The 57,671-nt window shown below is 44.6% G+C and carries 48 protein-coding genes (2 of these 48 only partly in view); 39 read left to right on the plus strand and 9 right to left on the minus strand.

Annotation, left to right across the window (positions count from 1 at the left end):
• The 5 genes from BLQ13_RS03295 to BLQ13_RS03315 all read left to right on the plus strand — a co-directional run.
• Positions 1-507, plus strand: the 3' portion of a protein-coding gene (locus BLQ13_RS03295) for an RICIN domain-containing protein (RefSeq protein ID WP_090915963.1). 1,206 nt of this gene lie to the left of the window's left edge; the window shows 507 of its 1,713 coding nt (coding positions 1,207-1,713); its start codon lies beyond the left edge, outside the window; the stop codon is at positions 505-507.
• 319 nt (positions 508-826) lie between these two features.
• Entirely contained in the window at positions 827-3,142 is a 2,316-nt protein-coding gene (locus BLQ13_RS03300) for a response regulator transcription factor (RefSeq protein ID WP_208606744.1), read from the plus strand.
• Between the two features lie 288 nt (positions 3,143-3,430).
• Positions 3,431-4,285, plus strand: coding sequence for an ABC transporter permease (locus BLQ13_RS03305; protein WP_090916500.1), 855 nt, complete (start codon positions 3,431-3,433; stop codon positions 4,283-4,285).
• A gap of 27 nt (positions 4,286-4,312) precedes the next feature.
• Positions 4,313-5,239, plus strand: coding sequence for a carbohydrate ABC transporter permease (locus BLQ13_RS03310; protein ID WP_090915965.1), 927 nt, complete (start codon positions 4,313-4,315; stop codon positions 5,237-5,239).
• Between the two features lie 16 nt (positions 5,240-5,255).
• Entirely contained in the window at positions 5,256-6,914 is a 1,659-nt protein-coding gene (locus BLQ13_RS03315) for an ABC transporter substrate-binding protein (RefSeq protein WP_208606746.1), read from the plus strand.
• 74 nt (positions 6,915-6,988) lie between these two features.
• Here the strand turns inward: BLQ13_RS03315 and BLQ13_RS03320 are convergent, their stop codons facing one another.
• The gene (locus BLQ13_RS03320; RefSeq protein ID WP_090915969.1) at positions 6,989-8,131 is read right to left on the minus strand and encodes a family 8 glycosyl hydrolase; all 1,143 of its coding nucleotides are present in this window, start codon (positions 8,129-8,131) and stop codon (positions 6,989-6,991) included.
• A gap of 290 nt (positions 8,132-8,421) precedes the next feature.
• Here BLQ13_RS03320 and BLQ13_RS03325 point away from each other — a divergent pair, with 290 nt between their 5' ends.
• From BLQ13_RS03325 to BLQ13_RS03355, 7 genes are all read left to right on the plus strand, one after another.
• Positions 8,422-9,705 carry an SGNH/GDSL hydrolase family protein gene (locus BLQ13_RS03325; RefSeq protein WP_090915971.1) on the plus strand — a complete coding sequence of 428 codons (1,284 nt, stop codon included), beginning with the start codon at positions 8,422-8,424 and terminating at the stop codon, positions 9,703-9,705.
• A gap of 56 nt (positions 9,706-9,761) precedes the next feature.
• On the plus strand, positions 9,762-10,529 hold the full coding sequence (locus tag BLQ13_RS03330) for an alpha/beta hydrolase (protein ID WP_090915973.1): 768 nt from the start codon (positions 9,762-9,764) through the stop codon (positions 10,527-10,529).
• A 40-nt stretch (positions 10,530-10,569) separates the two neighbouring features.
• Entirely contained in the window at positions 10,570-11,202 is a 633-nt protein-coding gene (locus BLQ13_RS03335; protein WP_090915975.1) for a glycoside hydrolase family 11 protein, read from the plus strand.
• A 94-nt stretch (positions 11,203-11,296) separates the two neighbouring features.
• Positions 11,297-12,139 carry a formylglycine-generating enzyme family protein gene (locus BLQ13_RS03340; RefSeq protein WP_090915977.1) on the plus strand — a complete coding sequence of 281 codons (843 nt, stop codon included), beginning with the start codon at positions 11,297-11,299 and terminating at the stop codon, positions 12,137-12,139.
• Positions 12,140-12,390: 251 nt separating this feature from the next.
• A complete protein-coding gene (bglS, locus tag BLQ13_RS03345) occupies positions 12,391-13,104 on the plus strand; it encodes a beta-glucanase (protein ID WP_090916502.1) in 714 nt (237 codons plus the stop codon).
• Positions 13,105-13,287: 183 nt separating this feature from the next.
• Entirely contained in the window at positions 13,288-13,860 is a 573-nt protein-coding gene (locus tag BLQ13_RS03350) for a hypothetical protein (RefSeq protein ID WP_090916504.1), read from the plus strand.
• Positions 13,861-14,079: 219 nt separating this feature from the next.
• Complete coding sequence (locus BLQ13_RS03355) at positions 14,080-15,717, plus strand: extracellular solute-binding protein (protein ID WP_167375639.1); 1,638 nt, start codon at positions 14,080-14,082, stop codon at positions 15,715-15,717.
• A 70-nt stretch (positions 15,718-15,787) separates the two neighbouring features.
• On the opposite strand, the gene BLQ13_RS03360 is transcribed toward BLQ13_RS03355, so the two are convergent.
• Entirely contained in the window at positions 15,788-17,428 is a 1,641-nt protein-coding gene (locus tag BLQ13_RS03360) for a response regulator (RefSeq protein ID WP_090915981.1), read from the minus strand.
• 9 nt (positions 17,429-17,437) lie between these two features.
• Positions 17,438-19,147 carry a sensor histidine kinase gene (locus BLQ13_RS03365; protein ID WP_090915983.1) on the minus strand — a complete coding sequence of 570 codons (1,710 nt, stop codon included), beginning with the start codon at positions 19,145-19,147 and terminating at the stop codon, positions 17,438-17,440.
• Between the two features lie 146 nt (positions 19,148-19,293).
• Here BLQ13_RS03365 and BLQ13_RS03370 point away from each other — a divergent pair, with 146 nt between their 5' ends.
• From BLQ13_RS03370 to BLQ13_RS03410, 9 genes are all read left to right on the plus strand, one after another.
• Positions 19,294-20,244 carry an ABC transporter permease gene (locus tag BLQ13_RS03370; protein ID WP_420848895.1) on the plus strand — a complete coding sequence of 317 codons (951 nt, stop codon included), beginning with the start codon at positions 19,294-19,296 and terminating at the stop codon, positions 20,242-20,244.
• Between the two features lie 18 nt (positions 20,245-20,262).
• Complete coding sequence (locus BLQ13_RS03375) at positions 20,263-21,141, plus strand: carbohydrate ABC transporter permease (RefSeq protein ID WP_090915988.1); 879 nt, start codon at positions 20,263-20,265, stop codon at positions 21,139-21,141.
• Positions 21,142-21,183: 42 nt separating this feature from the next.
• Complete coding sequence (locus tag BLQ13_RS03380) at positions 21,184-25,659, plus strand: carbohydrate binding domain-containing protein (RefSeq protein ID WP_090915990.1); 4,476 nt, start codon at positions 21,184-21,186, stop codon at positions 25,657-25,659.
• 356 nt (positions 25,660-26,015) lie between these two features.
• Positions 26,016-26,390: a response regulator transcription factor gene (locus tag BLQ13_RS03385; protein ID WP_090915992.1), complete on the plus strand. Its 375-nt coding sequence runs from the start codon at positions 26,016-26,018 to the stop codon at positions 26,388-26,390.
• Positions 26,380-27,006 carry a chemotaxis protein CheC gene (locus tag BLQ13_RS03390; RefSeq protein WP_090915994.1) on the plus strand — a complete coding sequence of 209 codons (627 nt, stop codon included), beginning with the start codon at positions 26,380-26,382 and terminating at the stop codon, positions 27,004-27,006. Before BLQ13_RS03385 ends, BLQ13_RS03390 begins: the two co-directional genes overlap by 11 nt.
• A 2-nt stretch (positions 27,007-27,008) precedes the next feature.
• On the plus strand, positions 27,009-27,983 hold the full coding sequence (locus BLQ13_RS03395; protein WP_090915996.1) for a sensor domain-containing protein: 975 nt from the start codon (positions 27,009-27,011) through the stop codon (positions 27,981-27,983).
• 223 nt (positions 27,984-28,206) lie between these two features.
• Positions 28,207-28,638, plus strand: coding sequence for a DUF3237 family protein (locus tag BLQ13_RS03400; RefSeq protein ID WP_090915998.1), 432 nt, complete (start codon positions 28,207-28,209; stop codon positions 28,636-28,638).
• 426 nt (positions 28,639-29,064) lie between these two features.
• Positions 29,065-29,670, plus strand: a complete 606-nt coding sequence (locus BLQ13_RS03405; protein ID WP_090916000.1) for a TetR/AcrR family transcriptional regulator — start codon at positions 29,065-29,067, stop codon at positions 29,668-29,670.
• 46 nt (positions 29,671-29,716) lie between these two features.
• Positions 29,717-30,064, plus strand: coding sequence for a DUF4260 domain-containing protein (locus tag BLQ13_RS03410; protein WP_090916002.1), 348 nt, complete (start codon positions 29,717-29,719; stop codon positions 30,062-30,064).
• A gap of 164 nt (positions 30,065-30,228) precedes the next feature.
• Here BLQ13_RS03410 and BLQ13_RS03415 read toward each other — a convergent pair whose 3' ends face one another.
• The gene (locus BLQ13_RS03415) at positions 30,229-30,996 is read right to left on the minus strand and encodes a sulfite exporter TauE/SafE family protein (RefSeq protein ID WP_090916004.1); all 768 of its coding nucleotides are present in this window, start codon (positions 30,994-30,996) and stop codon (positions 30,229-30,231) included.
• A 158-nt stretch (positions 30,997-31,154) separates the two neighbouring features.
• On the opposite strand from BLQ13_RS03415, the gene BLQ13_RS03420 reads away from it, so the two are divergent.
• A complete protein-coding gene (locus tag BLQ13_RS03420) occupies positions 31,155-33,428 on the plus strand; it encodes a glycoside hydrolase family 3 N-terminal domain-containing protein (RefSeq protein ID WP_090916006.1) in 2,274 nt (757 codons plus the stop codon).
• Positions 33,429-33,671: 243 nt separating this feature from the next.
• Here the strand turns inward: BLQ13_RS03420 and BLQ13_RS03425 are convergent, their stop codons facing one another.
• Together BLQ13_RS03425 and BLQ13_RS03430 are read right to left on the minus strand one after the other, a co-directional pair.
• Positions 33,672-34,241, minus strand: a complete 570-nt coding sequence (locus tag BLQ13_RS03425; RefSeq protein WP_090916008.1) for a GerMN domain-containing protein — start codon at positions 34,239-34,241, stop codon at positions 33,672-33,674.
• A 48-nt stretch (positions 34,242-34,289) separates the two neighbouring features.
• Entirely contained in the window at positions 34,290-35,711 is a 1,422-nt protein-coding gene (locus BLQ13_RS03430) for an N-acetylmuramoyl-L-alanine amidase family protein (protein ID WP_090916012.1), read from the minus strand.
• A 460-nt stretch (positions 35,712-36,171) separates the two neighbouring features.
• On the opposite strand from BLQ13_RS03430, the gene codB reads away from it, so the two are divergent.
• The 5 genes from codB (at position 36,172) to BLQ13_RS03455 (ending at position 41,811) form a co-directional block, all read left to right on the plus strand.
• On the plus strand, positions 36,172-37,449 hold the full coding sequence (gene codB / locus BLQ13_RS03435; protein WP_090916014.1) for a cytosine permease: 1,278 nt from the start codon (positions 36,172-36,174) through the stop codon (positions 37,447-37,449).
• Positions 37,418-38,692 carry a cytosine deaminase gene (locus BLQ13_RS03440; RefSeq protein WP_090916016.1) on the plus strand — a complete coding sequence of 425 codons (1,275 nt, stop codon included), beginning with the start codon at positions 37,418-37,420 and terminating at the stop codon, positions 38,690-38,692. Before codB ends, BLQ13_RS03440 begins: the two co-directional genes overlap by 32 nt.
• 334 nt (positions 38,693-39,026) lie before the next feature.
• Positions 39,027-40,091: a polysaccharide deacetylase family protein gene (locus BLQ13_RS03445; protein WP_090916018.1), complete on the plus strand. Its 1,065-nt coding sequence runs from the start codon at positions 39,027-39,029 to the stop codon at positions 40,089-40,091.
• A 206-nt stretch (positions 40,092-40,297) separates the two neighbouring features.
• A complete protein-coding gene (locus BLQ13_RS03450) occupies positions 40,298-40,792 on the plus strand; it encodes an RNA polymerase sigma factor (RefSeq protein ID WP_090916020.1) in 495 nt (164 codons plus the stop codon).
• On the plus strand, positions 40,789-41,811 hold the full coding sequence (locus tag BLQ13_RS03455) for a hypothetical protein (protein ID WP_090916022.1): 1,023 nt from the start codon (positions 40,789-40,791) through the stop codon (positions 41,809-41,811). Before BLQ13_RS03450 ends, BLQ13_RS03455 begins: the two co-directional genes overlap by 4 nt.
• Positions 41,812-41,950: 139 nt before the next feature.
• Here BLQ13_RS03455 and BLQ13_RS03460 read toward each other — a convergent pair whose 3' ends face one another.
• The gene (locus tag BLQ13_RS03460) at positions 41,951-42,814 is read right to left on the minus strand and encodes a LysR family transcriptional regulator (protein ID WP_090916024.1); all 864 of its coding nucleotides are present in this window, start codon (positions 42,812-42,814) and stop codon (positions 41,951-41,953) included.
• A 169-nt stretch (positions 42,815-42,983) separates the two neighbouring features.
• On the opposite strand from BLQ13_RS03460, the gene BLQ13_RS03465 reads away from it, so the two are divergent.
• Entirely contained in the window at positions 42,984-44,039 is a 1,056-nt protein-coding gene (locus BLQ13_RS03465; RefSeq protein WP_090916027.1) for an alkene reductase, read from the plus strand.
• Here the strand turns inward: BLQ13_RS03465 and BLQ13_RS03470 are convergent.
• The gene (locus tag BLQ13_RS03470) at positions 44,022-44,372 is read right to left on the minus strand and encodes a winged helix-turn-helix transcriptional regulator (RefSeq protein ID WP_090916029.1); all 351 of its coding nucleotides are present in this window, start codon (positions 44,370-44,372) and stop codon (positions 44,022-44,024) included. The two genes, BLQ13_RS03465 and BLQ13_RS03470, sit on opposite strands and share 18 nt — an antisense overlap.
• A 159-nt stretch (positions 44,373-44,531) precedes the next feature.
• On the opposite strand from BLQ13_RS03470, the gene BLQ13_RS03475 reads away from it, so the two are divergent.
• Positions 44,532-45,446 carry a DsbA family oxidoreductase gene (locus BLQ13_RS03475; RefSeq protein ID WP_090916031.1) on the plus strand — a complete coding sequence of 305 codons (915 nt, stop codon included), beginning with the start codon at positions 44,532-44,534 and terminating at the stop codon, positions 45,444-45,446.
• Between the two features lie 269 nt (positions 45,447-45,715).
• Here the strand turns inward: BLQ13_RS03475 and BLQ13_RS03480 are convergent, their stop codons facing one another.
• Complete coding sequence (locus tag BLQ13_RS03480) at positions 45,716-46,252, minus strand: GNAT family N-acetyltransferase (protein WP_090916506.1); 537 nt, start codon at positions 46,250-46,252, stop codon at positions 45,716-45,718.
• A gap of 543 nt (positions 46,253-46,795) precedes the next feature.
• Here BLQ13_RS03480 and BLQ13_RS03485 point away from each other — a divergent pair.
• The 10 genes from BLQ13_RS03485 to BLQ13_RS03530 form a co-directional block, all read left to right on the plus strand.
• The gene (locus BLQ13_RS03485; RefSeq protein ID WP_090916033.1) at positions 46,796-48,169 is read left to right on the plus strand and encodes a cytochrome ubiquinol oxidase subunit I; all 1,374 of its coding nucleotides are present in this window, start codon (positions 46,796-46,798) and stop codon (positions 48,167-48,169) included.
• Positions 48,169-49,182 (plus strand): cytochrome d ubiquinol oxidase subunit II, encoded by a 1,014-nt coding sequence (locus tag BLQ13_RS03490; RefSeq protein WP_090916035.1) that lies wholly within the window; start codon positions 48,169-48,171, stop codon positions 49,180-49,182. Before BLQ13_RS03485 ends, BLQ13_RS03490 begins: the two co-directional genes overlap by 1 nt.
• 97 nt (positions 49,183-49,279) lie before the next feature.
• Positions 49,280-51,040 (plus strand): thiol reductant ABC exporter subunit CydD, encoded by a 1,761-nt coding sequence (cydD, locus tag BLQ13_RS03495; protein WP_244159221.1) that lies wholly within the window; start codon positions 49,280-49,282, stop codon positions 51,038-51,040.
• The gene (gene cydC, locus BLQ13_RS03500) at positions 51,037-52,794 is read left to right on the plus strand and encodes a thiol reductant ABC exporter subunit CydC (protein WP_090916039.1); all 1,758 of its coding nucleotides are present in this window, start codon (positions 51,037-51,039) and stop codon (positions 52,792-52,794) included. Before cydD ends, cydC begins: the two co-directional genes overlap by 4 nt.
• Positions 52,795-52,988: 194 nt before the next feature.
• On the plus strand, positions 52,989-53,795 hold the full coding sequence (locus BLQ13_RS03505; protein ID WP_244159203.1) for a CPBP family intramembrane glutamic endopeptidase: 807 nt from the start codon (positions 52,989-52,991) through the stop codon (positions 53,793-53,795).
• Between the two features lie 492 nt (positions 53,796-54,287).
• Positions 54,288-54,932, plus strand: a complete 645-nt coding sequence (locus BLQ13_RS03510) for a hypothetical protein (RefSeq protein ID WP_090916043.1) — start codon at positions 54,288-54,290, stop codon at positions 54,930-54,932.
• 164 nt (positions 54,933-55,096) lie between these two features.
• Positions 55,097-55,888 carry a MerR family transcriptional regulator gene (locus tag BLQ13_RS03515; RefSeq protein ID WP_090916045.1) on the plus strand — a complete coding sequence of 264 codons (792 nt, stop codon included), beginning with the start codon at positions 55,097-55,099 and terminating at the stop codon, positions 55,886-55,888.
• A complete protein-coding gene (locus tag BLQ13_RS03520; protein ID WP_090916047.1) occupies positions 55,875-56,354 on the plus strand; it encodes a hypothetical protein in 480 nt (159 codons plus the stop codon). Before BLQ13_RS03515 ends, BLQ13_RS03520 begins: the two co-directional genes overlap by 14 nt.
• Positions 56,355-56,441: 87 nt before the next feature.
• The gene (locus BLQ13_RS03525; protein ID WP_090916049.1) at positions 56,442-57,179 is read left to right on the plus strand and encodes a GAP family protein; all 738 of its coding nucleotides are present in this window, start codon (positions 56,442-56,444) and stop codon (positions 57,177-57,179) included.
• A gap of 132 nt (positions 57,180-57,311) precedes the next feature.
• A protein-coding gene (locus BLQ13_RS03530) for a hypothetical protein (protein ID WP_090916051.1) crosses the window boundary here: on the plus strand, positions 57,312-57,671 show its 5' portion. It continues 225 nt past the right edge of the window; only the first 360 of its 585 coding nucleotides appear in the window; it begins with the start codon at positions 57,312-57,314; the stop codon falls past the right edge of the window.

Below are 57,671 nucleotides of genomic sequence, written 5' to 3' on the forward strand. Positions count from 1 at the left end.
TACAATGAACGGTCCCAGAATTATGGTAGCGGTACTCCAACCAATCCAACAAATCCGTCTACAGGTCTGGTGTCTGGTGCAACGTACAAAATTGTAGCACGCCATTCCAATAAAGTGATTGATGTTCCCGGTGGGCAAAATCAGAATAATCTCCAATTACAACAATGGAGTGATCTGGGCGGTAATCCTCAGAAGTGGGTGCTAACCTCCATTGGTGGGGGCAACTACACGCTGACGAGTGTGAATTCACCTGATAAAGTGATCGACATTCGTAACGGTACACAGACCAATGGTGAAGCTGTGCAACTTATGGCTAATCTCAATACAACGGCACAGCATTTCAAAGTGAATGATCTCGGCAATGGGTACTACAGCATTATCAATGTGAACAGCAATAAAGCGATTGAAGTTGAGAACGCTTCCACATCGGATGGAGCCAAACTTCAACAGAACACCTACACGGGCGCAACGAACCAACAGTGGAAATTCGTAGCGGTTAGTAATTAACTAACCTCAACATTTCCATCACGAAATTAGTGGCAACAAATAACCTTTTCAGGTCATCTGATGACTTGAGAAGGTTATTTTTATTGTACCTATGTATGGATACAACGAAATGGGATGACTGAAAAGGTTGTTATTCATTGCCTTTGTCTCGTGAAGTTGCACATTACTCTGGAGAAATCAAGTATTGTATAGCTACAGGTGTAAATGTACCATAGGGAAGAAGTTGTACCTTCACTGTTCAGAAATGCCCGTTGTATCATGAAATGATGATCATACACCGTTAAATGTAAGCGCTTGATTAGAAAAAGGGGGGAGTACATTGAAGCTCCTATGGTCCAAATTTTCACCGATGTTCCGTCGTTATTTGATTTCGTATCTAATCATTCTAATGATTCCACAGATCGCCGGATACGCCTCTTATCGGGCATCCATTGAAGCGGCAAGGGCCAGCTCGATAGAGAACAGTCTGAAGTCTCTGAATCTGGGCAAAGAAATCATTGAACGGAATCTGCTACAGGTCGAAGCGTTTACGAGGCAACTAGCCATTAATCAGGAGCTGTACCGTTTGATTGCCGATCCCAAACCACTGGATTCCTACAATGTTTATGGCATAGGTAAAATGCAGCGAAGTTTATCCATGTACAGCAGTACAAACGAATACTTATCTCATTTTTTTATTTACATTCCAAACTATAACGTCATTATTACACCCAATACGGTCTATTACAGACCTGAACATTATTACGCAGCCAACGCGTTGGAGGGTATGACCTTCGAACAGTGGAGCGAAAACATATTGAAAAAGCCACACTTTAATGAGATTATTCCACTTCAGAATTACAAACGTGAAATAAGCAGCAACTTGCGCACCACCGCACCGGCAATTACCTTTCTGCAATCCTTGCCGCTGAATAGTTTCAATAAACCACAGGCTACCATTGGTGTTTTAATTGATGAAGATGAGATGGCTAGCCTGACCCAGCATATCGTTGATCAGTATGGCGGCTGGACTTTGGTTCGAGATGCGAACGGCGAAATTATCTTCTCACGCGGTATTGAAGAAGGAGAAGCGCAGCGTTTGGCGCAAAATGTGGGTAACGATTCGAATGAGGTACAGCCTATTGAAGATGGCCGGCTGCTTATATCCATTCATTCAGATCGAAACGGCTGGAGTTACATGGCAGGTATTCCCGAGAAAGCACTTATGACCAATGCGGATCAGATCAAGAAAGTGACATTGGCCTTTACGCTTGCAACATTGACGCTTGGTTTAGGTTTTGGACTGATCCTGGCCTATCGAAATAGTGCCCCCATCTACAAACTGTTGTCTGCCTTCCGAGAACAAGTCAGTGAACCTTCAGGTAAAAGGCGTAATGAGTATGATTTTCTAGCAAGCCATATTCATCATTTAATCGCCAATAATCAATCGCTGGAGAACGCGCTAAATGAACAAATTCCGCTCTTGCGCGATGGATTCATCAAACGTCTGCTTACGGGTGAGTTCTATACTACTCGTGAACTGGAAGCTATTTCTTCTCAGACACAACTATCCATTGAGAACAGCCAGGGGATCACTGGTTTGCTCAAGGTGAATGGTTATGCGAGTCTGGATAGCGAAGAAACGATTCAGGAGCTTGGTGTGGCGAAATTAATTATCAGACAGACGATGACAGAATGGAACGAAGGTCTACTGATGACGGACTGGGGCACAGATCAGATTGCTTTTATATGTCCCGTAACCGAGATGCCGCTGGAAACAGCAATACGTCATTGTGAGTCTGAACTCAGCAGATTAACCGAACTCATTTATAAAGAATACCGGATATCAACAACAATCGGTACCGGAGCCGCATACGAAGTTTGGAATGATGTAGGCCGTTCATTTGACGAAGCCAAACAGGCCATGGAATATGCGATTCATATGGGAGCAGATGAGCTCGTCCGATTTGAAGATACATTGAAGGAAAATGAAATGTACTATTATCCCATTGAGTCAGAACAGCGCTTGCTGAATACGATCAAGGCAGGAGAACTGGATGAGGCTCTTCGTATTTTGGATCAGCTGTTTGCACGCAATTTTGAAGAGCGCGAACTTTCCTATGAGATGGCACAACAATTTATTATGGAGTTAAAGGGAACATACCTGAAGCTGGATGAGCCCAAAATCAAACACGATGATTCCTTTGCAGAAGAATACAAAAATGGTGTCACCAGTATCCAGATTACCGATTCCATTGCCGCATTACGTGGTAAATTCAAGCGCTTAACCGAAGATATGTGCAAAGAAGTGCTGCGAAAAAGATCATCCACACATGCGGATACCGTACAAGAAATTACGTGTTATATTGAAAATCATTATGGCGACGCGAATTTGACGATCTGCCGAATCTCCGAGCATATGGGGAAATCCGAAAAATTCATCTCCCAACTATTCAAGGAGCATACCGGAGAGAATCTTTCCGATTATGTGGAGCGAGTGAGAATCAATGCAGCATCTGAACTGCTTCGGGAAAGTAATCAGACCATCGATGAAATTGCACTTTCTACGGGATATAACAGTGCGCATTCTTTCCGCAGAGCATTCAAGCGTGTACGCGGCATTTCACCAAGTGTATTTCGGAAGATGGATAATTAGGTCGGTGAATGTACGCTGCTCATATAGTATCTATGCGTATAATGTACGCTGATTTCCGAGATGTACCTTTACGATTTCCCCAGGCCGAACTTATGATATGGGCACAAAGAAAGCGTTACCAAAACAAGGTGACGCTCACTTCAACCATAGGGTTCACTGACTGGGGGGATGATTCTGAGAACAACAATAACAAGTGAAAGCAAGTCCGGTTTGAAGGAGCGCAAGCGATCAACATTACAGCATGCGCTAGCCAGAAGTTTCAGGAGGCATTGGCAGTTATATCTGCTCATATTGCCTCCGGTGGTGTACTTTATCGTTTTCAAATATGTACCGATGGTGAATACGGTCCTTGCATTTAAGGATTATAACGTCATCAAAGGAATTTGGGGGAGCCCTTGGGCTGGCACCAAGTATTTCGACCTGCTTTTCCAGAATCCCGCTTTTATGACTTTAATCAAAAATACGCTTCTCATCTCGTTTTACAGCCTCATCGTCGGATTTCCGATTCCGATCTTGCTGGCACTGGCTTTGAATGAGATCAAAAACATGAAGTTTAAGAAAACCGTGCAGATGGTAACCTACGCACCGTATTTCATATCCACGGTGGTTATGGTATCGATCATTATGCTATTCCTCTCGCCGAGGCTTGGTATTGTCAATACGATAGCAGGTGCACTTGGCTTTGAATCGGTGAATTTCCTTGGTAATCCAGACATGTTCCGCTCAATTTATGTTTTTTCTGATGTATGGCAGAGTATGGGATATTCAGCAGTCATCTATCTGGCTGCGCTTGCGGGCATTGACCCTTCATTATATGAGGCGGCCAAAGTGGATGGAGCCAATCGACTGCAGAAGATTATTAACGTGGATTTGCCCGGCTTGTTGCCGGCAGCCGTCATTATTTTAATTTTGAGCGTCGGGAACATTATGGCGGTAGGATTCGAGAAAATATATTTGATGCAAAACCCGTTAAACCTGTCTGCTTCAGAAATCATCTCCACATATGTTTACAAAATGGGACTATTAAACGCCAATTACAGCTTTGCTACAGCGGTTGGTTTGTTCAACTCTCTCATTAATCTCATCTTGTTGTTAACGGTCAATGCAGCCGCAAAACGGCTGTCCAATACAAGCCTATGGTAACCACACGGAGGGGAGGAGACTTGAAGGATGTCTAATTTACAATCACAGGCAGGTCGTTCACGAGCGAACAAAAACCCTGTCATTAGAGAATCGCCCGGGGATCGCTTGTTTATTACGGCAATCTACATCATTCTGTCACTCGTGCTGGTTGCCGTGCTGTATCCTTTGATCTACATCGTAAGTTCGTCACTCAGCAGTCCGTCAGCCGTTTCTTCAGGCAAAGTCTGGCTATGGCCAGTTGATCTGTCATTCGAAGGATACAAGGCTGTATTGCGAAATGAACAGGTGCTGATGGGATACGCCAACTCATTGTTTTATACGGCATGCGGCACATTTATCAGCGTAGCATTAACAATTATGATCGCTTATCCACTGTCTAAAAAGACCTTTGTTGGTCGCAGTACGCTGATGATCTTCATCACGTTCACGATGCTCTTTGCCGGTGGTTTGATTCCAACATATCTGGTTGTTAAATCCCTGGGGCTCATCGATACACGCTGGGCGCTTCTAATTCCCAATGCGATCTGGGTGTGGCAAGTCATTATTGCACGAACCTTCTTTCAAAATTCAATACCGGATGAGCTATCCGAAGCGGCTGATATCGATGGCTGTAGTGACATTCGGTTTATCTTCAGTGTCATCCTGCCGCTTGCCAAACCCATTATTGCCGTGCTGTCGCTGATGTATGCGGTTGGTCAATGGAACGCTTACTTCGACGCACTTATTTATCTGAAATCGCAGTCGCTCTACCCGCTACAGCTGATTTTACGAAGTATTCTTATTCTAGGTAGCTCAGGCAATATGGATGCTTCCGAAATGATCAAACAACAGCAAATGGCTGAACTGATGAAGTACTCCTTGATTGTCATGGCCAGCTTACCGGTTCTGATCATCTATCCTTTTGTACAACGTTATTTCGTACAAGGCATGTTGATCGGCTCAGTTAAAGGATAAGTCAATTACAACTTTCATGAGGGAGAGGATTTTATTGAAGAAAATAAGTGCGCTTGGATTAATAGGTGTGCTGGTTCTTACGTTGGTACTAGCAGGCTGCTCGTCATCCGATAAGAGCAATGGGGAAGTGGATGCGGACGGGAAAGTCCCGATGAATGTGTTTGTGCACCAAGGATCGGATATGAACCTCGCAACCAATAAATTCACGAAGAAAATGGAGGAAAAGTTCAATATCAAGTTCAACTGGACGACAGTTCCTTTTGATGGAGCAGCTGAAAAAAGACAGATATCCCTGGCTTCCGGGGACTATCCGGATCTGTACCTGCTCATCCCTTGGGTAGATCGTTTCTCACAGACTGACTTGTTGAAGTTCGGGCAACAGGGTGTGATCCTGCCGCTGAATGATCTGATTGATCAGCATGCGCCTAACATCAAGAAGGTGCTCGATAGCAATGATTACTACAAAGCAATGAATACCGCACCTGACGGTAAAATCTATGGACTGACCGGGCTGAATGAGTGTTTCCACTGTTCGTATCCAAACAAGATGTGGGTGAATACCAAATGGATGGAGCAGCTGAATATCAAAGAACCAACAACGACAGAAGAGTTCCGGGAAATGCTGAAAGCGTTTAAAACGAAAGACCCCAACGGAAACGGCAAGGCAGATGAAGTACCTCTGAGTGGTTCTACGGAGAACTTTGGTGTACACATTATTCCCTATCTGATGAATGGTTTCATCTATGACGATGACCGGAATTACCTCATCCTGAATCAAGGCAAAGTTGAAACGGTGGCGAATAAACCGGAGTGGAAAGAAGGTCTTACGTACATCAAATCCTTATATGATGAAGGGTTGATTGATCCGGGTGCTTTTACGCAAAATGTAGGTGCCTTCAAGAAAATTGGAGACAATGCTGACGCACAGCTTCTGGGTGCAGGAGCGGCTATGCATCCATCCTTGTTCGTAACCACGGCTGAAGGGTCACCGTACGGCAATGATTACAATCCGATTCCACCATTAAAAGGGCCAAATGCTGAATATGCTTCGTACAACTATCCGGTCGATCCTGGTGCAACATTTGTACTGACCAACAAAGCCAGTGAGCAAACGCAGATTACAGCCATAAAAATGCTGGATTACTTCTATACCCAAGAAGGAGCTATGGCTTCATATCTGGGCGAAGAAGGCTTAAGCTGGCGCAAACCGGATGAGGGAGAAGTGGCTCTGAATGATCAGGTACAGCCGCTCTATAAAGCGATTCCGCTTCCATCCGGAGAAGAACCTCGTAATGACAGCTGGGCTGCATTAAGCCAGTACAATCATCACCGGGCATATCGCGATGCAGAAGTACAGGGAACAGATATCTATGCCAACGATGGGTATGAACGTCGCCTGTACGAAGCAACATTGTTGATGGAAGGTAAAGAACCTAAAGAGGTTTTCCCGCATTGGGCATTGTGGGTTGATCCATCCCTTGCGGATGAAACCAGCATGATGCAAACCAATATCAAGGATTATATCGACCAGAATGCGTTACAATTTGTTACAGGAGCAAAGAGTTTGGATAAAGACTGGGATGAGTATGTGAAAGGACTGGAAGGGTTGAATATGAATCGTTATCTGGAAATTATGCAGTCCGCGTATGATGCTTCATCCGTGTCATCCAAATAAAAGAACAAATTAAAGGAAAGACGGACCTTACTCGCAGCATGCGGTGGGCCCGTCTTTTTTGTCGTATTTGCGTCTTAATAAACCCGATATCTTCCGCTTAAGGCGAGCATGGTAAAGAAATAAAGACAGTTATCGTAATAACGACGTTTTCCCTGGCGAAGCGGTGTGTTCCAGAATAACCGAACAAAATCATCTGCATGAGGGCCACCTGCTGCCAGTGAAGCCATCGCATTGGTTGCCAGCAAACCTACAGGATGTAGTGCAGGTTCGTCAAAAGCCTCACCCTCGATCGTATACCGGCGATAATCCGCTACGTCGATATCACTGAAAAAGGCCTGAATCCGATTGGATTGTTCCACTTGCCACGGATCTTTACGGAACCATTCCCAGTCTAGGGCAATGTTAGCTGCTACGCGATAGGCATCACTGTAAAAATGCCTGAAATCCCCGTGCGGCTGAATCGGAGCAGGAGTGCCGTCATAATTGGCGTATTCAGGCGAAAGCCCGGTTACCGGATGACAGGCTGTACGCAAATAAACCCGGCTTGCTTCGGCAGCTTCTTTCCAGAACGTCTGATCTGCTTCATTCGCGTATTCGGCAAACAGTTCATAGAAATGAGGAAGATGATAGGAAGGGTCGCTGAAAGGTAACTCTGGAATAAACTTGATTAGTCGGTTACTCGCTTCCCACATGGGATCGCCTTCACCTTGTTCTCCTTGATGCAGACAAGCATGTAGAATCTTCTGAGCTTGAGTTCTGTAATCATAAGGGGCCGGCCCATCACCCCAGCGATTCGAGGCAAAAAATAACGCCATGGCAAAAAACTCTTCACCATCGGGAGCAGGCCCCGGAGATAGACGGGTTCCATCAGATTTGCAATGCCATGCAAAATAATCCTTGTATCGTCCTTCCGTATGTTGCATATAGGTATGAGCATAATTCCACAGACGATCAAATTCCTCTTTTTTATTCATCTGTACAGCCATCATCATGCCATAGGACATACCTTCGGAACGAACATCGTCGTTACCCGTGTCCAACATATAAGCTTTGTCTTCGCCAACAGGATAGTAGATTCGTGTATGTTCATCTCCATAAAAAAGATCATTCCAAGTCTGTTCCAGCCTTGCGTTGATTTCTTCTTCGTTATACCCCCATTTGTGAAAAAGATTGACATATGTACCTGTCTCATAAGCGCCTTTTCCTGTGATATTCATGAGATCCTCCTTCTAAAATGCTTATATATGAAAGTATATCATTCGTAATACTACTCAAATTAAAGCGTTTACATGGAAAATTATAGGTGTGTTATACCATCTATTTCCATTTCGTGATACGGATGATATATTTAGGCAAGTCCTATAGTTTATCAGGTTGTTGTTAAATTATGTAAGCGCTACACTCGGAGAGAAGGAACCGCCTGATATCGACATAATGAAGTCTAGGTTTCTTCACATAGCAATAATCGGAGTGTAAATTTTCGCTGGAAGGTTGGTGAGGATGTAACATGCTTGGCGATTCAGGAGATGTAGATGAGAATCAAGGAACCCATGCACCACGTGACCCCGTAGGAGTTACCGTTTCATCATTTGAGGCTGAATTTGATTATAACTCTCCGACTTATCTTGACATGATCGACAGATCACTCCTGAATTTGGGGAACAACGTCAGATTAAAGAGAGCGATCGAGAAAGCCAGACGTGGTGAACCTGTTGTCATTGCTTTTATTGGGGGATCGATTACTCATGGCGCTGGTGCAGCACCGATTCATCTCCAAAGTTATGCCTACCACTCTTATGAACACTTTAAAAAAATGTTCGCTTCGATGGACAGCAGTGCAATACAGCTGATCAAGGCGGGTGTAGGCGGGACGCCTTCGCAACTTGGCGTCATTCGTTATGAGCGGGATGTGCTCCGGGATGGTAGCGTGCAACCGGACATTGTCATTATCGAGTTTGCGGTAAACGATGCTGACGATGAGACGCGTGGAAACTGTTACGAAAGCTTAGTGTTGAAAGCGCTTGCTTCTAGTAACGAACCAGCGGTCATCCTGCTTTTCAGTGTGTTTAAAAATGATTGGAATCTTCAGGATCGTCTCGCTCCTGTAGGCTTTCATTATGATCTGCCTATGGTGAGCATGAAGGATGCTCTTGTAGAGCAGTTTCAGAAGACAAAAGATGAAGGTGGCGTAATAACCAAAGAGCAGTACTTCCATGATATTTATCATCCTACCAATGTGGGACATCGGATCATGGCGGACGCACTGGCGAATTTGTTTCGTGTGACAGATCGTACAAATCTCGATCAGAAAGAAGATGAATTAACGAAGTTACCGATTATTGGAAATGATTATGTGAATGTCAAACTATTGGATCGGAAAAACGGGGAGCAGATTGGCCAGATTGAATCAGGAAGCTTCAGTCTCATAGACACAGAGCTCCAGATGACCGAGATGGACGATCATGATTATGGTACACCGCTTTTTCCGAACAACTGGATGTATGTTCCTGGCGAAACAGCTGGTGACAAAGGTTTCGAGCTGCATTTGCGGTGCAGCCGGCTCATCCTGATCTTTAAAGACTCGGACAGTGATAGCTTCGGAACGGCCCATATTAAAGTGGATGGTGAACTTGTCAAAGAGGCGGATCCGCACCAAGTGAACTGGACTCATTGCCATGCCATGCTTCTATTTAGTAATAAGGAAGTGGGAAAACATGTTATTGAGATTGACATGGCACCTGGACAGAAGGACAAGCAGTTCACCATTCTGGGTTTTGGTTACGTTGATTAGCGGGAACTTGATTTGAGGTTTAGAGGATTTTGCTAACCGTGAAAGGAGTAAGACCAATGATAGCTTCAGCATCTGCTGGTTTTGACCAGTATCGTGATAACATAACACGCGGCGTAGTTGAAACGATAGAGTATGATTCCAAGACGGTTGGCAACGTGCGTAAAGCGATGGTATATACGCCGCCAGGCTTTTCTTCGGAGCTTACCTATCCTGTACTCTATCTGCTGCACGGAATTGGAGGGGATGAGAAGGAGTGGCATACCTATGGTTCTCCTGCCATCATCCTGGACAACCTCTACACCGATCATCTCATCCAGCCGATGATTGTTGTTTGTCCTAATGGGCGTGCAATGTCTAACGACCTTGCGGAAGGTGACCTCTTTGATCCTGAGAAAATTCGGGCATTTGAACAATTTGAATCGGATCTTATTCAGGATCTTATCCCGTATATGGAGTCCCGTTACCCGGTAGCTCAAACAAGGGACAAAAGAGCCATTGCTGGCTTGTCTATGGGTGGAGGACAGTCTTTAAACATTGGACTACGTAATCTGGATCATTTTGCATGGGTTGGTGCTTTTTCAGCAGCGCCGAACACTAAAGCGCCGGAAGTACTTGTTCCAGATCCCGCTACAGCGACATCACTTCTGTCATTGCTCTGGGTGTCTTGTGGTGATCAGGACAATCTGATTCAGATTAGTATTGATGTTCATGAGTATATGAAACAGCATGGCGTACCTCATATTTGGTATGAAGAAAGCGGAGGGCACGACTGGCCCGTGTGGAAAAATGATCTGTATCTTTTTTCCCAGCGTCTCTTCAGGTAAGTGAATTACAAAAAATAAAAATATCAGGAGGTTTTTCCCTATGTTCAAATTCAGCAAAAAATTGTTGACGGTTGTTCTTGCAGCTTCTATGAGTTTTGGTGTATTCGCCGCTACAACAGGTGCTACAGATTACTGGCAGAACTGGACAGATGGGGGAGGCACAGTTAATTCCGTGAACGGTGCCGGCGGAAACTACAGTGTCAGCTGGCAGAATACCGGAAACTTTGTTGTAGGTAAAGGCTGGACATACGGCTCACCTAATCGCGTAGTTAACTACAACGCAGGGGTGTTCGCACCGTCCGGTAACGGATACTTGACATTCTATGGTTGGACCCGAAATGCGCTTATTGAGTACTATGTGGTAGATAACTGGGGGACATACCGTCCAACTGGAACATACAAGGGCACAGTGAACAGTGACGGTGGTACCTATGACATCTACACAACGATGAGATACAACGCTCCATCTATTGATGGGTATTCAACATTCCCGCAATACTGGAGTGTGAGACAATCCAAACGTGGAATCGGTGTGAACTCTCAGATTACGTTCAGAAACCACGTTAATGCTTGGGCGAGCAAAGGTATGAATCTGGGTAGCAGCTGGTCCTATCAAGTGATGGCGACTGAAGGATACCAAAGTAGCGGTAACGCCAACGTAACGGTTTGGTAATCGCCATTCCATTTCGTTTTCCATGCTAGATTCAAGCAAGACAGGTCTACGGATCTGTCTTGCTCTCAATTCCCGTTTTAAAGGAGACTTCCAGATGAGAAAGTGGATGGTATTTCTGCTCATCGCAACTGTTGTTGGATTAAGTGCTTGTTCGACAGGTGGCAGTACAACCGTGAGCGATGATCTTGTATTGGTAGAGGGTGGATCATTTAAGAGCAGTAAAACCAGTTATAGCGGCAAAGATATCACACTGTCTGACTTTTATATCGGCAAATATGAAGTAACCCAGAAACAATGGGCTGACGTTATGGGAGACAATCCCTCTGGTTTTAAAGGTGAAGACCGGCCCGTTGAAAGAGTGAGCTGGTACGATGCAATCGAATACTGTAATGCACGTAGCATGAAGGAAAATCTCAAACCGTATTACACCATTGATAAAGAAACGATGGATACGAATAATAAGAATGAAAACGATAATGTCAAATGGACTGTAACCATCAATGAAGATGCGAATGGATATCGGCTGCCAACGGCAGAAGAATGGGAATATGCCGCAAGTGGCGGACAAAAGAGTGAGAATTTTACTTATAGCGGAAGCAACAATCCAGACGAAGTGGCGTGGTACTGGATGAATGCCGGTGAAAAACCGTTAACAGGAGACTGGAACTGGCCTGCCATTGAAAACAATCGGAATCAAACCAAGCCAGTCGGTCAGCAGAAGGCCAATGAACTAGGCATTTATGATATGTCTGGTAATGTTAGAGAATGGTGCTGGGACTGGCACAGCCATCCGGAAACCCCGGATAACACTTGGAGAGTCAGCAAGGGAGGCGGCTGGGTCAGCAGTGTAAATACAGAAGAGATTTCATATCCAGGAAAATTCGATGCGAATGGCCTTGGTCCCGATCAGGGATTGCGAGTCGTACGTAGTAAATAACGAGGCCCGTTCATTTAAAATGGGCCTTTAGGCATTTCGCCTGGCAAAGGGAAGCAATCTTAAAAAATGAATATGAGTTCTTTAAACTTTGCTATAGTTCGTCCATTATGTAGCATATAAAATGGAAATACCAACCAATGTAAGCGCTTTACAAAAATAATTAAATCGATTAAATGGCTGTTGAATCTAAGAATCAAAAGGAGTTGTGTTCATTTGTTTACATGGTTGGAATCAAAGGTGGAGGTGTATTGATGAAGAGGAAGACATGGTTCACATTAATGGTATCGGGAGTGGTTTCATTATTTATTTCGGTAAGCGCTTTCGCGGGATGGGTGTTTTGGGAACCGTTGACGTATCACAATGCAAGTACCTGGCAGAAGGCGGATGGGTATTCCAACGGTTCCATGTTCAATTGTACGTGGCGGGCAAATAATGCTAATTTTACGAATGATGGCAAGCTGCGGTTGAGTCTGACAAGTCCTTCAAACAACAAGTTTGATTGTGGTGAATATCGGTCAACGAATACTTACGGGTATGGTCTGTACGAAGTAAGCATGAAGCCTGCTAAAAATACAGGAATTGTATCTTCTTTTTTCACCTATACCGGTCCTGCACATGGCACACAATGGGATGAGATAGATATCGAGTTCCTGGGCAAAGATACAACGAAAGTACAATTCAATTATTATACGAACGGCGTTGGAAATCATGAGAAGATCGTAAATCTGGGTTTCGATGCGTCTCAGGGATTCCATACGTATGCGTTTGATTGGCAGCCAGGTCACATTAAGTGGTACGTCGACGGTGTGCTGAAACATACAGCTACAACGAATATTCCGAAAACACCGGGTAAAATTATGATGAATATCTGGAATGGAACTGGTGTGGACGGATGGCTGGGGTCATATAACGGTGCTAATCCATTGCATGCCGAATATGATTGGGTGAAATATACAAGTAATTAACAGAAGCTTATGACTACTCAGGAGTAGCCATATAGCCACATGAAACAGAGGAGGGGATCTCATCCCATGCTCCTCTGTTTTTTATGTTCATTTTCAATCTTTACAGAACGAATAAAACGTAAGATGATGAAAGAAAAGGGCAAAATCGATCGATCTCACTCGAGAGGATGGAGAACCATGAGCATGAATAAGCAAAATGATACGAATAACAACCAAGCTTCCGAGCAGTTTATAGAGCTGTTAGGTCAACCATATGATGCTAACCAGGTACAAACGTTTCTTGAACCCTTCGGTGTAAAAAGAATAGCGAAGCCAGACGGTCCTTTTCAGGATGACATTATCTGGTCTGCTAAAGCATCTGTGCGTATTGATGTGTATCGCTCCCCCAACATCAATACGTTAACCGGACGTGATGATCTCCCTGCGGATGAGTGGATCATTGGAGCGATTTATTTTCTTGCACCGGGTTCGGACGATCGAATTAAAAAACCGTTTGCCGGACAATTGCCCAAAGGGATAACGATGAATTCAACACCTGACGAATGGATTGAAGCATATGGTCAACCGGATATCTATGAGCAAGGTGACTGGCTTGGCGGCAGTGGCCCTTATCTGGCTTGGCGTAAATCCGACATCAATATTTCTGTTGAATATGAAACGGATGAGGACAGCAGTGTGATCACATGTGTTAAGTATTGCTTAATTGGCTGTATGGGCGCTTGGAAGAGTGATTACCCGGAAGTGTTTTCCCCCTAATTAACAAGAGAGACAGAAGTAAGACATTGTACTAATGCAACATCTGTATTCACTTTTTAATATCCTAAATAAATACAATAAATGTTGCAATATTAGTATGGGCATCCATATGGTTCATTCATTATGATGGACTCTGTAGACAACATCACTACATACAGGGGGACACACAAGTTGAGAACAATCAGGAAAAGAAAGATTGGCGGTTTGGCTTTGGCCGGAATGTTGGCGCTTACAGCAGTTCTGAGCGGGTGTAACAGTGGAGCAAGTAAAGAGGCCGCACCGAGCACACCGAGTACTGCACTGGAATTGAAGGACGGGAAGTATGATCCACCCGTAAAACTTACTTATTTACGTCCTTGGGGACCCGAAATCAAATTCAAATCTGGTGAAGATCAGGACAATAACGTGCACACGAAATGGGCAAAAGACAAACTCGGCATTGAATTGAAAAATCAATGGGTGTCACCATCCACCAACAACGCGTTTGAAACGAAGCTTCGTCTGTCGCTGGCTTCCAATGCAGAAATGCCGGACATCATCTCGTATCGCGGTGACTTCAATCTGGCACGTGAGCTGATTGAAACGGGCAAGTTCGTCGATGCTGGAGAGTTGTTTGACAAATACGCAAGTGATACCTGGAAAGCTGCCGTGAATGAAGATCCTTCCGTATGGTATCCGTACATGCAGGATGGTAAACGAATTGGTATTCCGATTCTGGATTACTCCTACAACAGTGATCCAGTAATGTGGATTCGCGAGGATTGGATGAAGAAGTTTAATCTGAAAGCACCCGAAACGCTGGCTGATCTTGAAGTGATCATGGAAACGTTTACGAATAAAGACCCAGATGGCAATGGTAAAAAAGACACTTACGGTCTGACCATCGGATTCAAAAACTGGCTCAGCACATGGATGTCTGATGCTGGTTGGGTCTTCGGAGCCTACGGCACAATGCCTAATCAGTGGAATCTGAACGCAGAAGGCAAACTGGAGTACGGTTCTGTCAACCCTGGAGCAAAACAAGCTTTGGCAACGCTGGCTGACTGGATGAAAAAAGGATACATTCCAGAAGAAGCCGGGGTCTATGATGAAACCAAAGCAGCAGAAGAGTTTACAGCAGGTAAAGCAGGAATTGTTGTCGGGCCTCACTGGATGCCGTCATGGCCGCTCGAAGATGTGAAGAAAAACAATTCGGAAGCGGAGTACAAAGCTTACCCGATTCCATCCGGACCTGATGGCAAGGCAGGTAGACGCGGTACCGCGAACGACAACGGTGTAATTCTGATTAACAAAGATATGAAGAACCCGGAAGTCTTTTTCACTTATCAAAACTATCTCTTTGATCACTATGCAAATCCAAAAGCAGGTGATGAATTCGAACACGGCTTCGCTGAAGGCTACGACTGGGCAATGAAAGACGGCAAAGTAACAACGGATGCTAGTGTGACAGGCGGTTATGCACCTGAGAAATACACATTAACGTTTGACGGTGCACGTATCCCGAGTCTGAACATGACTACGCTTGCGAAGTTTGCTAACGGTGAAGAAGCTACAACACCTTTCGAGAAAAAACTCAAGTCTGGTGTACCAGCACCAATGGTAGAAGCGGCGAAGATTGTTCAGGATCAAAAAGATATCGCATTAAAACAGATGTTCACAGGTGCACCAACGATGTCCATGCAAATGAACAATGACATCTTAACCAAAATGGAGAAGGACCTGTTCTCACAAATCATCTATGGTAAAGCTCCGGTTGATGCTTTTGATACGTTTGTAGAGAAGTGGAATTCTTCCGGTGGAGATCAAAACACGAAGGAAGTTAATGAGTGGTATCAATCTGTAACTAGCGGCAAGTAAGTACGAGCGAAAAGAAAACTACAAATAAGAAAAGGCCTTGCTGGAAACATTCCAGCGAGGCCTTTTTGCTTCACACCGGCAGATTCTCTCTATATTCCTGCGGTGTCAGATCGTAAAACTTTTTGAATACCCGAATAAAATACGCCGTGTTGTTGTAGCCCACAAGCTCCGCAATTTCGAATACCTTGGCGCTGGATGAGCGCAAATAGTATGCTGCTTTTTCCATCCGTAACCGATAGACATAGGCTGTCAGCGCTTCTCCAGTTTCTGCCTTATACACTTTGGAAAGATACACCGGGTGCAGATGGACATGATCGGCAATAGCCGGTAGGGAAACATCGGAAGCCAGATGCAAATCCACAAAGCTTTTGACACTGCGAACGATGGTGCTGTGATTATCCTTAAGCTCCTGTTCTGCGTCTTCACTGATGGAATGAAGTGTGCGGATCGACCAGTCTTTCAACTGCTGGGCGGTAGCATAGCTTGGAGCCTGAAAGTATTTATACGTTTCGGCAGGAAGGACAGAAGAGATCTGTTTTCCGTTCTTGTGGATGATATAAGCAAAGGCTCCAGCCAAAGCATGATAAACCTCAATCGTTGTTTCCGCGATATCATGATGTTGGGCCGATTCGAGCAATTCTTCAAAAATGATCTCAATCTTCTGTTCCACATCGTCAAAGCGACCAGCTTCGAGAAGACTAATTAGGGTTGGGGGTTTGTACAGAGAGCGGATGGCAGGAAGGGGATGTACATCCTTATCATCTGATGCCGTAATGAACAAGCCCTGAGCATGTCCCATACGCTTCCGCATGGATCTGACAGCACTCTCATAAATCTCTCCAATCTCATTAGGAAACTTGCCCCAGTGAGAGACTGCGATTGAAATAGCCCCTTTTAAATATAACTGAACGTTTGTCTGAATTTGGGCAGCGTAATGTTCCAGCAAAGCTTGAGGTTTCTCCTCTTTGCTCACATTATGCATACCGCCTTTTTTGACACTAACCAGTACAACCAGATAATCATGGACATCCCGCGTATGCCACATATGAAAATGGTGCTGCGTCACCTCGCTGATAATGTTGCTAATGGCATACTGCATCAGCGAAAGATCATGGTCAGCCATCTCGGATAGATGCTCTTCCATTCGAATGACAAGCATGCCCAGCTCCTCACCTACCGAGTAGGGCAAATTTAGTAATTCCAGCTTGTCCGCGAGTGCGGAGGGGGTATAGGTTTTTCCTGTCAGCAATTCATGAAGCATCGTAGATTGCAATAACGGCAAGTTATCCTGGAATGCATGTAAGGCACGTTGATAGGAGGCCGCCGCTTCCCATTTTTGCTTGATCCGGTCAACGAGTCGCTGTACGGTTTCAATCAGATCTTCATCACTTACAGGCTTCAGCAAATAATCAAAGCTTTCCTGAGCCATCGCTTGTTTGGCGTATTCGAAGTCGGCAAAGCCCGAGAGTAAAATCGTCTGCACATGCGACCATTTTTCGTGAATTGCCGTGATTAATTCAATACCGGACATCTCCGGCATGCGAATGTCAGTGATTACGATATCAATATCATGATTCTCCATAATTTCCAGCGCTACGGCACCTGACAACGCTTCGTGTACAGTGCCGATTCCGCAGCTTTCCCACGGAATGGTCTCCGCCAGCGTTTCTACTACCGAACGTTCATCATCAACTAACAAAATTTGTAACATGTACTTCACCTACTCATTGATATTGTTGTACCATGTAATGCTTACTTTAACGCCTCCGCCAGGCGTATGTTCATAGCTTAGACCCGCATCTTCACCATACAAAAAAGACAAACGCTGATGAACATTCCAAGTTCCGCATCCCATGTTGCCATCAAGCGGTTTGTTCAGATTATCAACCAATTCTTGCATCTGATTCTTGGTCATACCCAGCCCGCTGTCCTCGACGGTGATCGTACATATTTCATCCGTATGATAACCCGTTATGTTGATATGACCGTCTTCTGTACGGGGTTCAATGCCATGAATGATAGCGTTCTCAACGATAGGTTGTAAGCTTAAACGGGGTAACGTTTTATGAAGCATATCGTCCGGTACATCGATGGTAAAATGCATTCGCTCCAGCCGGAGTGCCTGGATTTGCAGGTAATTTTTCACCATGTTCAACTCTTCTTTGATGGTGGCCTGATCATTCTCGGATCTGGTGATGTATCGGTAATACTCACCTAAATTCAGAGCCATTGCCACAACGGCTTTCTCATTTTTCATCCTCGCCATATTTTTGATGTAGAAGAGGCAATTGTATAAGAAATGCGGGTTAATCTGTGATTGCAACTGCTTCAGTGTGGCCTCACGTCTTCGGAGTTGTTCTTCGTACACGTTCTCAATCAACTCCTGAATTCGCTGTGCCATGATGTTAAATCGTGCAAACAATAAACTGAACTCATTACGTGACGAATGATGTAATCGAACAGAGAAATCTCCGGTCGACAAACGGTTCGTTCCCTTCACCAATTGAAGCAATGGAAGCTGCACACTACGATACAGCACATACAACACAACAACACTCATGGCAATTAGAACGGCTATGGAAGCGTAGAAGAGATTGCGACTATTTGTGATCGGCCCTAGAATTTGCTGCATAGGCACGTAGTCAACATAGTACCATCCCAGACTGCCTGACTCTATGTACGAAACATAGTATTCTGTGCGGTCGAGCGTCGTGGTGAATCCGCCTTTTCCCTGCAACGACATCTCTTTCAGCTTGGACTGAATCGCAGTCAATGTGCCATTTCCACTACTGTTGCTAATTAAGCCAAACTCGGGATGGAACATAAAGGGGTCACCTTTGTTATTCAATTTGTTCTGATCCAGCATATTGATCAAATGATGTACTGGAAAGCTGATTTTGGTAATCAGCCTCGACTTCCCAGGGGTGTCAATCGCTGTCGTTGGATCGGTCGTGTACCACTCGAATTGATTATGCTTATATGCCCATGATTTCGAAAGTGGCTTGGAAAATTCATCCTCCGCATACGGGATATAAGCATAATAATCCGTAGAAATGACTTTTTGCAACCTTGGAAAATAAAGGGTGATGGTGGAATGCCATTTGCTGGCTGCATTATACAGATTCATCTTTTCAAGAATAGCGCTTCCAACTTTGACACGTTCATAAGGCACATCTGTGTAATCCGGCCGCTGATATTCCTGTATGCTCGAATCTTGCCCAATGGACATTCCATAGAGAGATAGTTGGTAGATATTGGATTCTACAGAATCGGCAAAAGTGGACAAATGATTCATGGTATTGTTCTGAATTTCGTGTTCGATCACCCGTACACTTTCCCGGTTCGAATAGGTGTACAGAAACAAAACCAGGACAAGCAATGCTACAAATAACAGTGTAATTTTGGTAAAGACATTCAGACGAGCGAACAATGCGTGGCCTCCTCAACTCATTAAAATATTGTTATCGTTGTTGCAATATTAGGATATAGATTGCTAATAACCGTTGCTATAATTTTAATATACAAGTTCATATCCACTTGTAAAATACAAATTTTTAGAACATGGGGGATGTAGGGGTGAAGGAACATACGTTAGAAACGCCTCGCAAAGGGCGTGCCATCAAGGCAAGACAGCGCTGGAACATGCAACGGAATTGGTCCTTGCATATGATGCTCGTACCAGCGGTTTTGCTGGCAATTGTATTTCAATACATACCAATGGGCGGGATTGTAATTGCTTTCCAGGATTTTAAACCATACCTCGGATTTACCGAATCCAAATGGGTAGGTTGGGATAATTTCAAGTATTTATTTTTATACCCGGACGTAGGTCAGGTCATCTGGAATACACTGGTCATTGCATTTTTCAAAATAATTGCAGGTTTAATTGCTCCTTTTCTATTCGCAATTTTGTTGAACGAAGTTCGTTTATCTGCTTTTAAAAGGGTCAGTCAAACACTGGTGTACCTGCCGCACTTTCTATCATGGGTTATCCTGGGCGGAATATTGCTTGATATCCTTTCGCCGCAGGGCGGTATGGTGAATAAACTGGTCGTTGCACTGGGCGGAGATCCGATCTTTTTCCTAGGGGATGGAACGTGGTTTCGGATAACACTGATTGTTAGTGATGTGTGGAAAGAATTTGGCTTCGGCACGATTGTATTTCTGGCTTCTCTGTCCGGTATTAACCCGGCATTGTACGAAGCTGCGGAAGTGGACGGTGCAAACCGGTTCAAACAAACACTGCACATTACGATTCCTGCTCTGATGCCGATTACAATCGTACTCATGACACTCTCGATCGGAAACATTTTGAATGCAGGTTTCGATCAGGTGTTCAACCTGTACAACCCGCTCGTTTATGACAAAGGTGATATCATCGATACCTTCGTATACCGACTTGGTATCCTGAACGGCAAAATGAGCTTTGCAACGGCTGTAGGACTTTTCAAATCGGTCGTGGCAACCATTCTGATCGTTATCTCATATCGCATGGCTTACAAATTGGCGAATTATCGCGTGTTCTAGTAGAGAGGAGAAAAGGGCTTGTATTACAAAACAAAAGGCTATCGAATATTCAGCGTTGCGAACTATATTTTCCTGGGCGTCTTATCACTGCTTTGCATTCTGCCCATCATTCATATTTTGGCCGTTTCGTTCAGTAGCATGGCACCGGCCTCATCCAATCTGGTCGGCTTCTGGCCGATTGGCTTTACGACAGATGCATATGTCAAAACGTTCGGCAATTCCAATTTCATTAATTCCTTGCTGGTTTCAGTTAAACGAACAGTCATTGCTACCGTGATCGGTATGGTAATTATGTTACTTACAGCATTCCCGCTGTCGAAGGAAGATCTGAATTTCAAAGGCCGCTCGATCTACACCTGGTTCTTTGTATTTACGATTCTGTTCAGCGGAGGTCTGATTCCAAGTTACATCCTGGTACAGAAGCTGGGGCTGATGGATACGATCTGGGCGCTGGTACTGCCAGGTGCACTATCCGTGTGGAATGTTATCCTGATGATGAACTTTTTCCGCGGTCTGCCTAAAGAGCTGGAGGAAGCGGCTTATCTGGATGGAGCAGGTCATATTAAAACGCTGGCGCTGGTTTATATACCGCTGTCCATGCCAGCGATTGCAACCTTGTCATTGTTTACCATGGTAGGTCAGTGGAACTCTTGGTTCGATGGCATGATCTATATGTCCGATGTCAAAAATTATCCGCTGGCTTCCTTGCTACAAACCATTATCGTGCAACAAGACCTCAGTAAAATCAACGTGGACCCGTCCATGCTGGAGAATGTTTCCCAGCGTACGGTTCGCGCAGCACAGATTTTCATCGGGGCATTGCCGATCTTGGTCATATATCCATTCTTGCAACGCTTTTTCGTTAAAGGTATCGTCATTGGGGCAGTAAAAGAGTAGTACTGCCCTGCAAGTGACCACACATTCTAGGGAGGAATATGAGTGAAAAAAGGGTTGGCTTGTCTCGTAGCAGGAAGCATGATGGTTTCACTAACAGCTCCGGCAGTAGTCGGGGCAGAACAGATGAAGCAACAAACGGTAACGGAGCAGGGGCAGGCATCAGGCCTGCTTCGGGCGCCGTACAAAGATTTGAAGGGACATTGGGCTGAAAATGCTGTGATGCGTATGCAGGATATGGCGCTAACTAAAGGTTATGCGGATGGCACATTCAGACCGAGTGAACGTATCAGCCGTGCTGAATTTGTTGTGATGCTTGATCGGGTGTTCGGATTCGCAGGAGGATCAGGAGCGGCGTCATACACAGATGTTAGTGAAAAAGACTGGTATTATGATGCGATTACACGTGCAAGCGGATCTGGCATTATTCAGGGAACCGATGCATCACATCTGTCTCCCCAGCTTCCGATTACCCGGCAGGATGCTGTCGTGATGGCAGATCGTGCGTTTCAGTTATCGACAGGCAGTGAGAATAAAGCGCTTGATTCTACATTTAAAGACGAAAAAGATGTAGCCGACTATGCAAGAAATGCGATGAACTACTTCGTAAATAATAAAATTGTAAACGGATACAATGGAAATCTTACACCTGAATCCAACATTACGAGAGCAGAAGCTGCTACGATGATGTCCACTTTGATAGCAGATATTCATAGCAAACCCGGCACCTATGAATCCAATGTAGATGGCAATCTGATCGTTCGCTCAACCGATGTGACGCTGAAAAATACAACAGTTAACGGCAACTTGTTACTTACAGAAGCCATCGGAGAAGGTACAGTGATGCTCGACGGAGTAACGGTCACTGGAAGTGTAATCGTGAAGGGCGGAGGAAGCCACTCGATCGATATTCATAACTCTAAATTGAATCGAGTTCTGGTCGACAAAAACGTGAGTCCGGTACATGTGAAGATCACAGGGACAACACAGGTTGAAGAGCTATTTGTCGAACGCAAGGCTACAGTTGAATTGTCTGCCGAGAGTACAATAAATACTTTAAAAGTAAATAGTAAAGCCCGTAATACGATGATTGACAGCAAAGGTAAAATCAAACTGTTGGACGTAGATGCCACCAACGTATTGCTAAATGGGAAAGCGGTTGCACCAGGGCGATATAAGGATAACATTACGTCTGGGACAGGACAGTCCGAGCAACCAAACACTGCTACACCAGGTACTTCTAACGGTGGCAGTAGTTCTAGCTCAGGCGGGGGCGGATCTTCCAATTCAGGAGGAACGACACCATCCGTTCCGGGCACTCCTTCAGGTGAAAAACCAATTCCGGCAACTACGATTCCGGATGAGCAGTGGGAAATGGTCTGGAATGATGAATTCAATGCGCCTTCCGTAGATGCATCCAAATGGACCGTTCAAGATACGGAGCTTGTGTACAACAATGAGTTGCAATATTACAGCCCGAATAACACACGTATTGTGAAGGATGGCAACCGCAATGTGTTGCAGATAGAAGCAAAGCGGGAGCAGAAGGGCAGTAAAAATTATACTTCCGGCAAACTGATTACGAAAGAGAAGGGCGACTGGACGTACGGAAAAGTGGTTGTGAGAGCGAAGCTTCCTATCCAGCAAGGCATGTGGCCAGCAATCTGGATGATGCCTACGGATGAAGCGCATTATGGTGGATGGCCTGCTTCCGGTGAGATTGACATTATGGAGCTGATTGGCGGCCAAAACAAAGATCATGAAATCTACAGCACGATCCATTACGATTCAAAAAAACCAGACGGCTCTCACGGACATGATCAGGGCAAATTTACATTGCCTCAAGGTGAATCATTTGCCGATGAATATCATGATTTTCAGGTGGAATGGTTACCTGGTATGATCCGGTTCTATGTAGATGGCAAACTGCATCATCAGATTAACAACTGGCAGACAACGGCGGCTGGACAGCCGGAAAGCTACACGTTCCCTGCACCGTTTGATCGCCCGTTCTATCTCATTCTCAACCTTGCGGTTGGCGGAGACTGGCCGGGATCACCGGAGAATGATTTTGTTTCCGAGAAGATGAATGTGGATTTTGTACGCGTGTATTCATATAAAAATATGGATCAATGGCCTGACGTGACTTCCAGTCCGATTGAGCCTGAGAAACAGCGCGCACCGCAAGCGGACGGTAACCAGATTTACAATGAACGCTTCACCAAAGGTGCAGATGCAAATGGTGTTCCTGCGGACTGGAAGTTCATTACAAATGCTGGCGGAGAGGGCAAGGTTGAAGTTGTCGATGATCCGGTGAAAGACAAAGTTGCCAAAGTAACGATCGCCAAAGCAGGAACGGAAACGTATTCGGTACAGCTCACTCAAATGCCAATGTATATCAAGAAAGACAAAAAATATAAAGTGGAGTTTGATGCAAAAGCTTCTGCAAACCGGATTATCCGCTCCAAAGTAACTCAGTTTGAAAAAAGCTGGACGAATTACTCTGAAGAAAAAGCATTCTCAGTCACAACGGATTGGCAGCCGTATGAATACGAATTCAACATGCGTAATGGTTCCGACAACAATGCACGCTTCGAATTTAATCTGGGATTAAACGAAGGCGAAGTTTCGCTAACCAACGTGAGACTGACAGAGATTGGGGAGGCTAATCCGCTTCCAGTAGAACGAAAAGCACTCCCGGACGGCAATTACGTATTTAATGGTACATTTGATCAAGGTAAACAACGGCTCGGCTTCTGGAACACTGAAATTCAGTCGGGTGCTGAAGCACAGGTATCCGTCAATAACTTCTTGAAATTCCCGATCATGGAACGACAGCTTGTTGTTGATGTAAAGAAAACAAATAGTCAACCTGAGCAGGTAGCTGTTGTTCAGCCCGGTATGAAGTTAGAAGGTAACACGACCTACGGGTTCTCGTTTGATGCCAAGGCAGATACAACAGGCGTTATGGATATCGGTTTATCTACCGAGGAGGGCCATAACGTGCAAGTTAATCAAGGCCAGCAGATTCAGATTGGGTCTGATATGAAAACATACACTGGTGAAATTGTAATCGGAGAAGGTGATGCTACAGCAACATCTACATTAAAGCTTTTATTTGGCGGGGCTACTGGCAAGCTTTATGTAGATAATGTGCGGCTGACGAAACGTGGAAAACCGGTAGCGATTCAGAATTATACTCATATTCCTGCCGCAGATGCTTACGTGATGCAGGGATTACAGCTTGAGAATTCCGATGAAGGCGGTGAGCATGTTAGCTATATGGATGAAGGGGATCTACTTCAATTCAAAATTACTGCAGCGAATGAAGGTGCATATGCCTTCTCCACACGGATGGCAAGTGCAAAAGCCGATGCAAAGGTACGTTTTACAGTCAAAGATGAAGAAGGCCATACCGTTGCAAGTTCTAATCTTACGTTAGGAGATACCGGCGGCTGGCAAACATATAAAACGGTATATTTTCCGTCGGTATCTTTGAAAGCAGGAACAACGTATTACGTGAATTTTGAAGGAAACGAGTACAACACACGCTGGCTGGACATCTCTCGTAGTATAGTAAAGAATGGCGAGCTAAGTACAGCAACATCGGATTGGATGGTACCTGCTAGTGTCACTACGGCGACATATAGTAACGACCAAGGCATTAGCTTAACTGTACCTGGTACAACCCAGAATTGGTGGGATGCTATATTACAGCAAGGACAGCTAGCGCTTGAAGCAGGGAAAACGTATCGTCTAAGCTTTGATGCTTCGGCTACAGTACCGAAACCAATGCAAGTGGTTGTGTCACAAACGGGAAGTGATGATATGAAGTATTTGGAGCAGGCAGCTGAACTGGCCACAACGAAACAGCCATATGCCTATACCTTTACGATGGGAGATACTGCGGATGAGGCGGGTTTATTAAACTTCGGCCTGGGTAATTCACTGGAGCCGGCAGCCGAACATGTGGTATCCATTCAAAATGTAATGCTGTTCGAGGTCAACCCCGGCGCAGACGAGGGTGGGCAACCTGTACATGTCAATCTCATCAAAAATGGTGACTTTACGCAAGGAACAACTGGATGGTTCCCGTATGCGGCCAGCAATAAGCCGGAAGACTTGATGCTTAGCGCGGACAATCAGAAGTTGCAGGCTCGGATTGGGCAAGTTGGGGAGAATCCATGGGACCGGCAGTTGATTCAGGAAGGCTTTGCCATGCAGCAAGGATACACATATAAACTGACATTCAAAGCAAAAGCGGATAAAGCACGCAAGCTGGGTGTTGGGATTGGATGGGTAGACATTCCTGCAAATTATAAGTGGACTGGATTCTATGGCAATCAAATGAATCTGACGACGGAAGAACAACAATTTACGTTTACGTTCCAGGCGACCGAGGCGAGTTATGCGAACAGCCGAATTGTGTTTGACATGGGTAAGATCGATGGTACTGAGCAAGCCGATACCACGATTACACTGTCTGATGTAAATCTGGTTAATATGGGGAAGACACAATAAAGCGTTATTATAAGATGTAAAGGAACGATCTTTAATGGAGATGTTTCCAAATGTAAACCGATTATCAAGCACATAGTCCAAGAAGTGACGAAGCAGAGATTCTCTGCTCGTCCTTTTTACTTTGCGTATCCTTGGGATTTCCCTTCCATTGACAAATGAATACGTTTTAATTTATTTTTAAATATTGTTGACAATCTATTTTTCTAGTAACTATAATTTATATTGTTTTGCCTAATTTATTCGTCAGTCACTTTTAAGGGGTTCCACCTGTGCGCGAAGCTCCTTCACAAGAAACTGTCTACAGCGCCTGATATCTTTGCGCCCTTAAAACTTTATCAAGGAGACTGAGTAGAATCATGAAAGTATTAATTGTGGAAGACTCGATTTTTGTGCAGAAATTGATGAGCAAGTTGATTAGTGATCATATTCCGGATTGCGAAATTCGAACGGCCACCAACGGAGAAGACGGTTACCAACTCTATCAAGATTACAAACCTGATTTGATAACAACAGATCTTTTGATGCCAGGACTGAATGGTCAGGATATGTTGCGTTTGATTCGAGAGAATGATCAGAATGTCAAAATTATTATTTTGTCTGCCGATATTCAGAAGGCTACCCGTGAGGAAGTGGAGGAGCTGGGCATTTCAGGATTCCTGAATAAACCTTTAACTGCAGAAAGAGCAGGTACATTGCTCCAAATGATTCAGGTGGCACGTTATGCTGAATGAGCTACAAAAAGATCTGCTTACTGAACTTGTCAATGTTTACGTCGGACAAGCTGCTAATATGTTATCGGAAATTGTAGACAAACATATTGTACTCAATATCCCCGAGGTTGATCTAATCTCCATTAAAGAAGTAGACCCCGAGGATCGTAGGTACAACATTTTATTTGCGGAAGGCCATCTCTTTCGGTCATCGTTGCAGTTCGGGTATCAGTTCCAAGGCAAAGCTTTCCTGATGTTTCCTGCCGAGCAGGCAAAAGTGTTAGCGAATATGTGTCTCGGAGAATTGACAGAAAACGTGGATGCAAACGATTGTCTATTAATGGATACGGATCTCGATGTGTTACAGGAAATCAGCAATGTGCTGCTCAATGCCATTATTGGCGAATTCGGAAATTTTCTCGAAATAAAGCTGGAGTATGTACTGCCTGATATTGAGCTGCTTCATGTTACGCGAACTGACCCGCAAATTTTGCTTCAGAATGAAGTGTACATATTGGTATTGCATACCTCCTTTTTGCTTGCGGATACAGATATAAAAGGAATTATCGTTATTGCATTGAGCATGGATTCCATCTCCAGTCTGCTGGATAAGATAAATGCTCTACTGGGAGGATAACCATGGATAATCTCATTGTACAGGCGCTGAACAAAACCAAAATGGGCATTATGATTGTCGACAAACAATTGAAAATTCTCGTGTGGAACGGCTGGTTGGAACGTTTAACAGGTATGCTCGCTGAAGACGTGCTGGGTAAAAACCTGCTGGAGATTTGCCCCAGATTCAAGGCTAATATGTACATGAACATCATACAAAATGCGCTGTATCACGGGCAGAGCAGATTCTGCTCCAGCGCTTTACATAAATCTTTTGTCCTTCCGAAGGATGGAGGAGATGAGAGTTTTTACAGACAGAATCTGCATGTTGAACCCCTTTATGAAAATGATCACAGTTATGCACTGCTACAGATTAGCGACACAACCAATACGAGCACACGCGTGTACAAACTCAAAAACCTGATTAAGGAACTGGATACGGAGTATACCAAGATCAAAGTTTCCGAGAAAATCAGCAAACATCTTTCATTGCATGATTCCTTGACAGGTCTTCCTAATCGTTTAGCCTTTAAAGATCGTCTTGCATGGGCTGTCAGCAATGCGCTAAGAAGTGAGTCGCGGTTTGCAGTAATGTATATCGATACGGACGGGTTCAAACAGATTAATGATACCTATGGTCATGATATAGGTGATCAGGTGTTAATGGAAGTTTCCCGTCGATTGAAGGGCAGTATTCGTAGTACGGATTGCGTAGCAAGACTGGGAGGTGACGAATTCAGCATTATCTTGAACCAGATTAAGGATGATGATGATGCGGAGATCGTTGCCAGGAACTTGACAGCTGCGTTTGAAGCTCCGATTCATGTTAATGCCATTGAGATCCATCTGTCTGCCAGTATTGGCATCAGTCTGTTTCCAAAGCATGGACAAGATGCAACGGAACTTCTCAAACTTGCGGATATGGCCATGTACAGAATCAAGAAAAATGGAAAGTGTGGTTATGCCTTCTTTCATCCTGAGCTGGATCAAGTCTGGTAATATATTGTTCTTTTATAAGCATCTGCTTCCAATCCTTATAAAATATATGCTCAACCTCTCAAAGTTGCTATTCTGGCAACTTTTTTTGTTAGGCTTCATAGAGAAGCTGTTCATTAGCTCGCTTGTTAGCAGGAGTCCTTAAGTAACTGACGAAGTGAAGTAAGGTAGGGTCAATACATGGGTAGAATCACGAAATAACAGACAGAGAGGATGACAATGATTGATGACGAAGCTAGAGATGGAAGAGTTGTTTACTGTGCATGTCAAGATTGAAAATTCAATTGAGCTAAAGAGCGCAGAGGGAGACTCAGTAGTGATGATTACGTTTAGAGGACATGTCACCGGAACCTGTTTTGAAGGCTTCGTTCGTGAGGGAGGCGTGGATACACAAATTATTGGAAAAGCGGGAGGACGTCACAGCTTGTCAGCCAGATATATGTTACAGGGAGAAGATTATACGGGGCAAGCTTGTGAGATCTACATCGAGAATAATGGGTATATCGGAGAAGTAAAGGGTGACATGCTGTTTCGCACCTCACCTCGAATTATAACCAACAGTCAGGCGTTATCATATTTGAACGTGGATGCGCTTATTGGTGAGGGTTATCCGGCGGACGGCGGTGTAAATATTAAGATTTTCAAGGTGAAGTCATAAGTTTAAGTTGCTGAAGGGAACGGCGGTGCGTGAACACATCTTGCAAAATTGGTTGAGACACTTTATATATCTCGAAAGCGTTGTTATGGCAAACAACGCTTTCTCATGTTTAACAGCATGTATTCACGGAAGTAACCCATGTTAATAAAGTTTGTTTTTCTCATCGTTTCAATATTCTTCGAATCAGCATAATCACTAGAATCAGAAAGACTATTGCAAATAACATACCTGGAAATCCCACACTGCTCATCACTTTTAAAACCTCCTAAAATAAACCATTAATATAACGTGTATAGTATAACATATTCATTTGGAAGCAACATACAATTTGAAATGTCAAAAAACATGTTGACTGTTCGACCAAACAGTTTTAAGATAAGGACATAAATTGACTGTTCAACCAAACAGTATTGGAGTTGAAATTAAATGTCTAAGCAACAATCCGAAAATCAAGATGAGCGCAGAAACGCCATTTTACAAGCGGCCTTTACATTGTTCGGTCAGGTGGGCTATACAAAAGCTACCATGAAAGAAATTGCAGCCAAAGCTGGCGTGGCACAAGGACTGATCGGCTACCATTTTACTACGAAAGAAACACTTCTGGTGGAGGTTGTGCGGGAATGGATGATTAACCGGGGGATGAAGGAAGCCCTGCAACAATTGGATATGACAGCAGAACCCGCTGATTTGCTTCAGCAAGCGTTACAACATGTCGTTGAATTTCGTAAAACAAACCCGGAGTGGTTTACACTGTTAATCAGTCTCTGGACGGAAAGTGTCAGTAATGAGAAACTTGCGCACGAGTTAGTAAAGCTCTATCAAGAGATGAAATCGGGTATTCGATTAATCATCGATCGGTTGGATCTGCCTCTGGACGAAGGTGAAAAAGAAACCTTCGCAGTCTTAATTCAAGCTGTGTTCGACGGATTAACTTTACAATCGCCTGTATTGCTGTCAGCCCAGCCGCTCTCACATGAACAGGTATCCCGGGGCATTGGGTGGATGCTGAGTGGAATGAAATCTGCCGATTAATTACATCGATATCAAAATAAATTACATTCAAAGGAGATCAAACCAAATGACTAGATTATGGATTCGATTAGAAGGATTGCTGGTGCTCGCAGCAGCGACAACGTTATACTTTTATAATGATTATTCCTGGTGGCTCTTCCTGCTGTTGCTTCTCGTCCCGGATGTGTTCATGATTGGCTACGTAGCTAACAATAAACTGGGCGCACTAATCTACAATGTGGGACATACGTACATTATTCCTATGGTATTTTTGGCAGCGGGTTACGTGTTGAAAATGGACGTTCTGACGTTGATCAGCTTCATCTGGATCGCTCACATTGGTATGGATCGCATGTTTGGTTTTGGTTTGAAATATGAAACGGAGTTTAAGGATACTCATCTCCAGCGCGTATAATCTAATAGGGTATCTATGATAGATTAGTATTTTTACTTTAAAAATAGACACCCGAAAAAGGATGTCTCTCACATCATCGAGATGTTAGGGGACATCCTTTTTTAATTGAACAATGAACTTCTTCGTTACATCTAGCACGCCTTACACAGAACGCTTCAAGAAAGTCACAGCCATAATATAGTTGCTCCAATCATCGGAGTCACGACCATACCCACTTTCAGCCATAGTGCAGGCATACGTTTCGTAAATTTCGCTCCAACGTATGAACCGGACATCGTGCCGATTACAACCAGCAATAGCAACTGCAAGTCCAGATAACCGATCCTCATATATCCGGCTCCGCCAGCCAAAGCTATGGGAATGATGACCAACATCGTTGTTCCAGCGGCATATCTCATAGGCATATTCAACAACAGCATAAGTCCTAATTGGATAAAGGGCGTGGAGCCAATACCGAACAGTCCGGATAACATACCTGTAACTACCCCAATCAATAACGCATATACCCAGTAACGCAGACCTTTTCCGAGTATGACAGTCTGTATTTCAGAACCAGCAGGGCGCCGCGAAACAAGAATCAAGCGAAGCCACAGCGCAAGTCCTGATGCAAAAAGCATAAAAGAAGTCAGCATACCAAGCCGATCCTCAGGAATATAGGATGACCATCCTGAGCTTACCCAGGCTCCTGTTGCACCGGCCAGACCAACGATCACACCGGTTTTGAGCATTGCATTACCTTCCCGGTAATGACTGATTGAACCCGAGAGCGATGAAAAAAACATCGCAGCAAGCGCCGTCCCGAGAGCAACATGAATAGGATATCCGAATGCAACCGTCAGGATCGAGATAATGAAACCGGAACCGCCTGCGCCAACAAAACCAAGAAGAAGACCTAGCAAAAACATAACAAGCACAATATTTATCATTAACATAAGATGTCTCCAAACTCTTATTCCCCCGAAAACCATGTCAGACGTTTTCTTGACGAATAGTAATATGAATTCGATTATATCATGCATGAGCAACAAAAGCGGGGGAGGACGCGTCTAACCCTTCATGAACAAGTCAATTGAACAGGGAGTGAAATGCATTGCGTTTAACGTATAAAACCATTGCGGCGGCAGCGTTCGGTTCTATGTTGATCTGGGCGGGGAGTGCCAACGCAGAAACCACCTTTGTCGACCTCCAGCATACGCAATGGGCCAAGGATGGCATTCAGTATATGGCCAAAAGGGACACAGTAGCAGGTTATGGCAATGGGAAGTTCCAGCCGCAGACATCCGTAACCCGAGGACAGGCCGTTACCTTCTTGGTGCGTGAACTTTATCCGGAGCAGCTTGAACAGCCAGTGGAAAAGCTGAAATATGCCGATGTATCGATAAATCATCCTTTTTACCGTGAGATTGCCATCGCTGAGCAACATGGGCTGGCTGGTGGATTTCCAGATGGCTCCTTTCGGCCTAATATACCGATTAGTCGCGCCGAAACAGCAGCTTTTTTGACGCGCGCATATCCGCTTCAACAAGGGACTTTGAACGCTAAGTGGACCGACACGGAGAAACATTGGGGGGCGGCGCCGATCCAGATTATGAGTTCAAACGGACTCGTTGGAGGTTATCCCGATGGGACGTATCAACCGGATCGGACGGTGACACGAGCGGAATATGCCGTATTCATGGCACGTGTCATTCAATTTGAACGTGAAGCGGCGATTCAGGCGAAGGATTGGGACAAGCTCATTTCGTATATGACCGTTAGCGAGCAGGTAGGTCAGATGCTTATGCCCGATATCAGACAATGGAACGGCAAAGCGACAACGACTGTAAACGAGGGATTGAAACGTAACCTTCAAGATCAGCATGTGGGCGGACTTATCCTTTTTGAAAAAAATATCGTGGATGCACAGCAGGTTACAACGTTTACGCATCAGATCCAAAACCAGACTGGCGATATCCCGCTATTTATTGGCATCGATCAGGAAGGAGGGGTGATTCGTCGTATTCCTGGCGGCACCAATCTCCCTGGACAGATGGCGCTAGGCGCAACGGGTGATCCTGCACTGGCAGAAGCAGCCGGACGACTGACTGGAGAAGAGTTAAAAGCGCTTGGTATTCAGGTTAATTTTGCGCCTGTGCTTGATGTGAATAGCAATCCGGACAATCCCATTATCGGTATGCGATCCTTTAGCTCGAATGCGGAGCTGGTAACCCGGCTCGGCCTAGCCATGATCAAGGGACTTCATCAGTCGGATGTTGTCGCAGGCGTGAAGCATTTTCCAGGGCATGGGGATACATCCGTTGACTCTCACCTGGGATTGCCTGTGCTTACACATGGACGTGAGCGACTGGACGCGGTGGAGTTAAAACCGTTCAAGGCGGCAATTAAGGAAGGTGTCGATATGATAATGACGGCACATATTGCCTTTCCGGCGATAGATAACGAGCAAGTAACCTCACGCAAGGACGGTACACCGGTTCCGCTTCCAGCTACACTATCTCGTAAGGTGTTAACCGGCTTGCTTTGTGAAGAGTTGCAGTATAAAGGTCTGATTATTTCCGATGCTTTCACGATGAAGGGGATTAGTGAGCATTTTGGTGAAACGGAAGCCGTTAGGCGTGCCGCTGACGCGGGTGTAGACATCATACTCATGCCACAAGATGTGTCCAATGCACATCAGGCACTCATTCAAGCTGTGAATAACGGGACACTTTCTAGCGAACGGGTGCATGAGGCGGTAAAACGTATTTTGACGGTAAAATCGAAATATCATCTGTTTGAGTCTGGTCCATCCCTGACACAAAAGTTAAATAAGTTAAAAACCATCATCGGATCTGATGCTCACCTTCAGGTGGAGCGTAGCATTGCGGAGCGGGCGGTTACTGTTTTGGCTGGAGCGGATGGCAAGAGCGTAGAGACAATTCGAGCCAGTGATCGAGTCGTCATCGTAGCTTCTGATGCTGATCAGGCTGAGCAGCTGCAAAAACAACTCAAGCAAACCGCTGGTAATGCTTCCATTGAGACGGTGACGGTTGTTTTGAACTCGAATAATATGAAAACGGTGCTCCAGACCGTAAACAACGCCTACTATGTTCTTATGGCTTCGTATCAATTCCGCAACGTAGCAAGTCAGTTTCGTTGGGAAGAGATGCAGTTATTCATCAACGAACTGAACCAACGCCAAGTGCGTTATACGTTGCTGTCTCTTGGCAATCCCTATGAGATGCTTCATTTGCACAATGTACGTTCAGCCCTTGCTGTGTATGGTAAACAGGAGCCCAACACGCTTGCTGCTATCAAGGTACTGTTAGGAAAACTTGAGGCAAAAGGTAAACTTCCAATCGATTCCGGACAGTCCGGCGAATAAACCGAATCGAATTACATTAGAAAAGACAAAGCTCAATTTTCATGATGTTTGTACACCGATACGAAATGGAAAATGAAGTTTTGCGTCGTACGTTTCTGCAGAACGTCGAAAAACCTTGCCCCTAATTAGAAGCAGGTGGCGAGGTTTTTCACGTATTACAGTGGGGCAACCGCTGTAGTTATTCATGCGTTGCCTTATTCATATCTTTGCTCTCGTAGACGCCATTTACCAGGCACGATCCTATTATTCCGTACCACGAACAATCGGATTCTCCAATTCCACATGCCCCATCAGGCTCTCGCTTTGTTTTCCATCTACCAGAAGCTGAATGCTTTGGATGTCTTTAAACTGAAACATGGTTTGTTTCAACGTATCCAGGAAAAGGAGTTCGCCGCCAGAACCGAGTCTGGCTTCGTCGGGAATATGAATGTTTAACGTAAGTACGCCGTCGGCTTCGTGAAACTCAAGTGATTCCAGCCCGATGTCACTCCACAACGAGATATACTCCGGGTCATCCGAGCGCTGCATCTCATCAAACGCTTGTGTATATTTTTCGTTATTGTTTGAAAATTCAATTTGAGCTTTTTTGGTTTTGACTTGCGTGAGTTCCGAGTCCACATAACCCACTTCAATTTCCTGTGATTCTTTTTTCTCGGCATCTGGTGCAGAGGGGGAAGAGCCGTTAGATGGAGTCGTATTAGGTGCAGGCTCCGCATTTCCAGGGTCTGTAGCCGGTTTATTGCCGCAACCGGCAAGGATGAGCAATATAGCCGTAAGGTAGAGCAGGAGCATCATATTTGTCTTTTTTTTCATCAAAGCACATCCTTATCTTCACATTCAGTTCTCAATTACATTCACTGTTCATTGCGATTGGTGTAAAAACTCCTTGATTCCATCCACGATAGCCTGAGCTGCTTTATTCTGAACACTGTCGGAAAGCATGGCTTGTTCTTCAACGAGATTGCTTAGAAATCCAATTTCAAGTAACACAGCGGGCATCGTTGTATCTCGAAGCACTTCCAAATTGCCGTTCTTAACCTTGCGATCCTTAAAGCCTAACGCTTCTATGAGATGTCTGTGTACGATATCTGCCAGTTCTTTACTGCTGCTTCGTTTGTAATAGTACGTCTCGGTGCCTGTAGTCTGCGGCGAGGCTTTCACACTGTTTCCATGGATGGATACAAACACATCCGCGTTTAACGTGTTAGCCAGCTGCACCCGCTCTGGGCGGGTAGGGTAAACGTCTGTGTCACGTGTCATTACAACTTCAATATCCGGCTCTAGTAGCAGAAGGGCCTGAACTTTGAGGGCTAGAGGTAACGTGAAATCTTTTTCTTGTGTGTTGGAGATGCCGATGGTGCCTGGGTCTTTGCCACCATGCCCGGGATCAATGACAATGATTTTTTTGCCACCTTCATTTCCAACGGGGCTGATTGGAACGCCGATCGTAGGTGTAAGCGCTAAGTCAAGAATTAGTTTGCCACTGACATATTGAGAATTGACCTGCACATCACTCAAATTATTCAACTCAATGACAACTCTAACTTGAGCCGGATCATTTTTGAAAAGGGCATATCGAATTTCTGTTACATTTGCAATACCGCTAACATCAAGCTTACCCATCGTGCCCTGCTGTAATGTTGAGCCGATATCTCCAAAGGTGGTATTCGGCAGATCAACCACGATACGATCAGGATTGGATAGTCTGGTGATCTGTGGCGTAACCTCTTTGTCAACAGATACAACAAGCTGCTGATTAGCAAAGCTGAGATCATTAACTTTGCCCCATACGATGTTATTTCCTACGCCTGGAACAGTGGGTGCAGGGGATGGCTCAGCAACAGGAGGAACTTCAGAGCTTGTCAGGCCAACAATTTTTTCTTTGTTATTCCAGCTTACGGACAGTCCCATCTCTTCACTAACAAAACGAAGGGGAACAACGACCGTATTTTTGATTAATTTCGGTGCCGTGTTCAGAGTTACTTTTTCATTCTGAACCCTAGCTTCTTTCTTGCCTACGTTGAGAGACAGGATCTTGGCATTTTGTTCAATGCTCACATTCTGACTCTTCTGATCCCATTTCACGTTGAATTTCAAATTCTCAGCAACAACACGAATGGGAATCATGACATTGTTGTTTACATTGACAACTTCGACATCTGACGGCAACACAAGCTCCTGACCATCCAATATAATTTTAGTTTGCGGGGCAGCTTGTCCCACATTGGGCAGGACAATCAGAAAAAATAAACTGAACAAGAGTACACTTACGAATTTTCTCATTTCACACCTCAATTTAATTATGCTTGTGACAATATTCTACATTTATGCGAATTGTTCCTGCTACGTGCTACATTCTTTTTAATAAATTACATCTTATTTTTACGCAGCAAGGGAAGACGTGGAGACCAAGCTACGACAGGAATTATGAGTTAAATACCGGCTTCTCGCGATTCGAATATTAATGAATTTGGATGAAAATGACATTGACAGTCAACCATTTTTCCAAAATAATAGAATGTAATTGAATACTGGTACCTTTAATTCAGTCCAGAGAGGCTGGCAAGGGCAGCGGATTTTGTAATCACGCGAGAATCAGAGCATTTCCTGCACAGGAATGTTCTGTGTCTTCGCGTGGATTATGATGCATAAAGAGGCTACTTGTCAGCGTATAAGCGTGACAAGTAGCCTCTTTTTCTGCTTTTTTTATGGTATCAGAACACTTTTAACTGGAGGGTTTCTGATGAGCAAACAAGATCAAGAGTTTTCATGGCAAGAAGTACCCAAGGCACAGCGCAATCATTTCTGGAAGACGTTATCCGTCATGCTTGGATTCACGTTTTTCTCGGCCAGTATGCTGGCTGGTGGCACACTCGGTGTCAGCCTCACCTTTATGGAATTTATGGCGATCGTGCTGGCAGGTAATTTGGTGCTTGGCATCTACACCGGGGCGCTGGCGCATATCGCTGCCAAGACAGGATTGTCCACCCATTTGCTGGCGAAATATTCGTTTGGTGAAAAAGGATCTTATCTACCTTCCTTCTTGCTCGGTTTTACACAGGTTGGATGGTTCGGGGTTGGGGTAGCGATGTTTGCCATTCCGGTTGCCAAAGCGATGGACTGGAACGTATACCTGCTTATCGTTTTATTTGGTCTGGCGATGACCGCATCCGCGATCTTCGGTATGAAGTCTCTTGTTATTCTTGGTTATATTGCAGTACCTGCCATAGCGATTCTCGGAGGGTACTCCATGTTTGAGGGAGCTGGCTCGCTGGGCGGGCTACAAGGGTTGCTGGATTACACGCCAACACAGACACTTACCGCGGCCGCAGCGCTCACCATCTGTATCGGTTCTTTCATAAGCGGCGGGACGCTCACGCCAGACTTTGCACGTTTCTCCCGGACGTCGCGGCAGGCGGTTACGGCGACGGTGATTGCATTTTTCCTCGGTAACTCACTCATGTTCTTGTTCGGAGCTGTCGGCGCAATGGCGTACAATCTGGCTGACATATCGGAAGTTATGTTCCTGCAAGGGCTACTTATTCCTGCAATTATCGTACTGGGCCTCAATATCTGGACAACCAACGACAATGCTTTATATGCTTCGGGTCTTGGTTTTGCCAACATTACGAAAATATCGAAAAAATTCTTTGTTATCGTTAACGGGATCATTGGGACCGTATTTGCGATGTGGATGTACAACAACTTCGTGGGTTTCCTGAATGTGCTCGGCGCAGCAATTCCCTCGATTGGAGCAATCATCATTGCGGACTACTTCATTGTAAAACGCAGATCGTATGCACCATTTGCCGACATGAATTTCAAAAAAGTAAACTGGGTTGCTATGATTGCATGGGCCATTGGTGTAGCGTTTGCACAGCTCGCTCCCGGAGTAACACCGCTTAACGCGCTGATCGGTACAGCCGTGGCGTATGTAGCTCTCATGGGCATCGTGTCCATGACATCATCCAAAGAAAAGGGGAAAACACATGATTATACAGAACGCAAAATTGCGGGATAAAGAAGGCCTTTGGAATATCGTCGTTAGAGACGGGAAGTTTGAGCAGATTACGCAAGATCCACAGCCAGCTTCGGGTACAAATGAAGAGACAATGGATGCAGGCGGAGCACTGGTGTTGCCACCATTCATTGAACCTCATATTCACCTGGATACAACGCTGACAGCAGGGGAGCCGGAGTGGAATCTGAGTGGTACGTTGTTCGAAGGTATCCAGCGCTGGTCGGAGCGAAAAGCATTTCTGACCCATGAGGACGTGAAAACACGTTCCAAAACAGCTTTGAAATGGCAGATGGCGCAAGGCATTCAGCATGTGAGAACACATGTGGATGTGACAGATCCAAGCCTGATCGCCGTTAAAGCGATGCTTGAAGTGAAGGAAGAATTGGCACCGTACATCGATATTCAATTGGTTGCATTCCCGCAGGAAGGCATTCACTCTTATCCAAACGGTGTGGAGCTGCTGGAAGAATCACTTAAAATGGGCGTGGACGTTGTCGGCGGCATTCCGCACTTTGAGTTTACACGTGAGTATGGCGTTGATTCCATGAGAGTTGCTTTTGACCTGGCTGAAAAATACGACCGTCTCATTGATATTCACTGTGATGAAATTGATGATGAGCAATCCCGTTTCATTGAAGTTGTTGCCAAGGAAGCGTATGAACGAGGGCTAGGCTCACGTACTACAGCAAGTCACACCACTGCAATGGGGTCATACAACGATGCATACACATACAAGCTGTTCCGGCTGCTCAAGATGGCCAATCTGAACTTTGTATCCAATCCGCTGGTGAACATTCACCTGCAAGGACGCTTTGACACGTATCCGAAGAGAAGAGGGCTGACACGAGTGAAGGAGCTGCAGGAAGCGGGCTTGAACGTCTGCTTCGGCCATGATGATATCTTCGATCCATGGTATCCGCTCGGTACGGGCAATATGATGCAAGTACTGCACATGGGCATTCATGCTTCACAGTTGCTGGGTTACGACCAGATTGTGAATTCCATCGATCTGATTACAAAAAATAGTGCCAAAACACTGCACATTGAAGATCGTTACGGTGTTGAAGAAGGCAAGCCGGCTAACTTCATCATTATGGAAGCGGAGAATGAATACGAAGCGGTGCGCAAACAGGCAGCGGTTCTGTACTCCTTCAGAAAAGGACGTAAAATCGCGGAAACAAAACCCCGCGATACATCCATTGTTCTGGATGGTAGCGTAGAAAGGGTTACCTTTAATAAATAGTGTGAAAGTTATCTCCTTGATACAGGTTTAAACCCTCTATGTTCTAGGTGGTGTTGACTCTGTATCAAGGGTTTTCTTTTTGGGATCGAAAAATAAATAGGATATATTGTAATAATTTGAATTTACTTCAATATAATCATCGTTTATACTAGATTCAACCCGGGCGAAGTGCTAGAAACATCATAATGATAGAGTTTAAACTATTCATCTATGTAAGCGCTTTTATCGGATGGTGATCTTGGTTAAGAGAGGAGGTAGAGAGAAGTACGGCAGTAAGCCATTTCGATTGAACCAGAAAAAATATGATGTTAACCAATTAACTGGAGGTGTATTCATGTTTAAATCCAAGCTCATTAAAGCCGCTATGTCTGTTGCCCTTTTAAGTACATTATTTGCTATACCGCCGCTTCCTTCTGCCACTGCCGCTGATGCCAGTTGTCCTAACGGTTATGTAGGTCTGACTTTTGATGACGGCCCTTCCAACAATACCAACAATATACTTAATGCACTGAAACAGTCGGGTCTGCGCGCTACCATGTTTAATACCGGACAAAACTCGCAAAACAATCAAGCTTTGGTTCGTGCGCAGGTATCCGCCGGCATGTGGATTGCCAACCATTCCTATACGCATGCCGATATGACGAAGCTGAATACTTCTCAGATGGCATCTGAGATTACACGTACACAGCAGACCATTCGTTCCATTACCGGTTCATCGCCTTCACTCTTCAGACCCCCCTATGGTGCTACCAACGCAACGGTGAAATCGGTCATCAGCCAGAACGGTTTGAGAGAAGTGTTGTGGAATGTCGATTCACAGGATTGGAATGGGGCGAGTGCCTCCCAGATAGTAGCTGCGGTGAATCGTATGGCAAGTGGAGATGTTATTCTGATGCATGATCAGTACCAGACAACACTTCAGGCTATTCCTCAGATTGCTCAAAATCTGAAAAACCGAGGCCTGTGTGCCGGTATGATCTCTCCATCCACCGGACGAGCTGTTGCACCGGATGGGGCAACCAACAATCCACCCGCAACGACGGTAAGAATCGAAACAGAAAATATGACCAAGAGCGGACAGTATACTGGCAATATCAGCTCTCCGTTCAACGGTGTTGTCTTGTATGCGAATAATGACGCCGTGCGGACGACGCATAACTTCTCAAGCGGGACGCATTCATTCGCATTGCGAGGTGCGTCGAACAATGCCAATATGGCCAGAGTGGATCTAAAGATTGGCGGGCAGACGAAAGGTACGTTTTATTTTGGAGGCAGCAGTCCCGCAGTGTATACGCTGAATAATATCAGTCATGGCACCGGAAATCAGGTGATTGAGCTGATCGTAACAGCAGATGACGGTACATGGGACGCATATCTCGATTATTTGGAAATAAGTTAGTTTGTGAATCAACCCATTTAAAGCGGGGCACTTTACCGTTAATGTTAATATGAATGGGCTATTTCAATGACACGCACTTGGTAGTGTGTTGTCAGCGAAATAGCCTTTTTTGCGTGTTTTGCAAGCGGAGATAAAAAAGTGAAAACAAAATGTGACCAAATGTCGTCCGTAAGAGTGTTTAGGGTATAAAGGAGGGCACAACAACCATGCAGCAAACCATATCCCAACCAAGTGATGAAGTCACGAACATCTATGATACATACGCGGATACGCTGTTCCGGATTGCAATGGTTCACCTCGGCAGGCGGGAAGACGCGGAAGAAGCCACTCAGGATACGTTCATTAAATGGATGGAAAAAGCGCCTGCGTTCAACGATGCGGAACATCAAAAAGCATGGTTGATCCGGGTGATTACCAATCATTGCAAATCCCTGCTCCGTAAAGGCTGGCGTAAACGGGAAGTCAAGCTGGGAACCGTGGAACCCGTCATGATGGATAATCCTGAAGATCAGGCTTTGATTGAACTGGTGTTGTCTCTGCCCGTGAAATATAGATCGGTAGTTCATCTCTATTATTACGAAGACTATGGCATCCGGGATATTAGCCAGATTTTAGAGATTAGTGAATCAGCTGTGAAGATGAGATTACAACGGGGGAGACAACTATTAAAACTGGAGCTTGAGGGGGAGGAACAACCATGAACGAACAACAATTCAAACAACGATATAAGAAAGCGGTGGATCAGATGAAACCAGATGACCAGATGAAAAAAAGAATCGAACAGAACATGAATGTCCAGCGTCAATCAACGAAACGGCCTCGTAAATCGCTGTACATCGCAGTGAGTGTTGTGGTCGCAGCAGGTATTGGGCTGGCAGCACCGACAGTTTGGCAACAATGGGGTGGAACGACTGCACCTTCAAAAGAGACAGCGTTAAATACCGGAGAGGTTATCAAAGGCTTGATTTCCGATGGTCAGACCGTGATCAAGACTGAGAATTCAAACATAGTTCCTGTAGAGATTCCGAAGATTGAGGTGCCGAGTGGGGATAACCAGAATGTTAAGGCAGACATGCTTGGATTGGTTGTTTATCATGGTAACGTCTACACCGAATCTGCGACAACGGTGGATGCTGCAGATGCCTTGTCGCTCCGTGGAGAGAAGCTGGGCAAAACGACTGGTGGCATCCATGAGCTAAGTGGTAAGGATGACTACAAGGATCTGGCCTCGACGATTGGTACAGCAGATATTTACACCGTGAACGGATACGATTCTGATTTTCGGATTATGTCTTATACGGAAATAGACGGACAAGTTTACGCCCAATTGTTCGATAAAACCAATGGTATATCGATTAGCAGCGGCGCCGATCTAATTGGCAAGCTTAACATCGAGGGTCATGTGACTGCAGCGCAGTGGGAGAGCTTTGATAGCTGGAATAATGGGCTGGGGCAGCTACAGCAGCTTCCGGTAGACGAGTCACTGAACCGTTTTATTGAAGCATTGTACAAAGCAACACCGGTTGCAACAAGTTCTGAACTGGAAGAACGTCTCTATGGCAAAGAAGATCGCAAAATAATTTATTTGACCCTGAAAGATAAAACAAAGGTTCAGCTTGTGTTGTTCGGTGAGGAAGGCATGGTGCGTTACGGTCATGTACCTGTATTTTTTGAAGTAGAGCAGGGGGCGTTTCAGCAATTATGGAACAGTCTTAAGTAATAAAAGAGCTGCTTGGGTGAGCAGAATGAGCTATTCAGTATGTAGAACGAGTTACAGTATAAAAAGAGAGCAGCCATCTGGCTGCTCTTTTTTATGCATATATGGTCGAATAGTCAGCAAAATGGTTCTCAATGAAGACCTAGAAGGTTATACACTTCTCATGTAACAGTCTCATGAACTGCTTAAGGGCACTGCTGACATATCGATTTTCACCACGAACAAATGTGGTAGTGGTTGGTGTAAATACATCAGATAGATTGTGTAACGTGTATGCCTCAGGTTTATTGTGAACAACGCTACAGGGCATAATTGTCACAGCGATCCCGGATTCTACACAGTTAAGTAAATTTTCCATTGTACTGACTTCAATCAATTTTTTGGCCGAAAGTTCTTCTTCCGCTAAAAACTTTTCTGTAAGCTCACGATACGGGCACCCTTGGGGAAAGACAACCCACGAAAGCTGACAAAACGATTCCAGAAGCGTATCCGTTCGTTTCGAGATGATGTGAACCGTATCCTGCATCTCATATTCCACCTTTAATCCTTCCTTCACGCAGGCCCCGCTAATGAAAGCACCATCCAGTTCAGAAGACTGAATTTTATGCCTTAGCACTTTGGGGGAGGTGGCGTTCACCAGCGAAATGGACACGTCCGGATAAGTCATCTGATACTCATTCAAAATCTCCATGAAACGACGTGAAGCGGCGGTTTCGACGATTCCGATTTTCAACGTACCCGATGGTTCCTCCGGATCGATCATCTCTTGTTGCAAATCATGTAGCAGACCTCGAATCCGTGCCGCATAAGCAAGAAACTGCGTTCCTTTTTCCGTGGGTATCACCCCTTTGGAAGAACGGTTAAACAATTGAACCTGGTATTCTTCCTCCAGTTTCTTGATCCGTGTTGTGACATTAGACTGGGCATAGTTTAGTTCTTTGGCTGCTTGTGAGATTTTGCCCGAGCGTCCAACGGCCAGCATAATATCAATATCAGATAGTTCCATGACAGCCTCCCGAACAGAAATTTTTAAGCGGAAAAAGAACGATAGTTCTTCGTCATTTCTTTAAGTAAAGGTATCACTCTGAGTGATATCCTTATATATTCTAATCATTTTACGATATGTCTTATCCGTTCTACAATAACTTTAATTCAAACAGAGAAGAGGAAATGACATGTCTAAAATCAATTTAAATTTGTTTCAACCTGCAACGATCAACCAATGGAAGCTTCGCAACCGTATCGTCATGGCTCCGCTCACTAGAGGTTTTGCATCAGATGCGGACGGAACGGTAACCGATGAAATCGCTGCTTATTACGAACAACGAGCTAGAGATGGCGTGGGTTTGATCATTACGGAAGGGATTAATCCGATGCTTTCAGGCAAAGGAACCTACGGGGTATCTGGATTATATACGGACGCACAGACCTCTTCTTGGAAAAAGGTAACGGAAGCTGTTCATCGACACGGCGGTACGATCATCGCACAATTATGGCATGTAGGTCGCCTTTCGCATTCCGACTTAATCGGAAGGAAACCCCAGGCCCCTTCAGCCATACAAGCGGAGGGGAAGGTGCATAAACTTCACAAGCCCTATGAATGCCCTCAAGCCATGACTCAAGGGGAGATCGAGAATGTTGTCTATCATTTTCAGATGGCTGCGCGCACTGCCGTTTTAGCGGGGTTTGACGGGATCGAGCTCCATGCAGCACACGGGTATCTGATTGACCAATTCATCAATGAGCGTACGAACAAACGAACAGATCAGTATGGTGGCGGTCTTCAGGAGAGACTTCGCTTTTTGAGAGAGATTATTGAGGCGGTGAAAAAAGAAATCAGCGTAGAACGCATAAGCATCCGGTTTTCCGAAAAAAAGGATGACGATCCTTCTTATTCATGGGCCTCTAGAGTCGAGACTCTCCACGCCTATCTGGCGCTGTTTCGTGAAACGGGCATCACCATTCTGCACCCTTCAACCGAAAGTTATGCAAGTGTCTGGTTAGATGGACTTAACTTCCATCAGGCCATTCGGACACAATGGGAGCACATGATTATCGGAGTAGGGAATCTCAGTCTGGAGAGGGCGGAAGAGGCAATCAATGACGGTGTAATTGATCTGGCTGCTTTTGGTCGACCCTTCATTGCCAATCCGGATTTGGTACAAAGATGGACAACAGGACTTCCGCTAACTACGTATGATGCCACAAGGCATTTATCCGTTTTGAAGTGAATTTGATCCTTGCTGCATATTTTTCTTACCCCATAACACCATCGATTCAATTAAAGGAACCAGTTCTTTGCCAGATAGTGTGAGTGAATATTCGACTCTTGGCGGAATTTCGTTATATTGCTCCCGATGCACGATTCCGTATTGAATCAAATCTTTCAAACAATTGGTTAACATTGTTGGTGTGATGCCCGGCAGTCTTCTTTTTAATTCGTTATATCGAATAGCGTCATCTTCACTTAGAATCGCCAGAATTGGCAGATTCCACTTGCCACCAATCACTTGAAATGCATAAGTAGCCGGACAGAGTTGCTCAAAATTAAAATCATATTTCACACAAAAACCTCCAAGCCAAAGTTGTTGTTCCGGTCCATTAGTATACTTTTTGATACTTAGTCAGAAAAAGAATCGTACTTGTTCTGTAGATTGTAGATATTATAATCATACTAACACAAAGTCAATTCAATAGATAAGATCAAAAAGGATGGGATAATGATGAGTAATGAATCCATGATGTGTGATTTGGAAACGGGTGTATGTGGTGTAAGTGATGAAGAAGAAATGCAAGTGATTAATCTAAAGCAGGAAGAGAAAAAAATAACACTTTATTATGCTACAGACCCCATTTGCTCACACTGCTGGGCACTGGAACCTGTGTTGAATCGTTTTATAGAAGAGTACGGTCATTATTTTAATGTGGAGACCAAAATGGGTGGTTTGTTAGCGAGCTGGGAAGGGTTCTCTGATGGGGCAAATGGCATTTCGAAACCTGCAGATGTGGCAGGGCATTGGAGAGAAGTAGGTGAGCACTCACGGATGCCGATTGACGGTTCCGTTTGGCTTGAGAACCCAATCCAGTCATCCTATCCGCCTTCTCGTGTGTTTAAAGTCATAGAGCGCATGTATCCTGGGAAAGAACAAGCCTTTCTAAGAGTTGCACGTGAAACCGTATTTGCGATGAATCGAAATATTGGAGAAGATGATGTGCTGATTGAGCTTGTGAATGGGCTAGGGCTGAATGGAAAAGAAATCGTGGCCAGTGCTGCTCAGCAATCTGCACAAGACTTGTTGGAAGAAGACTTTGAGATGACTGCCCGGCTAGGCGTAAGAGGTTTCCCATCCATTATTATTGTCAACAAGGAGCAGCAAGGCATTAAAGTGGTTGGGGCTCGCCCTCTGGAAACCTACGTTCAAGCGCTACAGCAGATTCTGGGTGAAGTGCCGAAGCCGAAGAAGATTGCTACATTGTCTAACAAAATCAAAGAAGGACATCTTCTGTTCTCTAGAGAAATTGAAGTACTGTATGACGTAGAGAAGGATCGTGTGGAGTCATTTGTACAATCTGAATTAGAAGAGGGCACCTACCAAGTAAGGCATATCTTAAATGAAATGGCTGTTCAGCGGGTGTAACTGACTCAGGAAAAAGATAGAAATAGAATTAGTACATTTATCCATGTGTTATTGCAAATTTCTCGAGGTCTGTATTCAAAAAAAGTCACATTAATACATGTGGATATGAGTTGGTCAATATATGAAGTGTATCTCTGATCTGAATCCACATCGTAAAATAAATGTATTTTATTAGTTCACTTGGTCTGGTCTGATATTGAAGTAAAAGCAGCTACCTTGGATGGTAGCTGCTTTTTTCAGGTTATCTGTTTTTAAATAAATAGACCGCTTTAAAACAGGTTCTTGAAATATACCAGATGATCCGTCCATTCCTCATGTTCATAGATAAAACCTTTGCGAATACATTCAAACTCCAGACCGACACTTTCAGCCAGCTTGATGGAGGGCAGGTTATCCAGGTTGATATGTGCTTCCAAACGGTGGAATTTTAAAGACTCGGCTGCAATACGGAGGACCTGACGTACTGCTTCTTTGCCGTATCCTTTTTTCCAGTGCTGATTGTGAATCGTGTACCCAAAGCTCGCCCACTGAAAAGGTTCTCTCGCCAAGGTGGCAATATCGATCATGCCGAGGTGCGTGCCATCTTCTTTGCGGAAAACCCCAAAGACATATACTTTATCGTTAAACGCCAGTTCCTGATGTCTTGCTACCAGACGCTCGAACCATTCTAATGTACATTCGCTCATATCCATTTTTCCAGGATCGTGTCGATGCTGGGAGGGAGAACGGCTCTCGAATTCGTGAAGCCAGTTCTCGTAATCTTTATCTTGTAGTGGGCGGATCACCAGTCTTTCGGTTTCTGACATATAATCGAATTTATTTTTAATATTACTCAATAGAACATCTCCTTACGCTATGTATCGTTATTAATCGTTATGAATTGCATGTCTCTCTGTCGGAGGACAGAAGTAACTCTAGTGTAACACAGATCATTTCTAATATTGGTTGGATAATCTCTCAAGGGTTCAAACTCAATCAATGAGCAATCAGCTAATATCATTAACACGGCATATCACGGCTAAGCTAGATAATGCAATAGCCCTAAAGGGTGATTGTGCCTATTTTCACGAAGTTGTCAGAAAGAGTTGAGCCTTTCTTGAACGTTTAACAACGAAGACGTATCAGCGATTGAATTGCTTAAAATTAAGGATATAATAATTTTGATTAATAGGTTTAAACCAATGATTAAGACGCTGTGTGATCAGAGAAGAAGAGACATCCAACCTTGGATAGCGTTCAAGTGTTATAGGATTAAATGCACGGGACATGTGGCAACCTATCCTTGTATTTTGGTTTGTGATTTTTTTCTCATAATGAATCGAATGGAATTTGAGAGGAGGCAATACAAAATGGCAGTCGATACGGTGTTATGGAGCAGACTCGTAACGGGTCTGACACTTGGATTTCACGTTATTTTTGCAACACTTGGTGTGGGTATACCTTTGATGATTGCGATTGCTGAATTTATCGGTATTCGGAAGAAAGACCCCCACTACATACTTATGGCGAAAAGATGGTCACGAGGTTTTGTCATTTCGGTGGCTGTGGGGGTGGTGACAGGTACAGCGATATCGCTACAGCTGGCCCTGGTGTGGCCGAATTTTATGAAGCTGGCTGGTAATGTCATTGCATTGCCGCTATTTATGGAAGTGTTCGCCTTCTTTTTCGAAGCGATCTTCCTGGGCATTTACCTCTATACATGGGATCGATTCAAAAACCCGTATATTCACTGGCTACTTACAATTCCGGTTGTTGCCGGGGCAGGGATGTCTGCCGTTTTCATCACAACCGTGAACGGATTCATGAACCAACCGGAAGGATTTGTGATGCAGGCAGGTCAATTTACAGCGGTTAATCCCGTGCAAGCCATGCTGAATACAGCAACGTTCTCTAAAGTGTTCCATGTCTTAAGCTCGGCTTATCTGACAGGAGCGGCTTTGCTCGCCGGGATCGCGGCTCTTGCGATGTTGAAGAGAGGGGTATCTGCTTACCACAAGAAAGGCCTAAACCTGATGATGGCCGTAGTTCTGGTATTCAGTTTGCTGAACACACTTGCTGGAGATGTATCTGCAAAGTTTTTGGCTGAACACCAACCGGAGAAATTGGCAGCAGCAGAATGGCATTTTGAGACAGAGAGCGGCGCGGATTTGATCCTACTCGGCTGGCTGAATGCAGAACATGAGATTATAGGTGCGTTACATCTGCCCAAATTGCTCAGCTTTCTGGCCTTTGGAGACTTCAATGCAGAAGTCACCGGGCTGAACGAATTTCCACCCGATGAACAACCGCCACTGCTAGTGCATTATCTATTCGATTTGATGGCCGGCATCGGATTTGCTCTACTGGCCATCTCCAGCCTATATTTTCTGTTTGTGTTATGGAAGAAGCGTAATCCGCTGAACAAATGGCTGCTTGGCCTAGTTGCACTCAGCGCACCGCTTGCTTTCCTCGCTGTAGAGATGGGCTGGTTCTATGCCGAAATCGGGCGGCAGCCATGGATTATTCGTGGGTACATGCGTGTCGAAGAAGCCGCCACATCTTCTCCGAGTGTGCGAATTTTATTTTTTGTTTTCTTGCTTTTGTATATCGTGCTTGGTGTAATCTGCGTTCTCGTGTTGAAACGTTTGTTCAATAACAATCCTGCTGAGCTAGAAATGGAAAAATGGTTGCAAGCGAAACAAGATAAGACTGCGGCGAATACTGAGAATGGAGGACATGCCTAATGAGTTATGAGTTGATCGGTATTTCGGTGCTCTGGCTGTTCCTGTACGGATATTTGATTGTTGCATCAATCGATTTCGGAGCTGGATTTTTTGCCTTTTATGCACGTCTAACGAAACAGGATCATCTAATCAATCGATTAATCTCTCGCTATCTATCGCCCGTATGGGAGATTACGAATGTATTTTTTGTCTTTTTCTATATTGGTATCGTTGGATTTTTCCCGGATACGGCCTCTTATTATGGCGCAGCCTTGATCGTTCCCGGAAGTATCGCCGTTATACTTTTAGCAATCCGTGGCTCGTTCTATGCTTTTGAGAATTACGGTTCCAAAAACAACATCGTGTACCTGTTTTTATATGGGGCAACGGGTTTGCTGATTCCGGCATCTCTGTCCGTAGCACTGACCTTGTCGGAAGGTGGTTTCATTCTGAAGCAGGGAGAGACGGTTTCACTGGATTACTGGGCGTTATTCACCAATCCGTTATCCTGGAGCATCGTTGGACTAGCGATTGTCTCTGTATTGTTTATCAGTGGAACTTTTCTGACCTTCTACGCCTCACGGGCAGAAGATCAAGGTGCCTTGAAGCTCATGCGGAATTATTCCTTATTTTGGAGCACACCTACGATTATTTTAGCGCTGACTGCATTTATATATTTGGGTCAGCACAATGAACGTCATTTTCAAAATATGATGGATCTCTGGTGGCTGCTCGCCTTATCCGTCGCTTTCTTCATGGTTGCCATGTGGCTGCTGTATAACGAACGCCGCTACGGACTTGCTTTTATTTGCATCATGCTACAGTTTTTCTGTGCGTTCTTTGCCTATGGCATCGGTCAGTATCCATACATCCTTGATCCGTACATCACGATTCAGAGCAGTGCTACCTCGCCAGCTATGGGTTTCGCATTGGTTGTCGTCTTTATCGGAGGATTGTGTCTGCTCATTCCATCTCTGATTCTGGTGTTCAAACTGTTTCTGTTTGATGCGGATTATGTCAAAGGAAACAAATAAAAAGGAGGGTCGCCCTGTGAAAAGGCAAAGGAAAGAGCGAACCAAACAGCAAGGAAAACAGTCGGGTCGGCAAAAATCGATTCTGATTCAACAGCAGATGTCTTTACTTCGAAAAAGTAGACTTCTCCTTATGGCCTTTTCACTGGCCCTTGGTGCAGCGATCATAAGCCAGGCTGTATTCATGGCAGAATCTGTACAGCGTATTTTTGTAGAAAAGGCGTGCTTATCATCGATCATGCCACTTCTCGGATTATTACTCACCGTTATGGCTCTACGTACGCTGTTAACATACGGCAACGGAAAAGTTGGTTTGCATATGGCTGCACGTGCCAAAACCAATATGCGTGCCAAGGTGTTACAAAATCTGACTCACGCTTCCATGTTCTCTGCATTGCAGGGACAGACAGGAGGCAAGGTCAGCGTTGCCCTGGACGCCGTCGATGAGGCGGACAGCTATTTCAGTCAGTACATGCCACGTATGATGGAAGCTTCGATTATTCCGATTGTGATTCTGGTTGTTGCCTTCACACTACATGCCAACACAGGCTGGATTCTGTTGTGTACAGCACCGTTTATTCCATTGTTCATGATTCTTGTTGGTTTGCAGACCAAGAATAAATCTGAAGAAAAGTATGCACAGCTGGCGGAGTTTTCCGGTACGTTCCTCGATTCGCTTCAAGGTCTGGTGACATTGAAAATATTCGGACGGGTGAATCGTCAGCAACAGGAGATCGAACGCAGCAGTCTGGGTTATCGGGATAGCACGATGAGCATTTTGAAGATTGCTTTTACGAATACGTTTATGCTTGAAGCGATTGTCATGTTAAGTATTGGTATCGTTGCGTTAGAGCTTGCTATTCAGCTACTCGTGTATAAATCAATGACCTTTCATAGCGCTTTTCTATTATTGTTGCTCGTTCCGGAGTTCTACAGTTTGTTAAAAAATACAGGTACCGCCTTTCACAGCGGTCGAACAAGCATGGGCGCTATTCGTAAGGTGGAGCAACTAATTGCGGAAAACGAACAACGAAAAGAGAATTCACAGCCTAAGGAAGTTGAGAAAAAGTCGTCACATCAGCAATTATTGACCGGACCTGCGTCAACGAAGTCTGATATGCCTTCATTCATTGAATTAAAAAATGTCCGGTTTCACTATGTCACAGGTTCGTTTGCACTTGAAACGGGACATGTATCTATAAAACCAGGAGAAAAACTCGCCATTGTTGGTCCAAGTGGCTCAGGTAAAACAACCTTATTAAGCCTGATCTCAGGTTTGTTACATCCAACCTCGGGAGAAGTTTGTATTAACGGAAGACCGCTTGTACAAATAAACGAGGCCGACTGGTTTAAACAGATCAGTTATATTACACAGCATCCCTATATTTTTGCAGGCACATTAGCTGAAAATATAGCTATAGCTTCAGGAAGTGATGAACCCCGTGCGGAGATAGAAAAAGCGGCTGAACAAGCTGGACTCATTTCACTAATTGCTCAACTGGATAAAGGATTGGATACCCCTGTTGGGGAAGGAGGACGTGGACTTTCTGGGGGAGAAAAACAAAGATTAGCTCTCGCTCGCGCTTTTCTGAAAAAGCCTGTCCTCATACTGTTTGATGAACCAACAGTTGGACTCGACCTTCGCACCGAACAGATTCTGCAGCGTTCTATCGCAGCATTGTCACAACAGGCCACCATCATTACGGTAGCGCACCGATTATATACGATTCAGCAAGCGGACCAGATTTGGTTCATGTCGGATGGTGAACTTGCAGATTCGGGAACACATCAGGAGCTACTAGAACGAGTGCCTGGATATGCCGAAATGGTGCAAATTCAGAGAACAGGAGGGATCGCATGAAAGAGTTAGCTGTTCTGTCCAAGGCGATGATGCAGGAGCGCAAAGATATTTTGCTCTCTATATTATGCGGATTCATTGCAGGTACAGCAGGTGTAGCCCTTTTCTCCGCAAGTGGATACCTTATCTCGCAAACGGTATTTGCACCGCCACTGTACACTTTGATTGTTCTAACGTCGATGGTCAAGCTACTTGGATTCGTACGAGCGGCTAGCCGTTATGGGGAGAGACTTGCTTCTCACCGGGCAACCTTTTCTATCCTCAGCCGTTTACGAACCTCATTTTTTGCCAAGCTTATACCGGTTACGCCTGGAATTTTGAACAAAAACCGAAGCGGGGATCTGCTGGCACGAATCGTAGGAGATGTAGAGAGTTTACAACATTATTTTCTGCGTGTTGCTTATCCGCCTATTATGGTGGTGATGGTATTCTTGAGCACCGTCCTGTTTACAGCGATTTTTTCATTCTGGATTGCGTGTTTACTCATCGTTGGCATGTTGATTACAGCTTTTGTTGTTCCAAACCTGGTGCTGATCGGTCAACGGAAAATCAACGAACATGTACGTCAGCAACGGGCAAAGCTATCTACGGAGGTAACTGAAGTATTGTATGGTTTTCGTGATTTGAAAGTATATGGACAATTGGCAGGGCGTGAACAGCAACTTCAGCAGGATTCGGCTGAACTCGCAACGCAGCAACAAAGAGCTGCTACACAATTGGTGCTGGGACAATCCATGCATATTTTTGTCACCTATCTGGTCACATGGGGTGTGCTGGTAATCAGTGCTTTTCTCATTGCAGACGGAGTCTTTGCCGGAGTTTATCTTGCGATGTTGATTCTGGCAACACAAACGATGTTTGAAGAATCCGCAGCAATGGCCGTGTTACCAGCGTATAAGTTGGACAGTGAACATGCTGCGAAACGTTTGGCTGAGACGGTGCTTGAACCGCAGACCAATGGACATATTAGTCAGGCTCATTCATCTAAAACCCATTTATCTCTGCAAGTCGATGCAGAAGCGGAAGCGGCAACCATCGAACTGTCTCATGTTTCTTTTCAATATGAAGGGGAGTGGCGATCTGCGCTAGATGACGTCTCACTCTACCTTGCAGCTAGCTCCAAAACGGCGATTGTCGGGCCAAGCGGCTCTGGAAAATCTACGATTTTGGATTTACTTCTCAAGCTACGGACACCTGCTGCTGGCAATATAAAATTCAATGACATCTCAGTAAATGAGTTGAATGAAACAAGCATATGGCAAAATACACATGTTGTGTTGCAACAGAGCCACTTTTTCCGGGGAACGATTCGGGATAATCTGCTACTCAGTGGTGAGACTCACTCCGATGAATATGTGCAAGATATACTCCATCAAGTTCAACTTTCTAATGCATCCTTGGACGACACCGTATACGAAAAAGGAGAAAATCTGTCCGACGGCGAGAAGCAGCGGCTGGCTCTGGCCCGTGCCATGTTGCGCAAAGGAAGATTATGGTTGCTGGACGAACCAACCTCTTCACTGGACTACGTTACGGAAGCACGTGTGCTACAGAACTTGCTGAGACAGGCGGCAGAAGACACGCTGCTACTCGTCTGTCACCGTCTGACAGGGCTTGAACGGATGGATCAGATTGTGGTCATGGATCAAGGCCGGATTGTCGAAACAGGCTCGTTCGAGGAGTTGATGGAGCGTAAGGGTTATTTTTACGAGATGAAGAAGATTGAACTGCAAATGATTGGAGAGCAAGGTCCCTAACTCTATGAAGCAAAGCCGCGTATAAGCGGCTTTTTTGCATTAGATTCGAAACCACCAAACGGCTAAATGGTTACTTTGCTCCAAACTATTGTAAATACAACGATCCATTACGAAGGTTTGTTTGAAAGCAATATTCACGTCATACATATATACTAAAGGTAACTAGTCCAATCATGTGAGGAGGTTCGGTTGAAGTGAGGAAAATAATGCAGTTCCCGCTCGTATGGATGTTTACAGGTGTTATTCTTCTGGGCCTGTCCGGTTTCATGACCCAAAAGCTGTTCAATGATTCGCAAGGGGTTCTGTCGATTATGCTGACACTTGCAGGAGGTATCGTCTCCATTGCGATCTACTGGTTTGTAATGAAATTCATGGCAGGGCGCAACGTACAGGAATTACAACTTCGACATACAGGAATCGAGTTGATATTAGGCTCGGGAGTTGGTCTTATCTTGATTGGGGTTTCTGTCGGGATCATCACGTTGCTTGGTGGATACAGCTTTACATGGTCAGCGACGAACGCGGTTGGTTCTATTTTGGCTTTGGCGATTGGTGCGGCCATTGTGGAGGAGTTGATCTTTCGCGGCTTGTTCCTGCAAGCAATTGAAAAGCGACTGGGAAGCTGGTTCGCTTTGGCTATAACTTCGCTTTTTTTCGGTTTGGCTCATCTGCCAAATCCCGGAGCAACACTTTGGAGTTCAGTTGCTATTGTCATTGAGGCAGGCATTTTGCTCGGAGCCGGATTTCTGTGGCGGCGTAATCTGTGGTTTGTCATGGGTCTTCATTTTGCATGGAATGCACTGGAGGGAATGTTGGGAATACCGGTGTCGGGCATAGCAACACAAGGCTTTTTTGATGTACAGCTAACCGGATCACCATGGTTGACAGGTGGAAGCTTCGGACTGGAGGCATCCATTGTACCGATCATCGTCAGTTTGCTGATCGCCATCCCTATGCTGATTAGCGCGTATCACAAAGGAAATATGAAGTCCAAAAGATAGGCGAGCAAACCGCACTTTTTTTTCGGAATGTTAACAAAAAAAACTTACGTGAACGTGAAGGGCAAACCGCGAAATGGTTTGTCTTTCCTTTTTATGTTTTCACAGAATGCCTGTCACATCTGACAGCCGAGCAGATCACCCCGATTTTCGGACAGGCGCTGAGAGACACGGAGACGGAGATCCAAAGGCTACAGGACACCAAAATGTTTATTGAAAAACTGCTGGATGAAAAAGAGCAGATTCCTAAGCAAGTTTCTCAGGCAACAGAGGGTTCAATTAAAATATGAAGAAATAACTCTTAATAGTGATGTGCGCATCGCCTTTTTGGAGTTTTATTTTGTTTCATCTGTATTCTTCGATACGCGTATTTTATTTTACTACCTAAAATTATACAAAAAGACCTGGTACTTCTGGTATAATAGTAATTTCTATAAAGGTATCTTTATTATCCGTTCTACAAGTAATCCATTATGAAAGGAATGAAGGCCGGGAGTGAGTAGGTGGGAAATTATTTCTTATGTTGCTATATTTGTTTACACGCTTGTGATGTTGTGGAATGACCAATCGATTTTACTAGTGTTAGGTACAGTGCTGGTTGCTGGACTCATTATGTTTAGCATTTTTGTTTTATATCCTATGGTCTGGGAAACGCGTATGGATCGGTTAGAGGTTTTTTTACGAAGAAGACAACATGCACCTTATATTTATATTAATTATGCGACAGCCAACAGGTTGGATGAAGAAGTTGAGCTCACGATGGAAAAGCTGATGAGCAATACATCGGCCAGCAAGTCGACGAAGGCCAACTATCAGGCAGCATACGGTGCTTACCGGAAGGATCTGTTTACCGTGAGAAAAGCGGTACGTGAGATGCGTAAATCGGTTTATCGTACATACTATGAAACGTTTGTCCTGATTGAAGAAGGAGAGACTGAACGAGCCAGAGAGCATTTAGGCTCCATCAAAAGAGAGTGGATGCGATTTGCACTTCTAGCCGAAATTGAACGTAAGCTGAATCATTACAAGGAAGCCGAAGAGTTGGCTGCGCAAGCCGTACAAGCTAGTAAAGGAGTTAATCGATACGCGATGACGAAAGAATATGAAAGATATTACTCTAAGGAACAGCAGGCGCAATGATAGAGTGAAAATCAACCAGAGAGAACGACTGAAGCACAACGGGGACGATGCCTAGCATCGTCTTTTTTTGTTTTTGCTCAGCCGTAGTTATTTATTGATAATTTAGGACTTTACCCTAACGTATACGTTATTGTTTATAATGTTTTCAGGAAGGGGAGGTAAGCATGATCCTGATCGGAGAATTAGCGAAAAAAACAAATATTAGTAAAAGAACACTTCATTATTATGAACAGATCGAACTGTTACAGCCGACACTTATTACGGAGAATGGGTATCGATACTATGATGAAAGTGCCATTCTTCGCCTGCAAAAAATTCTTCTGTTGAAGTCCATCGGCTATACATTAGAACAGATTAAAGAACTGTTTCAGAACCAAGAAAATAAGGGAGAACATGAAAACTGGGTAGCCTCTTTAAACGAACAAATAGAGCTGATTGAACAGAAAAAAGAAGAGTTAAGCCGGAAGCAATATTATCTCAGGTCAACCCTTCATACGTTGAAATTCGGAGGAATGAGCGATCTCGAAAGTTTATTGCAAATTATTTCCCAAATGGAGGATCGGCCGCTCTCCGAAGGAATAATTCGTGCCGAATTCAGCGATGATTTACAGTTAACATCCAGGGAAATGGATATACTGAATCATCTGCCTATTCTCGGGAGTAATGATCCGCGGATGGGGGAACTTTTAACTATTTTCCAACGTGTACGATCCGTAATGTCCTCATCTCCCGATTCCGAAGAGGTCCAAGTCATTGCGAGACAATTGTATGAAACAGCATTGGAGCTATTTGATCATAATGAAAAATTACTCGATAAGTATTGGGAACTTATCAATCCAACAGATGCGTCTGAGCCTGTAGTCATGGGCATGGATAAAGAATTCTTGTCCTATGTTGACGAGATGATCCGCATTTTTCTAAAACAAAGAGAGGACAATGCTCATGATGGAGAGTAAACAAAAGAGGATTGGAATTAAAAAGTTTTGGCTTCTGTTTTTGCTCTCAGGTCTAATCATGTTATTTACAGTTTGTGGAATGACAGCAGAAGATACTGTGAATGAACTGCATCATGAGGAGTCCAAACAAAACACAGCGCATGACTCGGATGGAATCGTCGTTGAGGTGCTTGTTGAGAGTGATGTTAATTCAGCATCTGATCTGGAAGTAGAGATCAATGCTCGAAAAAATCCGGAGAGTGTATATTGGGATACGATTGAAGTTCCATATCAAGAGAGATTTGTTATTCCAAAAGATACGTTCATCCCTCTGATCTCCACTCATGTTAGGGCAAAAGCAGATGACAGTGCAAGCTGGATAAGCTGTTCCATTAAGTATGATGGAGAGTTAGTTGCATCTCACAAGTCCCGAGGGAGCGATGCGAAGGCTGTCTGTGAGAAGAAGTTCCAGCTGGGGCCAGGATAACTTCACTCGGAGGTGGAGGTCCTGTTCTATGTTCTACTATTTTGTTCCAGCAAGTGGTTAAAATCATAACAGAGAGTGAGGCACATCATGACGTTAACAGCAATACTATCTACCCTTGTACTGCTGGCACTAATAGATTCAACGAGTTTGGGCACTCTCTTGATTCCTGTCTGGTTACTGATGACACCCGGGCGTGTTCGAGTAGATCGGTTTTTGATCTATTTATTCACAGTGTCCGGTTGTTACTTTGCAATTGGCCTGATTATTATGTTTGGAACGGATGCATTTCTAAACAACTACGCACCTCTAATGGTATCTAAACCATTCCTGTTAGGACAATTGGCGATAGGCATATTGTTAATGATCATAAGCCAACTCATGGATACCAAGAAATCCCGTGCTCGTGCTGCGGAACGTGCAGCGAGTGGGGGCGGTTATATTTTCAAATGGAGGACTCGCTTTACAGGGGAGGCGGTTTCCAGCAAAATTTCTATTACTATACTTATTGGACTTGCACTGACCGCGGTCATCCTGGAACTGGGAACAATGCTGCCCTATCTCGCAGCCATTGGCATATTAGTGACTGAAGGACCTGCTTGGCCTATGTCGGGTATCCTGTTACTGGGATATTGTTTCGTTATGATATTACCTGCGCTCATTTTGTTGGCAGGACGATTGCTCGCTTACCCTTTTTTAAAACAACCTTTACAAAAAATAGATAATTGGCTGATGAAAAATGCTCAGCGTGCTGCAGCCTGGATTATAGGGATTGTTGGCTTTCTCTTATCGGTTAACGCTATTTATGATCTAGGTTGGGTTCAGTAATCTGTATGGTATGAGCCGTGTTGACAGCATCCGTATCTTCATACTTTCGGCACATGGATGTGCTATTCGCACAGGCAAGTCGTCCACCCAACGCGTAGACTGAAGTAGATCAAGTCGAGTGAGGTGAATACCATGGCTAAGACCAATGAAATACACGTCAAGGCAAAACGATTCAAGGATCGTCCGGTCTGCGTGACTCTTCATAATGGTGAGACGTACATCGGGTACATCTCTGGCGTGAGTAACGAAGGCGTAGAGCTTACCGGAGGCGGAAAATTAACACAAACTCCAACGTCCCCAGCAAGGAAAACAGTTGCTGCGCGGAGTAATTCGCCTAAAATGAAACCCCGGGCTACCGGAGCGAATAAAAACGCATCCTCCCCGAGACGAAAAAAAGTCAATCATTCCCGCAAGTCATCCGCATCATCTCGAATAACTGCCCGTAGGACGTCACGTCAAGCGCAAGTATCATCCTTCATGCCTATGATGGGC

Source organism: Paenibacillus polysaccharolyticus, assembly GCF_900102085.1.
GTDB classification, from domain to species: domain Bacteria; phylum Bacillota; class Bacilli; order Paenibacillales; family Paenibacillaceae; genus Paenibacillus; species Paenibacillus polysaccharolyticus.

What these genes read in the sequence shown, in the direction of transcription:
- BLQ13_RS03320 (WP_090915969.1), bottom strand. Translation starts at nt 8,131, where the DNA reads ATGAATATCACAGGAAAAGGCGCTTATGAGACAGGTACATATGTCAAT.
- BLQ13_RS03480 (WP_090916506.1), bottom strand. Translation starts at nt 46,252, where the DNA reads ATGTCAGAAACCGAAAGACTGGTGATCCGCCCACTACAAGATAAAGAT.
- BLQ13_RS03450 (WP_090916020.1), top strand. Translation starts at nt 40,298, where the DNA reads ATGCAGCAAACCATATCCCAACCAAGTGATGAAGTCACGAACATCTAT.
- BLQ13_RS03430 (WP_090916012.1), bottom strand. Translation starts at nt 35,711, where the DNA reads ATGAGAAAATTCGTAAGTGTACTCTTGTTCAGTTTATTTTTTCTGATT.
- BLQ13_RS03410 (WP_090916002.1), top strand. Translation starts at nt 29,717, where the DNA reads ATGACTAGATTATGGATTCGATTAGAAGGATTGCTGGTGCTCGCAGCA.
- BLQ13_RS03520 (WP_090916047.1), top strand. Translation starts at nt 55,875, where the DNA reads ATGATGGAGAGTAAACAAAAGAGGATTGGAATTAAAAAGTTTTGGCTT.
- BLQ13_RS03405 (WP_090916000.1), top strand. Translation starts at nt 29,065, where the DNA reads ATGTCTAAGCAACAATCCGAAAATCAAGATGAGCGCAGAAACGCCATT.
- BLQ13_RS03310 (WP_090915965.1), top strand. Translation starts at nt 4,313, where the DNA reads ATGTCTAATTTACAATCACAGGCAGGTCGTTCACGAGCGAACAAAAAC.
- BLQ13_RS03425 (WP_090916008.1), bottom strand. Translation starts at nt 34,241, where the DNA reads ATGAAAAAAAAGACAAATATGATGCTCCTGCTCTACCTTACGGCTATA.
- BLQ13_RS03340 (WP_090915977.1), top strand. Translation starts at nt 11,297, where the DNA reads ATGAGAAAGTGGATGGTATTTCTGCTCATCGCAACTGTTGTTGGATTA.
- BLQ13_RS03400 (WP_090915998.1), top strand. Translation starts at nt 28,207, where the DNA reads ATGACGAAGCTAGAGATGGAAGAGTTGTTTACTGTGCATGTCAAGATT.
- codB (WP_090916014.1), top strand. Translation starts at nt 36,172, where the DNA reads ATGAGCAAACAAGATCAAGAGTTTTCATGGCAAGAAGTACCCAAGGCA.
- BLQ13_RS03355 (WP_167375639.1), top strand. Translation starts at nt 14,080, where the DNA reads ATGTTGGCGCTTACAGCAGTTCTGAGCGGGTGTAACAGTGGAGCAAGT.
- BLQ13_RS03455 (WP_090916022.1), top strand. Translation starts at nt 40,789, where the DNA reads ATGAACGAACAACAATTCAAACAACGATATAAGAAAGCGGTGGATCAG.
- BLQ13_RS03395 (WP_090915996.1), top strand. Translation starts at nt 27,009, where the DNA reads ATGGATAATCTCATTGTACAGGCGCTGAACAAAACCAAAATGGGCATT.
- BLQ13_RS03385 (WP_090915992.1), top strand. Translation starts at nt 26,016, where the DNA reads ATGAAAGTATTAATTGTGGAAGACTCGATTTTTGTGCAGAAATTGATG.
- BLQ13_RS03525 (WP_090916049.1), top strand. Translation starts at nt 56,442, where the DNA reads ATGACGTTAACAGCAATACTATCTACCCTTGTACTGCTGGCACTAATA.
- BLQ13_RS03360 (WP_090915981.1), bottom strand. Translation starts at nt 17,428, where the DNA reads ATGTTACAAATTTTGTTAGTTGATGATGAACGTTCGGTAGTAGAAACG.
- BLQ13_RS03325 (WP_090915971.1), top strand. Translation starts at nt 8,422, where the DNA reads ATGCTTGGCGATTCAGGAGATGTAGATGAGAATCAAGGAACCCATGCA.
- BLQ13_RS03350 (WP_090916504.1), top strand. Translation starts at nt 13,288, where the DNA reads ATGAATAAGCAAAATGATACGAATAACAACCAAGCTTCCGAGCAGTTT.
- BLQ13_RS03490 (WP_090916035.1), top strand. Translation starts at nt 48,169, where the DNA reads ATGAGTTATGAGTTGATCGGTATTTCGGTGCTCTGGCTGTTCCTGTAC.
- BLQ13_RS03330 (WP_090915973.1), top strand. Translation starts at nt 9,762, where the DNA reads ATGATAGCTTCAGCATCTGCTGGTTTTGACCAGTATCGTGATAACATA.
- BLQ13_RS03515 (WP_090916045.1), top strand. Translation starts at nt 55,097, where the DNA reads ATGATCCTGATCGGAGAATTAGCGAAAAAAACAAATATTAGTAAAAGA.
- BLQ13_RS03485 (WP_090916033.1), top strand. Translation starts at nt 46,796, where the DNA reads ATGGCAGTCGATACGGTGTTATGGAGCAGACTCGTAACGGGTCTGACA.
- BLQ13_RS03390 (WP_090915994.1), top strand. Translation starts at nt 26,380, where the DNA reads ATGCTGAATGAGCTACAAAAAGATCTGCTTACTGAACTTGTCAATGTT.
- cydD (WP_244159221.1), top strand. Translation starts at nt 49,280, where the DNA reads ATGTCTTTACTTCGAAAAAGTAGACTTCTCCTTATGGCCTTTTCACTG.
- BLQ13_RS03460 (WP_090916024.1), bottom strand. Translation starts at nt 42,814, where the DNA reads ATGGAACTATCTGATATTGATATTATGCTGGCCGTTGGACGCTCGGGC.
- BLQ13_RS03475 (WP_090916031.1), top strand. Translation starts at nt 44,532, where the DNA reads ATGAGTAATGAATCCATGATGTGTGATTTGGAAACGGGTGTATGTGGT.
- BLQ13_RS03415 (WP_090916004.1), bottom strand. Translation starts at nt 30,996, where the DNA reads ATGTTAATGATAAATATTGTGCTTGTTATGTTTTTGCTAGGTCTTCTT.
- BLQ13_RS03440 (WP_090916016.1), top strand. Translation starts at nt 37,418, where the DNA reads ATGATTATACAGAACGCAAAATTGCGGGATAAAGAAGGCCTTTGGAAT.
- BLQ13_RS03445 (WP_090916018.1), top strand. Translation starts at nt 39,027, where the DNA reads ATGTTTAAATCCAAGCTCATTAAAGCCGCTATGTCTGTTGCCCTTTTA.
- cydC (WP_090916039.1), top strand. Translation starts at nt 51,037, where the DNA reads ATGAAAGAGTTAGCTGTTCTGTCCAAGGCGATGATGCAGGAGCGCAAA.
- BLQ13_RS03335 (WP_090915975.1), top strand. Translation starts at nt 10,570, where the DNA reads ATGTTCAAATTCAGCAAAAAATTGTTGACGGTTGTTCTTGCAGCTTCT.
- BLQ13_RS03315 (WP_208606746.1), top strand. Translation starts at nt 5,256, where the DNA reads ATGAGGGAGAGGATTTTATTGAAGAAAATAAGTGCGCTTGGATTAATA.
- bglS (WP_090916502.1), top strand. Translation starts at nt 12,391, where the DNA reads ATGAAGAGGAAGACATGGTTCACATTAATGGTATCGGGAGTGGTTTCA.
- BLQ13_RS03465 (WP_090916027.1), top strand. Translation starts at nt 42,984, where the DNA reads ATGTCTAAAATCAATTTAAATTTGTTTCAACCTGCAACGATCAACCAA.